General features: G+C 42.6%; 42 protein-coding genes, 2 tRNA genes and 3 rRNA genes (1 of these 47 running past the window's edge). 19 read left to right on the top strand and 28 right to left on the bottom strand.

What is annotated here, in order from left to right; genetic code table 11:
* Window positions 1-489 precede the first annotated feature (489 nt).
* On the bottom strand, window positions 490-1,485 hold the full coding sequence (gntR, locus tag J6836_RS19635) for a gluconate operon transcriptional repressor GntR (RefSeq protein WP_219245517.1): 996 nt from the start codon (window positions 1,483-1,485) through the stop codon (window positions 490-492).
* Window positions 1,486-1,685: 200 nt separating this feature from the next.
* On the opposite strand from gntR, the gene J6836_RS19630 reads away from it, so the two are divergent.
* From J6836_RS19630 to zur, 9 genes are all read left to right on the top strand, one after another.
* Window positions 1,686-2,723 (top strand): ABC transporter substrate-binding protein, encoded by a 1,038-nt coding sequence (locus J6836_RS19630; protein WP_219245516.1) that lies wholly within the window; start codon window positions 1,686-1,688, stop codon window positions 2,721-2,723.
* Window positions 2,724-2,731: 8 nt separating this feature from the next.
* Window positions 2,732-3,736: a FecCD family ABC transporter permease gene (locus J6836_RS19625; RefSeq protein WP_219249560.1), complete on the top strand. Its 1,005-nt coding sequence runs from the start codon at window positions 2,732-2,734 to the stop codon at window positions 3,734-3,736.
* The gene (locus J6836_RS19620; RefSeq protein ID WP_219245515.1) at window positions 3,733-4,500 is read left to right on the top strand and encodes an ABC transporter ATP-binding protein; all 768 of its coding nucleotides are present in this window, start codon (window positions 3,733-3,735) and stop codon (window positions 4,498-4,500) included. Before J6836_RS19625 ends, J6836_RS19620 begins: the two co-directional genes overlap by 4 nt.
* 11 nt (window positions 4,501-4,511) lie before the next feature.
* The gene (locus J6836_RS19615; RefSeq protein WP_219245514.1) at window positions 4,512-5,330 is read left to right on the top strand and encodes a class I SAM-dependent methyltransferase; all 819 of its coding nucleotides are present in this window, start codon (window positions 4,512-4,514) and stop codon (window positions 5,328-5,330) included.
* Window positions 5,327-6,172, top strand: a complete 846-nt coding sequence (gene modD / locus J6836_RS19610) for a ModD protein (protein ID WP_219245513.1) — start codon at window positions 5,327-5,329, stop codon at window positions 6,170-6,172. Before J6836_RS19615 ends, modD begins: the two co-directional genes overlap by 4 nt.
* A 132-nt stretch (window positions 6,173-6,304) precedes the next feature.
* On the top strand, window positions 6,305-8,302 hold the full coding sequence (locus J6836_RS19605; protein WP_219245512.1) for a TonB-dependent receptor plug domain-containing protein: 1,998 nt from the start codon (window positions 6,305-6,307) through the stop codon (window positions 8,300-8,302).
* Between the two features lie 425 nt (window positions 8,303-8,727).
* Window positions 8,728-9,678 (top strand): winged helix-turn-helix domain-containing protein, encoded by a 951-nt coding sequence (locus tag J6836_RS19600; RefSeq protein ID WP_219245511.1) that lies wholly within the window; start codon window positions 8,728-8,730, stop codon window positions 9,676-9,678.
* The gene (locus J6836_RS23240) at window positions 9,679-10,155 is read left to right on the top strand and encodes a FidL-like protein (RefSeq protein ID WP_219245510.1); all 477 of its coding nucleotides are present in this window, start codon (window positions 9,679-9,681) and stop codon (window positions 10,153-10,155) included. It begins immediately after the preceding gene.
* A gap of 389 nt (window positions 10,156-10,544) precedes the next feature.
* Window positions 10,545-11,060: a zinc uptake transcriptional repressor Zur gene (gene zur / locus J6836_RS19590; RefSeq protein ID WP_219245509.1), complete on the top strand. Its 516-nt coding sequence runs from the start codon at window positions 10,545-10,547 to the stop codon at window positions 11,058-11,060.
* A 195-nt stretch (window positions 11,061-11,255) separates the two neighbouring features.
* On the opposite strand, the gene lexA is transcribed toward zur, so the two are convergent.
* Both lexA and J6836_RS19580 read right to left on the bottom strand, forming a co-directional pair.
* On the bottom strand, window positions 11,256-11,873 hold the full coding sequence (gene lexA, locus J6836_RS19585) for a transcriptional repressor LexA (RefSeq protein WP_219245508.1): 618 nt from the start codon (window positions 11,871-11,873) through the stop codon (window positions 11,256-11,258).
* Between the two features lie 136 nt (window positions 11,874-12,009).
* The gene (locus J6836_RS19580) at window positions 12,010-12,384 is read right to left on the bottom strand and encodes a diacylglycerol kinase (protein ID WP_219245507.1); all 375 of its coding nucleotides are present in this window, start codon (window positions 12,382-12,384) and stop codon (window positions 12,010-12,012) included.
* 126 nt (window positions 12,385-12,510) lie between these two features.
* On the opposite strand from J6836_RS19580, the gene plsB reads away from it, so the two are divergent.
* Entirely contained in the window at window positions 12,511-15,012 is a 2,502-nt protein-coding gene (gene plsB, locus J6836_RS19575) for a glycerol-3-phosphate 1-O-acyltransferase PlsB (protein ID WP_219245506.1), read from the top strand.
* Between the two features lie 86 nt (window positions 15,013-15,098).
* Here plsB and ubiA read toward each other — a convergent pair whose 3' ends face one another.
* The 3 genes from ubiA to pgi all read right to left on the bottom strand — a co-directional run bounded on the left by ubiA (window position 15,099) and on the right by pgi (window position 18,562).
* Complete coding sequence (ubiA, locus tag J6836_RS19570; RefSeq protein WP_219245505.1) at window positions 15,099-15,953, bottom strand: 4-hydroxybenzoate octaprenyltransferase; 855 nt, start codon at window positions 15,951-15,953, stop codon at window positions 15,099-15,101.
* Between the two features lie 149 nt (window positions 15,954-16,102).
* Window positions 16,103-16,606: a chorismate lyase gene (gene ubiC, locus J6836_RS19565; RefSeq protein ID WP_219245504.1), complete on the bottom strand. Its 504-nt coding sequence runs from the start codon at window positions 16,604-16,606 to the stop codon at window positions 16,103-16,105.
* A gap of 309 nt (window positions 16,607-16,915) precedes the next feature.
* Window positions 16,916-18,562, bottom strand: a complete 1,647-nt coding sequence (gene pgi, locus J6836_RS19560) for a glucose-6-phosphate isomerase (RefSeq protein WP_219245503.1) — start codon at window positions 18,560-18,562, stop codon at window positions 16,916-16,918.
* 1,395 nt (window positions 18,563-19,957) lie between these two features.
* Here pgi and lysC point away from each other — a divergent pair.
* The gene (lysC, locus tag J6836_RS19555) at window positions 19,958-21,334 is read left to right on the top strand and encodes a lysine-sensitive aspartokinase 3 (RefSeq protein WP_219245502.1); all 1,377 of its coding nucleotides are present in this window, start codon (window positions 19,958-19,960) and stop codon (window positions 21,332-21,334) included.
* A 61-nt stretch (window positions 21,335-21,395) separates the two neighbouring features.
* On the opposite strand, the gene J6836_RS19550 is transcribed toward lysC, so the two are convergent.
* From J6836_RS19550 to metH, 3 genes are all read right to left on the bottom strand, one after another.
* Window positions 21,396-22,865 carry a tetratricopeptide repeat protein gene (locus J6836_RS19550; protein ID WP_219245501.1) on the bottom strand — a complete coding sequence of 490 codons (1,470 nt, stop codon included), beginning with the start codon at window positions 22,863-22,865 and terminating at the stop codon, window positions 21,396-21,398.
* Window positions 22,866-23,039: 174 nt separating this feature from the next.
* Window positions 23,040-23,630 (bottom strand): hypothetical protein, encoded by a 591-nt coding sequence (locus J6836_RS19545; protein WP_219245500.1) that lies wholly within the window; start codon window positions 23,628-23,630, stop codon window positions 23,040-23,042.
* 67 nt (window positions 23,631-23,697) lie between these two features.
* A complete protein-coding gene (metH, locus tag J6836_RS19540) occupies window positions 23,698-27,381 on the bottom strand; it encodes a methionine synthase (protein ID WP_219245499.1) in 3,684 nt (1,227 codons plus the stop codon).
* A 206-nt stretch (window positions 27,382-27,587) separates the two neighbouring features.
* Between metH and iclR the strand changes: the two genes are divergently transcribed.
* Entirely contained in the window at window positions 27,588-28,418 is an 831-nt protein-coding gene (gene iclR / locus J6836_RS19535) for a glyoxylate bypass operon transcriptional repressor IclR (RefSeq protein ID WP_219245498.1), read from the top strand.
* Window positions 28,419-28,498: 80 nt separating this feature from the next.
* Here iclR and J6836_RS19530 read toward each other — a convergent pair whose 3' ends face one another.
* From J6836_RS19530 to J6836_RS19520, 3 genes are all read right to left on the bottom strand, one after another.
* Window positions 28,499-29,392 carry an N-acetylmuramoyl-L-alanine amidase gene (locus J6836_RS19530; RefSeq protein ID WP_219245497.1) on the bottom strand — a complete coding sequence of 298 codons (894 nt, stop codon included), beginning with the start codon at window positions 29,390-29,392 and terminating at the stop codon, window positions 28,499-28,501.
* Window positions 29,393-29,959: 567 nt separating this feature from the next.
* Window positions 29,960-30,229, bottom strand: coding sequence for a helix-turn-helix domain-containing protein (locus J6836_RS19525; RefSeq protein ID WP_255586267.1), 270 nt, complete (start codon window positions 30,227-30,229; stop codon window positions 29,960-29,962).
* A 431-nt stretch (window positions 30,230-30,660) separates the two neighbouring features.
* On the bottom strand, window positions 30,661-31,485 hold the full coding sequence (locus tag J6836_RS19520) for an N-acetylmuramoyl-L-alanine amidase-like domain-containing protein (RefSeq protein ID WP_255586266.1): 825 nt from the start codon (window positions 31,483-31,485) through the stop codon (window positions 30,661-30,663).
* Window positions 31,486-31,780: 295 nt separating this feature from the next.
* Here J6836_RS19520 and edd point away from each other — a divergent pair, with 295 nt between their 5' ends.
* Entirely contained in the window at window positions 31,781-33,631 is a 1,851-nt protein-coding gene (gene edd, locus J6836_RS19515) for a phosphogluconate dehydratase (protein WP_219245495.1), read from the top strand.
* Between the two features lie 25 nt (window positions 33,632-33,656).
* Window positions 33,657-34,298: a bifunctional 4-hydroxy-2-oxoglutarate aldolase/2-dehydro-3-deoxy-phosphogluconate aldolase gene (locus J6836_RS19510; protein ID WP_219245494.1), complete on the top strand. Its 642-nt coding sequence runs from the start codon at window positions 33,657-33,659 to the stop codon at window positions 34,296-34,298.
* 65 nt (window positions 34,299-34,363) lie between these two features.
* On the opposite strand, the gene aceK is transcribed toward J6836_RS19510, so the two are convergent.
* From aceK to J6836_RS23235, 10 genes are all read right to left on the bottom strand, one after another.
* Window positions 34,364-36,103, bottom strand: a complete 1,740-nt coding sequence (gene aceK / locus J6836_RS19505) for a bifunctional isocitrate dehydrogenase kinase/phosphatase (RefSeq protein ID WP_219245493.1) — start codon at window positions 36,101-36,103, stop codon at window positions 34,364-34,366.
* 105 nt (window positions 36,104-36,208) lie between these two features.
* Window positions 36,209-37,516: an isocitrate lyase gene (gene aceA, locus J6836_RS19500; protein ID WP_219245492.1), complete on the bottom strand. Its 1,308-nt coding sequence runs from the start codon at window positions 37,514-37,516 to the stop codon at window positions 36,209-36,211.
* Window positions 37,517-37,572: 56 nt separating this feature from the next.
* Window positions 37,573-39,171, bottom strand: a complete 1,599-nt coding sequence (aceB, locus tag J6836_RS19495) for a malate synthase A (protein WP_219245491.1) — start codon at window positions 39,169-39,171, stop codon at window positions 37,573-37,575.
* A gap of 366 nt (window positions 39,172-39,537) precedes the next feature.
* The gene (metA, locus tag J6836_RS19490) at window positions 39,538-40,467 is read right to left on the bottom strand and encodes a homoserine O-acetyltransferase MetA (RefSeq protein ID WP_219249558.1); all 930 of its coding nucleotides are present in this window, start codon (window positions 40,465-40,467) and stop codon (window positions 39,538-39,540) included.
* A 1,000-nt stretch (window positions 40,468-41,467) separates the two neighbouring features.
* Window positions 41,468-41,583: ribosomal RNA gene (gene rrf, locus J6836_RS19485) — 5S ribosomal RNA — on the bottom strand.
* 142 nt (window positions 41,584-41,725) lie between these two features.
* Window positions 41,726-44,634 (bottom strand): 23S ribosomal RNA (locus J6836_RS19480).
* Between the two features lie 314 nt (window positions 44,635-44,948).
* Window positions 44,949-45,024 (bottom strand) — tRNA-Ala (locus J6836_RS19475).
* 139 nt (window positions 45,025-45,163) lie between these two features.
* Window positions 45,164-45,240, bottom strand: a tRNA-Ile gene (locus J6836_RS19470).
* Between the two features lie 66 nt (window positions 45,241-45,306).
* A 16S ribosomal RNA gene (locus tag J6836_RS19465) occupies window positions 45,307-46,847 on the bottom strand.
* Together the 16S, 23S and 5S rRNA genes with 2 tRNA genes alongside form the textbook arrangement of a ribosomal RNA operon.
* Before the next feature lie 256 nt (window positions 46,848-47,103).
* Window positions 47,104-47,262, bottom strand: a complete 159-nt coding sequence (locus tag J6836_RS23235; RefSeq protein ID WP_164454916.1) for a hypothetical protein — start codon at window positions 47,260-47,262, stop codon at window positions 47,104-47,106.
* 285 nt (window positions 47,263-47,547) lie between these two features.
* Between J6836_RS23235 and purH the strand changes: the two genes are divergently transcribed.
* A complete protein-coding gene (gene purH, locus J6836_RS19455; protein WP_219245490.1) occupies window positions 47,548-49,137 on the top strand; it encodes a bifunctional phosphoribosylaminoimidazolecarboxamide formyltransferase/IMP cyclohydrolase in 1,590 nt (529 codons plus the stop codon).
* Window positions 49,138-49,154: 17 nt separating this feature from the next.
* Window positions 49,155-50,438: a phosphoribosylamine--glycine ligase gene (gene purD / locus J6836_RS19450; RefSeq protein ID WP_219245489.1), complete on the top strand. Its 1,284-nt coding sequence runs from the start codon at window positions 49,155-49,157 to the stop codon at window positions 50,436-50,438.
* A 396-nt stretch (window positions 50,439-50,834) separates the two neighbouring features.
* Here the strand turns inward: purD and J6836_RS19445 are convergent, their stop codons facing one another.
* From J6836_RS19445 to nudC, 6 genes are all read right to left on the bottom strand, one after another.
* Entirely contained in the window at window positions 50,835-51,461 is a 627-nt protein-coding gene (locus tag J6836_RS19445; RefSeq protein ID WP_219245488.1) for a DUF1481 domain-containing protein, read from the bottom strand.
* A gap of 89 nt (window positions 51,462-51,550) precedes the next feature.
* A complete protein-coding gene (locus J6836_RS19440) occupies window positions 51,551-51,823 on the bottom strand; it encodes an HU family DNA-binding protein (protein WP_004264522.1) in 273 nt (90 codons plus the stop codon).
* A 199-nt stretch (window positions 51,824-52,022) separates the two neighbouring features.
* Window positions 52,023-52,610 (bottom strand): YjaG family protein, encoded by a 588-nt coding sequence (locus J6836_RS19435; RefSeq protein ID WP_219245487.1) that lies wholly within the window; start codon window positions 52,608-52,610, stop codon window positions 52,023-52,025.
* 74 nt (window positions 52,611-52,684) lie between these two features.
* A complete protein-coding gene (gene nfi / locus J6836_RS19430) occupies window positions 52,685-53,356 on the bottom strand; it encodes a deoxyribonuclease V (RefSeq protein WP_219245486.1) in 672 nt (223 codons plus the stop codon).
* 108 nt (window positions 53,357-53,464) lie between these two features.
* A complete protein-coding gene (gene hemE, locus J6836_RS19425) occupies window positions 53,465-54,529 on the bottom strand; it encodes a uroporphyrinogen decarboxylase (protein ID WP_219245485.1) in 1,065 nt (354 codons plus the stop codon).
* Window positions 54,530-54,630: 101 nt separating this feature from the next.
* Window positions 54,631-55,413: an NAD(+) diphosphatase gene (nudC, locus tag J6836_RS19420; protein ID WP_219245484.1), complete on the bottom strand. Its 783-nt coding sequence runs from the start codon at window positions 55,411-55,413 to the stop codon at window positions 54,631-54,633.
* Between the two features lie 266 nt (window positions 55,414-55,679).
* Here nudC and J6836_RS19415 point away from each other — a divergent pair, with 266 nt between their 5' ends.
* The 3 genes in view from J6836_RS19415 to J6836_RS19405 are tightly spaced (at most 32 nt apart) and all read left to right on the top strand, a layout consistent with a single transcriptional unit that may run on beyond the window.
* Window positions 55,680-56,732 carry an ABC transporter substrate-binding protein gene (locus tag J6836_RS19415; protein WP_219245483.1) on the top strand — a complete coding sequence of 351 codons (1,053 nt, stop codon included), beginning with the start codon at window positions 55,680-55,682 and terminating at the stop codon, window positions 56,730-56,732.
* 32 nt (window positions 56,733-56,764) lie between these two features.
* Entirely contained in the window at window positions 56,765-57,580 is an 816-nt protein-coding gene (locus J6836_RS19410) for an alkaline phosphatase family protein (RefSeq protein ID WP_219245482.1), read from the top strand.
* A protein-coding gene (locus J6836_RS19405) for an ABC transporter permease (protein ID WP_219249557.1) crosses the window boundary here: on the top strand, window positions 57,580-57,671 show its 5' end (the start). Its footprint extends 811 nt past the window's final position; only the first 92 of its 903 coding nucleotides appear in the window; its start codon is at window positions 57,580-57,582; the stop codon falls past the right edge of the window. The genes J6836_RS19410 and J6836_RS19405 overlap by 1 nt, the downstream gene beginning before the upstream one ends.

Genomic DNA, 57,671 nt, shown 5'->3' with positions numbered 1-57,671 from the left:
AGCCAATACTTTTAGTGAATACGCCGAAGTTTAGCTTTAAGGCTATATTAAACCACACTATTTCCCTAAATAATTCGAATTATAGGTAGGCGGCAAATTGAGGATATCTCAGGGAGCATACATAAGTATGTGACCTGAGTAGCCGAGAGCAGCCAATACTTTTAGTGAATACGCCGAAGTTTAGCTTTAAGGCTATATTAAACCACACTATTTCCCTAAATAATTCGAATTATAGATAGGCGGCAAATTGAGGATATCTCAGGGAGCATACATAAGTATGTGACCTGAGTAGCCGAGAGCAGCCAATACTTTTAGTGAATACGCCGAAGTTTAGCTTTAAGGCTATATTAAACCACACTATTTCCCTAAATAATTCGAATTATAGGTAGGCGGCAAATTGAGGATATCTCAGGGAGCATACATAAGTATGTGACCTGAGTAGCCGAAAGCAGCCAACACCCCTATAATTTGAAGTATGACGGGAAATAATTAGATGCTCTCGCCCGTGAGTAGAGAAAACCCCACATCAAAATGCGTCCCTGTTAACTTCTTACCCGTCATTCGTGCCAGCAATACCTCTGCCGCTTTACGCCCCATTTGGTCTCTTGGGGTAAGAATACTGGCCAATTTTGGTGTCATCACTTGTCCTACGTCGTGCCCGTGGAAACCTGAAATAGCTAAATCTTGCGGAATGTTAATCCCCAACCGCTGGCACTCAAATATTGCCCCAATGGCTAAGTCGTCATTGGTACAAAACAGGCCATCTGTATCGGGGTATTTTGCGCGACAATCATGCAATAGTTGTGCACCTAATGAATAGGATGAGCTGGCTTGTGTCATCACGTTACGCGGCTCAAGGTTGGCATCTAACATCGCTTGTTCGTAGCCTTTTAAGCGGATAAACGTTCGCTCATCATGCCTCGCCCCGATATACACCACTTTGTGACAACCTCGCTCAATCATGGCGTGCGTCATTTGGCGGGAAGCTTCAAAGTTATCAATCCCCACGGCAATATCTAAACAAGGGGAAACGCTGTCCATGATTTCAACAACAGGAATACCCGCCGTTTTTAACATCCGCAATGTGCGTTCAGTGTGCGTTCGCTCAGCCAAAATAACGCCATCGATATTATACGATAACAACGACGTGAGCCTTTCCTCTTCTTTTTCAGGCAAATAACCGTAGTGGGCTAGCATAGTTTGATAACCATGGCGGTCTGTGACTGCCTCAATACCACGGATCACTTCCGCAAACACTTGGTTGGTTAATGAAGGAAGCAGAACGCCAATCGCATGACTGGTTGCGTTCGACAAAATATCCGGCGCTTTATTAGGAATATAACCCAAGCTTTCGAGCGCTTCGGCAATTTTCTCGCGCAGAGGCTCTGAAACTTGCTCTGGGTTGCGTAAAAAACGGCTCACCGTCATTTTTGTGACGCCGACTTGGTCTGCTACATCCTGCAACGAGGGTCTTTTCTTCTTCATAAGTCCAAAGTGATATTTATTAAGTTAACTTTCTCTATGTTCAGCTATCTTTTTATTGATAGCAATGTTTGTTACTGATTTACATCACACAAATGTCGAGTTTTTCTAACAACTCAACTTTTCAGGTTGACTCTCCTGTATGACTCCGCTAATTTTCGCGCTATATAATTATTATCATAACGAGCGTATTCACATTTATTATGGCAATCAATCGTAGACAATTTCTTCAGTCCAGTGCCTTACTTGCTGCTTTCTACAGTTTGCCAAGTTTCGCTAGGGGTCAGCGCCTTGTTGAAGAAGCACTCTTTGGCAAGCTTCCTGCTGCAAACCATATTCAACGCGTTATCAGTTCAGGGCCGCCCTCTGATTTACTAATGTTTGCCCTTGCCCCTGAAAAAATGGTGGGGTTTGCCTCAATTTCATTGAAAAAAGGTCATACTGGGCTTTTTGCACAACAGTGGCTCGATTTACCGGTTTACGGCCGCTTAGCCGGTCGAGGCAGTACGCTATCGTTAGAACAACTTTTGTCTTATAACCCTGACTTGATTATAGACACTGGAAATATTGACGAAACTTATCGCTCACAAGCAGAGAAAGTGGCAAAACAGACCAACGTTCCCTATTTATTGATTGCTGGTGGGTTAAAAGACTCACCCCAACAACTCACTCAGCTTGGTGAAACACTTGGTGTTGAATCTCAAGCACAAAAACTCCACCAACTTGCCCTGCATTATCTGGATGATGCCACAGCCTTTGCGAATAAACCTCAACAAAAACCGTTAAGTTTTTACCTCGCTCGTGGAGCAAAAGGGCTGGAAACAGGAGCTAAAGGATCAATTCATACCGAAGCCATTGAAATGCTCGGTTTACGTAACGTCGTGGATATCCCCAATTTTCGTGGGCTAACCACCGTTTCCATGGAGCAACTCTATCAATGGAATCCTGACATCATTATAACGCAATATGATGAAGCCATTGAATTTATGACGACCTCCCCACTATGGAAAGGGTTAGATGCCATCACAAATCAGCAATTGCTTGTCTTTACGGGCATGCCATTTGGCTGGTTAGATGGCCCTCCTGGTGTCAACCGCCTGCTTGGCATGCGCCGTTTACAAAGCCACTTTGACGACCGTATTGCCGCGACGATAAAACAAGATATCGCTGAATTCTTTGAACTTTTCTATCATTCGCCATTAACCGCTGAACAGGTGGATTTACTGATGGAAAAATCATGAGTGGAATGATGAACAAAGGGGTTAAACCCTTATTATTGATTCTCATTTTATTCGTTAGCTTAGTGATTGCTTTAACGAGTGGTAAGTATTCACTTACCCTCGATGAACTGTACCGCCTATTTGCCAGTTTGTTTTCTTCTCAAGTTGATGTTAGCGATCCCCGTAATGAAACCGTTTTTTGGCAAATACGTTTTCCTCGCACATTAGCTGCAATTATTATTGGTGGGGGATTATCCATTGCAGGTGCCGCATACCAAGGCATGTTTCGCAACCCGTTGGTTTCCCCCGATATTTTAGGGGTATCAGCAGGCGCAGGTGTGGGGGCTGTTGTCGGGATTTTCTTCGGACAATCATTGATTTATATTCAATTAGCCGCCTTTATTGGGGGTTTAATTACCGTGGCTATAGTGTGCTTCATTGCGCGCCTTGCTCGTCAACACGACCCCATTTTATCGCTAGTCCTTGTGGGTGTCGCCATCAGTGCCATTTGTGGCTCCGCCATTTCACTAATGAAAATTTTGGCTGACCCTTACACTCAATTACCCTCGATTACATTTTGGTTATTGGGCGGGTTGTCATCTATTACGCAGGAAGACCTCTTGTCTGTATTGCCATTAATGTTAATAGGTATCATCCCCTTGCTGTTATTACGCTGGCGTATGAATTTGCTGAGCTTATCCGATGAAGAAGCTAAAAGCCTAGGGGTAAATGTGGGTTTAACCCGCGCTATCTTTATCGTCTGCGCCACGTTACTCACGGCAAGTGCGGTGTCCATTGCAGGTATTATTGGCTGGATAGGTTTGATTGTGCCCCATATTACGCGAATGATAGTGGGCGCTAACTTTCGCTACCAGCTCCCTGCATCACTAGCGATTGGAGCAATTATGCTGCTGATCACAGACACCCTCGCTCGAACCATCGCCGCTATTGAATTACCACTGGGGATCCTCACCTCTGCGGTGGGTGCACCGTTTTTTTTGGCGATTTTATTGCAAACAAGGCGGGTCAAATGAGCATAATGACCCTCAATAACGTTGCCATTGGCTATCACAATACCGCAATCATTGACGGCATCAATCTTTCCTTACCTGAAAAAGAAATTACTTGCCTGCTTGGTGCGAATGGTTGTGGCAAAACCACCTTAATGAGGACGATATTAGGCTTACTGCCTGCTATCCACGGCGATATTTTACTCAATAATCAGTCAATAAAAGCACTCAAGCAGCGGGATATCGCGAAAGTGATTGCTTACGTACCACAAGCTCACGATACGCCTTTTACCTTTACTGTATTAGATATGGTGATGATGGGCTTAACCCCACATATTTCCTTATTTTCTGTCCCCGGTGACGCCGAAAAAAACCAAGCACTTCAACAACTCGATCGGTTGAACATCCCTCACCTTGCGACTCGCCTTTACAGCACACTCAGTGGCGGCGAAAAACAGTTGGTCTTAATCGCCCGTGCATTAATTCAAAAACCCTTATTACTGATTATGGATGAACCTGCCGCTAGCCTCGATTTTGGTAATCAAATTCGCCTACTTGAGCAAATTGAAAAATTGAAAGCCCATGGCATGACGGTGTTGATGTCGACCCATCACCCACAACACGCCGCCGCCATCGCCGACAATGTCATTTTGCTGGATAAACAACAAAAAGCACGACAAGGCTTATCAAAAAGTATGTTAACACTTACTAACATGGCAGCTCTTTATAATGTGGATGAGCGCAGTATCCAAGCTCACTTCCAGCTTCCATCAACGTTTTCTTATTAAGGTCAGGGATCATGTTAATTAACCAAATTGATTTTTCTAAAATGTACCAAGAACATATGCAGCAAGCGCATAGAACTCGTAAAGAACCCGAGCATTGGGATAAAAAAGCCCAGCAAATGGCGCAAAATTGTGCCAATCCTAATGATCCTTATTTACTGCGCTTTCGTGAGCTGATGGATTTTACAGGCGCACAAACTTTGCTGGATGTGGGTTGTGGCCCTGGTTCGATTAGCCTGTGCCTCGCCAATGAGTTTAAAGAAGTCATTGGTATTGATTACAGCGGCGGCATGCTGGAAATGGCGCGGCTTCGCGCTAAAGAGCTCGGTATTACCAATGCTCACTTTAAACAACTCGCGTGGGAAGATAGCTGGGATACACTGCCCAAAGTGGATATTTCTGTCGCTTCCCGCTCAACATTAGTCGATGATTTAAAAGCAGCGCTACTTAAGCTCAACCGCCAAACAAAACTACGCGTTTACACCACGCATACCGTCAACCCAACCTTTATTGACGAACATATTATTCGTGAAATTGGACGTGAAATCATTCGGTTACCTACCTATATTTATGCAGTGAATATCCTGCACCAAATGGGCATCAATGCTCGGGTCGATTTCATAAAGAGCCCAAATAAAGGCGGCTTTGATAGCTTTGAAGCCTTTGTGGATAGCGTCAATTGGTCACTCAAAAATATCACACCAGAAGAAACTGATATTCTTCGCCGTTATTACGATGTTCAAACGGTATCAGGTAAAAAAATATCTTATCCATCAAGGGACTGGGCAATGGTTTCGTGGGATGTCGTGGATGAATCGGAACTTACACTATGATCTATCTACCTGATGCCCTAATTGACCAGCTTTTGTTAGACGACATTCAATATGGCGATTTAACCACTCGCGCCTTGGGGCTACACTCCCAGCTTGGCGTAATGACATTCGCCTCCAAACAGGGGGGCTGCGTTAGTGGTATTCACATTGCAAAACGCATGTTAGAAAAACTCGGTATCGAGTGTGAAAGTCTCTCTTATGATGGGCAACTTGTTGAACCACAGAGTGTTTTAATTCGTGCGACAGGGCCGATTGACGCCTTACACCAAGGCTGGAAAGCGGTGCAAAACGTCCTTGAATGGTGCGGGGGCGTCAGCCATTACACCCAGCAAATGGTTGCTATCTTGCGCCAGCATCAACCCAATGGACAACTTGCCTGTACGCGAAAAACCATTCCAAACACTAAGCCTCTTGCCTTAACTGCGATTTTGGCAGGGGGCGCCATTATTCACCGAACAGGCAGCGCGGAAAGTATTTTACTGTTTACGAACCATCGCCAATGCCTTGAAAATCCAGATGATTGGAATGCGCATGTACAAGCTTTGCGCCAAAATGCACCCGAAAAGTTAATCATTGTGGAAGCCGATGATTACCAACAAGCTGAACTTGCCATCAAAGCACAAGCAGATATTGTACAGCTCGATAAATTGCCAACAGAGCAAATTCAGCAATTACAGACACTGGCTAACGCGCAGAATCGCCCTTGTCAGCTGTCTTTAGCAGGTGGAATAAATTTAAAAACCATTGAGGAGTTTGCCAAGACAGGTGTGCCATTGTTGGTCACATCAGCGCCTTATTATGCAGCCCCTCGAGATATAAAAGTGAAAATTTTTAAGCAGTAACCTAAAAATCTGCGTTAAAAAAGCCATTCGCTAAAACAGCCTACCCCCGTAGGCTGCATTAACTTATGGCTAATGACGCACATCGTTATATAAAAAATAATATATCGCAATTAATGAAACTGGAAAGACATAATGAAAATAAAACAAATAACCTATTTGGTTGGGATGGCTTTATTCGCAGCACAGGGGCATGCCGCATCTGACCCTAAAGCAGAAAAAAATACTGACGTAATGTCTGTTTGGAGTACGCCGTTAGCAGCGGATGCCAATGTCATCACGGAAGAACAAATGAAGCAACTGAATAAAACTAACGTGGCGCAAGCACTGAGCACCATGCCCGGTGTTTCTATTCAAAAATCAGGCAACCGTAACGAAACACAGGTTAATGTGCGTGGCTTCGATAGCCGCCAAGTGCCTATCTTTTTTGATGGTATCCCAACCTATGTGCCTTATGACGGTACGTTAGACTTAGGCCGCTTTATGACTAGCGAGTTGGCGAGTGTTGAGCTTTCGACGGGTTATACCTCGTTACTGCAAGGGCCAAACTTGATGGGTGGTGCGATTAACTTAACCACCGCAACACCGAAAAAACCATTTGAAGCCAATATCAGCTTAAACCAAGGCTTTGCCCGCGGTGCAGATAATGCCCACAATATCAGTGCTCGCTTGGGTGGCCGCAATGACTTAGGGTTTATTCAAGTCAGTGGTAGCCAGTACAAGCAGCGTTTTATGGGGATCCCTAGCTCCGAGAATGACAACCCATTAGCGGGAAGCAATGGACGCCGTCCTAACTCTGCAACAGATGACAAACGGATGATGGTCAAGGTGGGTTGGACACCACGTGAAGCCGATGAGTATGTTGTAACCTATCTTAAACAAGATGGTGACAAGAACAGCGCACCAAGTGTCACGAATACGAAACAGCAATATTGGCAATGGCCCGCTTACGATAAAGAAAGCATTTATTTTAATGGGACAACCCAAGTCACTGACGGCATAGCCCTACAGAGCCGCTTTTACCACGACACCTTTAAAAATACCTTGCACCAATACAAATCTGTCAAAGATTACGAAAAAGGTATCTATAACTACAGCCGTTACGATGACTACAGCAATGGCGCCGATATGCGTGTTGATTTCACCGTACGTGAACTCGATATGTTGTCATTCGCCGCACACTGGAAAGAAGACGTTCACCGCGCTCGCGCACGAAAAGATGTGCCATTTGACCGCTATAAAGACAATACCTATTCCATTGCTACAGAATATCAATGGGTCGCCACTGATAATTTAGATATTATCGGCAGCATTGGTTATGACTGGCGCAAAAGCGCTGATGGTAAGCGTTATGATTATAACAAGGGAAATTTCGAAAAATACGATGGTAATAACCAACATGCCTTTAACTGGGAAGCCATGGCACGTTACCACTTAGCGAACGAAGACACAGTACAATTCTCTATTTCTGAAAGAAGTCGTTTCCCAACACAAAAAGAACGCTATACCAAAGAAAAAATGAAAAGTGACGATACCTTCGTCATTAACCCGCATATTGATGCAGAACGCGCTCTAACCTATGACTTAACCTATAAAGGGCATATCAACCCGAAATGGTCATATACTTCCAGCGTATATTATAACCACGTTACGGATGCCATCATGGCACACCGCATAGGCGTTAATAAAAATGGCGGCTATATACTTGAGAACCGCAATAGCGGAAAAGTTGATTATTTTGGCTTAGATTTAGGAACCACGGGTGAAGTAACTGACTGGATGGAAGTTGGTTTAAGCTATGGTTATATCCATGCCGACCCTAAACACTACAGCGTCAAACACGTTACTGAACTGCCAACCCATAAAGCCTTTGCTTGGGTGAAATTCACCCCTTATGAACCGTTTAGCATTACAGTGACTGAAGAAGCCAGAAGCTGGGCATTTAATTATGTGGATAATGACAGCAAAGTACGTGGATTTGCCAAAACTGACCTACGTTTAGATTATGACTTAGGCCATGGTGTTTCCGTCAATACTTCAGCAAATAACCTATTTGATAAATCTTATGAATATACAAATGGCTATATTGAAGATGGTCGTAACTATTGGTTAGGTATTGAATATAAATACTAACTTCACAATATTAGGCAGAGATGCGATCCTTTGCCAAATATTTGTTAGGCGTTAATCAACGCTTCGGATTTACGCACAAGCACTTAGGAATTATCCCATTCAGTAGGATAATTCCTAACATTGATAATTTGACAGTTTTTTAGTTTGTTTTAACATCATAAAGGATTATAGACCGATATAAAAAACCACAAAACTGAAAGGCGCAGTTTTAAGTAACACCCAACCTATCAAATCAATAATTTTGCTCACTGGTGGCAAAATTGCTCATCTCACAATACTTGCAGTTAATGAGTTCCCTATTTAAACTATAAGCATAAAAACTAAAGATACATTTTAAATTTTTCAAAATTAACTTAAATTAATTAGCTACATTTTTTGTAGCTATGTTATTTCATATTATAATTTAGAGAGAGCACACGGCGTTTATGAATGAAATACATAATTATATTATTGATGAACAATATATTTTCGAACAGAAAACAAATTCTATTTATAAAAAAATTGACCGAAATCAAAATATAGAACTATCAAAACCCGCTGCGCGATTATTTAATGAAATAATAATATTAAATCTAAAAAAAGGAATTGCTACGCGTGATGAATTGCTCACTAATGTTTGGGAAGAATATGGCTTAGTGGGATCAAATAATAATTTAAATACTTACATCAGTGAAATCCGAAAAAAACTTGAATTACTCGGCCTTGATCCTAAATCAATTGTCACTGTACCTAAGAAAGGATTTCGAATTGACAACCGAATCTCTGTTCATGAGAGCGATAGTGTCACGAATAACAATCAAAATGATGAAGAAATACATTATTATCAAGAAAAATTAGACCAAATAGAAAACTCTACTTCTAATATTCCATTAAAAGAAATAATGGCGGTCTCAGAGAATCCAAATATTGCTATGATTTCAACAATGGAAAAACCATTTGAGGTTACTATTGAAAACCTTGATAAAGAAGCTAAGCATTACAAGTCAATATTCAAAAATAAGAAAATGAATCGTGATTTTATAAAGTTTATATTATTAGCAATCTCAGCACTTGCCATTAGCTACATAATACATATATTTATTTATCATTCAGCGTCTAATGAAGCTGAAAAAAACCAATATATTACAATTAGTTCACATGGGAAATGCACCATACAAGCACCTCAAGATATGGCAGGAAAAATGACTGATGAAAATATCAGTTTCGTTACTGCAAAATTAGATAAATACAGCATATCCTGTAATAAAGAAAAACGCATTATTCTTTTATCTGATTTAAATAGAACGTATTCTTTTGATAAAAACTTTTCCATTAGTGTCTGTAAAGGTGCTAACAGTACACATGATTGTGTCTCAATCAACGATCAGAGAATTTAAATGAAAAAATATTTTATTGTGGCTATCGTTTTAGTTGCTACCGCAACAGTCGCCTACTACAATTTAAGTAATGAAAAAAACGACATTCAATTTTGTCATTCTGAATTAGTTTGGATCAAAGATAACGGCACTCAAGATGGGCTTAACTTAAAATCAAAAGTTACGATACAACTTTCTGAGGATAATCATGGCAGAATAAATATGTATGGCAATATAAAAAACCAAGAGAATACCTATCGGCTAGATAGAGCTATTTATTTCGATTATCAACAAGTTGACTTAAAAGGTAATTATATTATTAATTTTACCTCATCATCAATTACATCATCTGATAATACACCATACAATGTGTTTGCTAATTTTATTCAATTAGAACAAGATAAAATAAAGTACTATGTAAATATCAAAAAAATGGCAGACAATGTTTATATTCTAAAAGATGAATCTTACTCCTCTTTTACTTGTCATATACAATGATAAAAATTTACTTTAAAAGTAGGAAGAAAACCAATATGGAGAATCATTTTTAACATCATTTAACAGGCTGCAGATAAATAGGCTAAGATAGGAAATCTACGTTGTGCCCAAATATCGTCAATTTTGGTATCTCATCTGAGCTACCCGCGCCGCCAATCTCCACTTGGTACAAAATTGCATGATTAAATCACCATGATTATCACTGCAATAATCTCGTACGCCTGATGATAATTTAAACAAAACTCAATGCCTTTATTGCCATTTTTGTTAATAAGGTATTTTTCACTATCTTGATGATCCCTTTGAGTAGCAAGGCACTTTCAGTATCAAAAATATGGTAAACTTATAAACAGTCAATATTTGCTTTTTTCGAAGTTGGAGTCAGTTAAATGAAAAAAATGAGTGAAGATAAGATACTTGTGATGGCAGAGCGCATTTGCCAATCAAGGGGTGTTAGATTGACTCCACAGCGAGAAACTGTGCTGCGCCTTATTGCACAGCAGCATGGCGCTATAAGTGCCTATGATTTATTAGATTTGTTACGTGAAGTTGAACCGCAAGCGAAGCCCCCTACCGTTTACCGTGGGCTTGAGTTTTTAATGGAGCAAGGCTTTATTCACAAAATCGAGTCAACCAACAGTTACGTCGTTTGCCACCACTTTGATAACCCCAGCCATATTTCAGTGATGTTAATCTGCGACCATTGTGGCAGTGTGACAGAAAGTGATTGCGCAACAATAGAAGCCGCGATTATCAGTTTGGCAGAAACAAACCAGTTTCGTTTAAGGCATACTGTGGTTGAAAATCACGGCTTATGTAAAAACTGTGATGAAGTCGCTAGCTGCCAAGATCACACTCACTGTAGCCATGACCATGACCAACCTGTCGTCACAAAGAAAAAGTAACGAATGTGGCTGTGGAATTTATGCTGTTGTTTATGGCTTATGTAAAAAAAGAATAAGAGAAGTAATATCAAGAAAGGATGTAAAAAACAAGAACCAAGTAAAGCAGGCAGATCTCTATATATAATGTGAAATCTGCCAGCAATCATGGAAAAATCAAACAAGCAGCACGCTGCTACCTACCTGATAATCTAAGAATTAATACCAATCGCTATTTCGGATCACGCCAACAGCCAAGCCTTCAATAGTGAAGCTTTGTTCGCGTAAATCGACCACAATCGGTGCAAAATCTGGGTTTTCAGCAATTAATTCAACACGATTACCTTGCTGTTTAAAACGTTTAACAGTCACTTCATCGTCAATACGCGCCACAATAACTTGCCCGTTGTGCGCATTTTGTGTTTTATGAACTGCTAATAAGTCACCATCCATAATACCTATATCTTTCATCGACATACCATTCACACGTAATAGGAAATCCGCATGAGGTTTGAAGAGTTCTGGATCAACTTGGTAGTGACTTTCGATATGTTCTTGCGCTAATAAAGGTTCGCCAGCGGCAACACGCCCGATCAACGGCAACCCTTGATCGTCAGGCTCTTCTTCAAGAAGAAGACGGATACCCCGTGATGCCCCAGAAACAATTTCAATTACACCTTTTCGTGCCAAGGCTTTTAAATGTTCTTCTGCCGCATTAGGCGAACGAAAACCAAGGCTTGCTGCAATTTCAGCACGTGTAGGAGGCATACCTGTTTGCGAAATGTGGTCACGCACCAGATCGTAAACCTGCTGTTGTCGAGCCGTCAGTGCTTTCATCCCGTTCCCCTGTTTGTTTATACAGTCAGACTGTGAGTATATACAGGTAAATGAAGATTTGAAACAGTTAAATCACTGAATTTAGTATTTGTTATCGATTTACTTTCTTTTCGCAAATTTCAATGGCTTTTCGTGGCTACCCTGCAAAATACCGCTGCCATAATACCAACGCCCAAATAAACAGTGCTAAACCAATACTAACAAACACCGCCGCAGAGCCAATATCTTTAGCACGCCCTGAAAGTTCATGATATTCACTGCCAATACGGTCAACAACGGCTTCAATGGCACTATTGAGTAACTCTACGATAGCCACCAGCACGATGGAGCTGACTAACAATATTCTATCCACATAGCTGATATCTAAGCAAAAGGCGATAATAATCGCAATCACCGCAGCCACAGATTCCTGACGAAATGCCGCTTCATTTACCCACGCTGCTTTTAGCCCTTTAAGGGAGTATCCCGCTGCTTTAATCACACGGGTAAAGCCCTTAGTTTGACTTGCCATATTTATTCCTTAAAAAATACAAACAATAATCGATTTTTACGGTCAAAGTGAATTGTCAGTAACAGATCTGCCAGTGGATTTCTGGTATGATTGCGCAGCATTGTTAACAAGAGGCTATAATCATTTATGTCACTGTGGCGTAAAATATATTACAACATGTTGAATTTACCACTTAAATTATTGGTAAAAAGTAAACTAATTCCATCGGACCCAATCACAGAGTTGCAGCTTGATACCAACAGGCCAACGCTGTATGTATTGCCTTATCATTCTAAGTCCGACCTCCTAACGCTACGGCATCAATGCTTGGCTATCGGTCTGCCTGACCCTTTGGTTGATAACGACATCAATGGCACCAAGCTTCCTGCCTATGTGTTTATCGATGATGGCCCACGCGTATTTCGCTATTATTCACCGGATCCACGTAAAGATTCCGTCAAAACATTCCATGCATATTTAGATTTGCACAAAAATAATCCAAATCTCGATATTCAAATGCTACCCGCTTCTGTGATGTTTGGGCGCTCTCCTGGTCGTGAAGGCCACACTCCGGCACCGCCACTGAAGCTATTAAACGGTGTACAGAAATTCTTTGCAATCCTTTGGTTAGGCCGAGATAGCTTTGTTCGCCTATCCCCGCCGGTTTCGATTGGGAAAATGGCACAGGACCACGGCACAGATACGATTATTGCCAATAAATTAGCACGTGTCGCCCGTATTCACTATTCGCGCCAACGCCTTGCGGCGGTCGGCCCGAAACTGCCAGCACGCTATGAACTATTCAATAAACTTTTGACCTCAAAAGCGATTGAAAAAGCCGTCGAAGACGAAGCGCGCAGTAAAAAAATTCCATTGAAAAAAGCGCAGCAAAATGCAGTTAATATGATGGAAGAAATTGCCGCTAATTTCTCCTATGAAGCTGTGCGGTTAACTGACCGTGTGCTGAGCTGGACATGGAACCGCCTCTATCAAGGCATTAACGTGCAACATGCTGAGCGTGTTCGCCAATTAGCACAAGATGGCCATGAAATTGTGTACGTGCCTTCCCACCGAAGCCACATGGACTACTTACTGCTTTCCTATGTCCTTTACCATCAAGGCCTTGTCCCACCACACATCGCTGCTGGGATCAACTTGAACTTCTGGCCCGCTGGCCCGATTTTCCGCCGTCTTGGTGCATTCTTTATCCGCCGTACCTTTAAAGGAAACAAACTTTATTCGACAGTTTTTCGCGAATATTTAAGTGAGCTGTTTGCTCGCGGTTACTCTATTGAGTATTTCGTTGAAGGTGGACGTTCCCGTACAGGCCGTTTATTGCAGCCAAAAACCGGAACGTTGTCGATGACACTACAAGCCATGTTGCGCGGTGACTCACGCCCTATCACGATTGTGCCTATTTATATTGGTTACGAGCACGTGATGGAAGTGGGTACCTACGCAAAAGAGCTGCGCGGCGCAGAAAAAGAGAAAGAAGGCTTGTTTTCAATGATCCGTGGCTTGCGCAAACTGCGTAACTTAGGCCAAGGGTATGTGAACTTTGGTCAGCCAATTTCCCTTTCTCAATATCTTAATCAGCGTGTACCTGATTGGCGTGATTCGATTGACCCCATTGAGCCACAGCGTCCGTCTTGGTTAAACCCGACAGTCAGCTCGTTAGCAGATAACATCATGGTGAATATCAATAATGCTGCTGCGGCTAATGCTATCAATTTATGCGCAACAGCTTTACTGGCCTCACGTCAGCGTTCATTGACCCGTGAACAGCTCATTGAGCAAGTGGAATGCTATCTGCAATTATTGCGTAATGTGCCATACACCGCAGATGCAACAACGCCAAATAAAACCGCGGAGCAACTGCTCGAACATGCGTTGCAAATGGATAAATTCGAAGTAGAAAAAGACAGCATGGGGGATATTATTATTCTTCCTCGCGAAAATGCCGTTTTAATGACCTACTACCGTAATAATATCCATCACTTACTGGTATTGCCGTCATTGATCACCAGTATTGTGTTGCACCATGAGCGTATCAGCCGCCAAGAAATTCACCATCAAGTCAGCCAAATCTATCCGTTCTTAAAAGCGGAACTGTTTATGCGTTATAACGACGAACAGCTGCGTAATACGGTCGATACTCTAATTGATGAGCTGAATAATCAAAAACTTATCTGCTTAAGAGACGACGAAATAGTGGTGCTGAACCCGCGCCGTATTCGTCCATTACAACTTTTAGCTGCTGGTGTCCGTGAAACACTACAACGCTACGCTATCACGCTGTCATTGCTCAATGCCAGCCCTGAAATCAGCCGTAATACGTTGGAAAAAGAAAGCCGTATCCTTGCGCAACGTCTTTCTGTGCTGCACGGCATTAACGCCCCTGAGTTCTTTGATAAAGCGGTGTTTTCAACGCTCGTCGATACACTTAGGGAAGAAGGCTATATCGATAACAATGAAAACGATATTTTCACCACTAACGCCCAAAAACTGTATGCGGTTCTTGCGCGGTTAATGTCACCAGAAATTCGTTTAACCATTGAAAGTGTTAGCCAAAGCGATGAGTTTTCAGAAGAGAAAAAAGTAGCTAAGCCCGATGAGTCAGCTCAAACTACAGAGCCAGAAAAAGACTAATCCGGTTTTGTAAGCCAATAAAAAGCAAAAAGGTAATGTTGAAAAACATTACCTTTTTTGTTGGGCTATTGAACATCATTCACACATTAAAAATAACTCACCATAATGCCAATAAACAAAATCAAGCCAACGAAGTTATTATTCATGAAAGCCTTAAAGCAAGGAGCACGTTCGCGGTTCACCATCAACTGTTGCTGATAAACAAATAACCCCGCAACCAGCGCCAACGAAAGATAATAAATTATCCCTAAATTTGCCAATAGACCCACAACCACCAGCAAGACAACCATCAGCAATTGCAGTAATCCAATAATCAGTTTGTCATACTGACCAAATAAAATTGCCGTTGATTTTATGCCAATTTTTAAATCGTCATCACGGTCAACCATCGCATACTGTGTATCGTAAACCACTGACCAAATAATATTCACGATAAATAATACCCAACATACTAACGGGAGTGATTCCCCAACTGCCGAGAAGGACATCGGTATCGACCAGCCAAACGCAGCACCCAGTACAACCTGAGGTAAGTGGCTGACCCTTTTAACAAAAGGATAAATCCACGCTAAAGCAAGTCCCGCAATGGATAGCCAAATCGTCATTGAATTGAGTGTTAATACTAACAAGAAAGACACACCGACTAGGCTAGCAAATACAATTTTTGCTTCTTTTTCCGTCACATCCCCACTCGGTAATGGGCGATGCTTAGTTCGCTCTACATGACCATCAAAATGGCGATCAGCAAAATCATTGATCACGCAACCCGCGGCACGCATAAAGAATACCCCCGCAGTAAACACGATCAAAATATGTAAATTTGGTGTACTTTGAGCGGCTATCCATAGTGCCCAATACGTCGGCCACAGTAACAACAGTGAACCAATGGGTCTATCAATACGCATTAAACGGCTGTATGCATGCCATTTACTCAGCGTCATACTTCCCTCCACTTTGTCATGCTCCTTTTCTCATTCCATCATACTTCAAAATAGGTAGGTGTTCACACTACTCAGTATGGTAAATCGCGGATTTTTGTATGTTTGTATCGCGTTTTGCCAAAATCTACAGTTTGAAATAACTTGGACAGTTAACGATATGCAGGTGATTCAGGTAAAAATATTTCGGTTAACAACAATGGCTTATCAGATAGCCTTAATCGAGAGCGGCGAACCCAACGCTTTGCGCAACAACCAATATGGATATAGTCACGCGTTAGATTATCTCGACTAAATAAATAACGCCCCAAGGGCATGCGGCCAATATCCACCAATTGTTGGTCATCATCAGTCAGAGTTTCTTCAGGGATGACCGTCCGGCCTAGTAACCACGGAATACCATCTCCGTACATAACCACTTCACGTACCCAATAACGGTGACTTACTGGTAAATTTTGTACTTCTTCCGCACTTAGCATTGCTTGCGACACATAGCGTTCTAAATACGGTATGACGGTAACTTGCTGGCTGTGTTGTTCAAAACGTTTTGTCATGGAGCCAAGTTCAAGTAACCAATCGAGTGTGTTAGCGGGAACTCTTTCATCATCCTGCGCAATCCATTCGATTGGCTGCGAGGTAAATAGCATTTCATCCATTACGTAAATTCCACCATGAATAACATGGTTATGATTTCTGTATTTCTTGCCAAATAGGATATCACGTTGTTTTGCTACAAGGTTAAAGTTAGCTAACAATTTATATAAAAAGTCACAAATTCAACACAAAATGTAAAAAAATAGTGAAAAATTTCCTAATTAATAACAAGTTGTGAACAATAATAAAATTCATTAACACATTAACGATCAGGCTTATATCAAACCAATTTTATGATTTTAATGAAAAGAAAACGGGAAGTTGCTTACACGACTTCCCGCTTAATTTTACGACAATATTTCAATGGATAATTAACGCCACGCTTTATAACTGTTAATCAAACCATTAGTTGAGCTGTCATGACTGCTGACTTTTTCACTGTTTTCTAATTCAGGCAGGATGCGACTCGCTAACTGCTTACCTAATTCCACGCCCCATTGGTCAAACGTGAAGATGTTCAAAATCGCCCCTTGGGTAAAGATTTTGTGCTCATACATCGCGATTAATGCACCTAATGAATATGGTGTGATTTCTTTGAGTAAAATCGAGTTAGTTGGGCGGTTACCTTCAAACACTTTATACGGCGCCACATATTCCATATCCGCCACGGATTTACCTTGCGCTGCAAACTCGGCATCAACCACTTCTCGCGTTTTCCCAAATGCTAACGCTTCTGTTTGCGCAAAAAAGTTCGAAAGCAGTTTCTCGTGATGATCACCCAGCGGGTTATGTGTGACTGCCGGTGCAATAAAGTCACAAGGGATCATTTTTGTCCCTTGGTGGATCAATTGATAAAACGCATGTTGCCCGTTTGTTCCTGGCTCACCCCAAATAATTGGGCCTGTTTGGTAAGAAACGGCTTTTCCATCACGGCCAATGTACTTACCGTTAGATTCCATATTGCCTTGTTGGAAGTATGCCGCAAAACGGTGCATGTATTGATCATATGGCAGAATCGCTTCAGTTTCCGATTCAAAAAAATTGTTGTACCAAATGCCAATCAACCCTAACAATACTGGGATGTTTTTCTCCAGTGGGGTTTGGGTGAAATGCTTATCCATTGCATGGGCACCGTTCAATAATTGAACGAAATTATCAAAGCCAACAGATAAAATGATGGATAAACCAATCGCTGACCATAATGAATAGCGACCACCAACCCAATCCCAGAACTCAAACATATTGTTGGTATCAATACCAAACTTAGCGACTTCTTCACCATTAGTGGACAACGCCACAAAGTGCTTAGCCACCTGGCTTTCATCTTTTGCGGATGCTAAGAACCAATCACGGGCTGAATGTGCGTTGGTCATAGTCTCTTGCGTGGTGAATGTTTTGGACGCAATCAGGAACAATGTGGTTTCTGGATTCAGTTTTTTCAACGTTTCTGCAATTTGAGTGCCATCCACGTTAGAAACAAAATACATATTCAGGTGGTTTTTATAAGGGCGCAATGCTTCAGTCACCATGAATGGGCCAAGGTCAGAACCGCCAATCCCGATATTCACCACATCAGTAATCGCTTTACCCGTAAAGCCTTTCCACTCGCCGCTGATAATACGTTGGCTAAACTGCTGCATTTTTTCCAACACCGCATTGACGTCAGGCATGACATCTTTGCCATCTACATAAACAGGCGTGTTATCGCGATTACGTAATGCTGTGTGCAGCACCGCACGGTCTTCCGTACGGTTAATTTTCTCACCTTTGAACATACTACTAATGGCATTTTCCAGCTCAGTTTCTTTTGCCAGTGCCAATAAATTATCTAAGGTTTCTTGCGTTATTCTGTTTTTGGAGAAATCCACTAAGATTTGACCATCGAACGTTGCCGAAAATTTAGTAAAGCGGTCTTTATCTTGCTCGAACAAATCACGCATATGCACATCTTTCATTTGCGCAAAATGTTGCTCTAGCGCCCGCCATGCAGCCGTTTGGCTTGGATTAATACTTCTCATGGATAACACTCTCCAAACAATTTTTAATAGAAATAGATTGTAACCCGTCAAGGAAACAGGACTTATCGGTTTTCTGCGTTATATTGATATTCCCCAATTCTGCCGCACTTTTCCAGACTTAATTATCCCTTTTATTGAAATACGCACTTTCAATGCCATTTAACTGAAAAATGGCGACGGGTGCAGATAGACCGATAAATCGATAAAAGTCGTTGATTTGGCTATCTGAACGCAGTCAACACCCATGCAGCTTGAAAAACGGCATCTATAACTCTAAATCATTCAAGCTGCATGTAGGCGACAAGAGAAGATAGACCGATGAGCATACAAAAGTATGTGATTCGGCTATCTGAGCGCAGTCAACACCCATGCAGCTTGAAAAACGGCATCTATATACTCTAAATCATTCGAGCTGCATGTAGGCGGCAAGGGAAGATAGACCGATGAGCATACAAAAGTATGTGATTCGGCTATCTGAGCGCAGCCAACACCCATGCAGCTTGAAAAACGGCATCTATATACTCTAAATCATTCGAGTTGCATGTAGACGGCAAGGGAAGATAGACCGATGAGCATACAAAAGTATGTGATTCGGCTATCTGAGCGCAGTCAACACCCATGCAGCTTGAAAAACGGCATCTATATACTCTAAATCATTCGAGCTGCATGTAGGCGGCAAGGGAAGATAGACCGATGAGCATACAAAAGTATGTGATTCGGCTATCTGAGCGCAGTCAACACCCATGCAGCTTGAAAAACGGCATCTATATACTCTAAATCATTCGAGCTGCATGTAGGCGGCAAGGGAAGATAGACCGATGAGCATACAAAAGTATGTGATTCGGCTATCTGAGCGCAGCCAACACCCATGCAGCTTGAAAAACGGCATCTATATACTCTAAATCATTCGAGTTGCATGTAGACGGCAAGGGAAGATAGACCGATGAGCATACAAAAGTATGTGATTCGGCTATCTGAACGTAGCCAACACCCATGCAGCTTGAAAAACGGCATCTATATACTCTAAATCATTCGAGCTGCATGTAGGCGGCAAGGGAAGATAGACCGATGAGCATACAAAAGTATGTGATTCGGCTATCTGAACGTAGCCAACACCCATGCAGCTTGAAAAACGGCATCTATATACTCTAAATCATTCGAGCTGCATGTAGGCGGCAAGGGAAGATAGACCGATGAGCATACAAAAGTATGTGATTCGGCTATCTGAGCGTAGCCAACACCCATGCAGCTTGAAGGATGACGAGTATATTGAGAAAACCGATAATAACCCCCCCATCATTAGAATTACTGATTTGCTTCGATTCTTGATTGACGCGCTTCTATTTACCCGATAAATCTATATAAAGTTTAGGTTTAACCAAAGGGATTGACACCATGAATACCGTAGCGTCTTCGTCAGACAACAATCAGTTTGTTATTGCAAAATTTGGTGGCACGAGTGTCGCTAACTTTGAGGCAATGAACAACAGCGCAAATATTGTTCTTTCTAACCCCAACGTGCGCGTTGTGGTTCTTTCTGCCTCCGCAGGCATTACTAACTTACTGATTGAATTGGCTGAAGGTTGTGACGCTGATAAACGCAATGAGCTGCTACAAAAGGTTAAAGATATTCAATATGCGATTATTGATAATCTACAAACCGCAGACGTTATTCGTGAAGAAATCAATCGTTTACTGGATAATATTGCCCATTTAGCGGATTCTGCTTCTCTCGCTACCTCTGATGCATTGACAGATGAAATGGTCAGTCATGGGGAATTAATGTCGACGCTGCTTTTTGTTGAGGTTTTACGTCAGCGCAATGCCAACTCGCAATGGTTTGATGTGCGTAAAGTGATGAGAACCAATGACAGCTTTGGCCGTGCAGAGCCAGATCTCGATCAGTTAAAAGCCCTTGCCGAGCAACATTTACACCCTCGCTTAGCTGAGTCAGTAGTGATCACGCAAGGCTTTATTGGCCGCGATGAAAAAGGCCGTACAACCACACTGGGCCGCGGTGGCAGTGACTATACGGCAGCGCTATTAGCTGAGGTGCTGAATTTATCCCGTGTGGATATTTGGACAGATGTTCCGGGTATCTACAGCACTGACCCGCGTGTTGTGCCAAATGCACAGCGTATCGATGAAATCGCCTTTGATGAAGCAGCGGAAATGGCCACATTTGGGGCTAAAATTCTGCATCCAGCCACCTTGCTTCCTGCTGTTCGCTCGGGCATTCCTGTGTTTGTGGGCTCGAGTAAAGAGCCTGAAGCGGGTGGAACCATTGTCAGTGACAAAACCACTAACCCACCGCAATTCAGAGCATTAGCGCTGCGTCGCAAACAAACATTATTAACGCTTCATAGCTTGAAAATGCTGCATGCACGTGGTTTCTTAGCGGAAATTTTCACTATTTTACTACGCCACAATATTTCTGTGGACTTAATTACCACCTCAGAAGTCAGTGTTGCGCTCACACTCGATACAACAGGATCGACAGGCACCAATGGTAGCTTATTAACCAACGCATTGATGACGGAGCTTTCCGCGTTATGTCGCGTTGAAGTTGAAGAAAACTTAGCGTTAGTAGCGATTATCGGTAACGAATTATCGCAAGTGAATGGCCTTGGAAAACAGATTTTCGGGGCATTAGAGTCTTTCAATATTCGCATGATCAGCTACGGCGCAAGCAGCCACAATATCTGCCTGCTGGTTCCGGGTAATAATGCGGAAGATATCGTTCGGACATTACACAGTAATTTGTTCGAATAATTCACACCACCCATCCTGAAAAATAAAAGGCGATCGTCATGATCGCCTTTTCATTGAACTCTTAACGCTTGTTCGCGTTTTCCATCGATTGATTGATGTTATCGGTATAACGCAGCATCGAGGCTTTAACCTCTTTATTATTCTGCAAAAGTGCCAAATTACGTTTTGCCGTTTCATTCCCGAGTTCTGCGGCTCGCTCAAACCACATCACGGAGCGGAAAATATTTTTCTCCCCACCTTCACCGCGAGCGTACATCACCGCTAAGTTATTTTGTGCATCACTATTTTTCTTAAACGCAACTTTCTCTAGAAGCTGGCGTGCTTTTTGTGAATTCTGTGCAACGCCAGTTCCTGTTAAATAGAAAATGGCTAATTGGTTTTTCGCGTCAAGGCTATCATCTTCCGCCAGCTGCAACCAATTGACGATATCCTTGATATCCACATCATTTAATTCACCAGCAACATACATCTTCGCCAATTTAATTTGCGCATCATTAGCCTCATCCTTGGCTAATGCTTTATAGAGTTCGATAGCTTTAGCTGGGTTTTTCGCAATGCCACCAAGCCCTTTTTCATAAAATTCAGCCACTTTCATACCCGCATCCAGCGACTCATTTTGCGCAGCACGCTCGTACCAAACAAATGCCTCCGCTAAATCTTTCCCTACACCATCGCCTGACTCATAGGCATTTGCGATAGCCAGTTGCGCATCGACATTATTTTGCAGCGCCGCTCGTTTATACCAGTACATAGCTTGGTAGCCATTTTTTTCGATAAGTGAATGACCCTTTTGGTAAAAATCACCCATATTATTTTGCGCAATCGCAGAGCCCATATTGGCCGCTTCGCGATACAAATAAATAGCGGTTGCGTCATCTTTTTCAACACCCTCACCATTTTCATACATCACAGCAAGGTTGTTGACTGCGGCGGCGATATTATTGACAGCACTCCGCTCATACCATTCACGGGCTTTTTGGTAATCCACGTTCCCACCAAGGCCGTCATGGTAAAAAAGCCCCATGGCAAATTGCGCATTGGCATGTTCTTGTTCTGCGGCTTCGGAATACCATGCCTTGGCTTGCTTCAAGTTTTGTGTAACGCCTAGCCCGTGTTCATAAAAATAGCCCAACGCATATTGGCAATATGCATCACCTTTTTCTGCGCCACGGCGATACCAACGCTCCGCTTGTTTATATTTCTCTTGGTTTTGCAGCAACATACCGAGGTAATAATCCCCATCGGTATTATCTAAATCCGAGACCTTTTTAAACCAGCGATAGGCCTCTTTATCATTAACCTGTAAAAAATCCGTCCCTTCCATATAGGCCAGCCCGACATCCACCATTGCATCAACATTCCCTTCCTTGGCTGATTTTAATTTTGCTTTAAAATCATCAGGAAGTACGACATCGTTAGTCTGCCCTGTCGTTTCTGCTGGCTTATTTTTGGTGGAAGGCGCTTCAGAATTGGCTTGAGCCACAAATGCTGTACTCAAACAGACTGCTAGAAATAAATACCGTAATTTCATCACCATTACCCATTCATTGGCGTTATGTTATTAACATAACATTCCAATAAGAAATTCATAAGGGACTTAAGCTGAAAAAACGCGATTAGAAAGGAATTTCGGCGAAAAATTTAGGTGATGTTCATGTCTCGCTGAACGACCATCACCTAAATCAGAGACTAAACCATCAAGGGCTTAATTAACGCGGTAGCCGCCATGTTTGCTAGCGAATAAATTGAATTTGCCCCATTCAATCAACAAATGTTCCAGCTTTTGATGGCTGATTTTGCATAATTCTGAAATTTGCGATACCACAAAGTGGTTTTCACTCACCAATTCGGGAGCAAAAACCTCTGCTATCCACTCACACTCTTTGGTCGTGACTAACCAACCGTCATTGGTGGAAAACTTATGGACTGGGATCATGCCTTCTTTGCTACTTTCTTGCGATAACAGTGTGTTTTCATCCACTTGTGCTTGATGAAATGCAGCAATTTCTTCTTGTGAAGGCACTGGCGCGACGGCTAAACGCTCTTCTAGAAATAAATAAATCTCTTCCGCACGGGCGGGTGTTAACTCGCTTTTTAACCAAATTTGGTTAAAACAGTGCTCATCAAGGGACTCGTCGGTGTCGAGTTTATCCATGATTTGTAAGATGCTCATCATGGCACTGACCGCATCTTCGCTCATGATAAACGTTTCAGGCGCCGCACTGTTTTGGATCTGATAAGGAAATGCCACGGCTTGTGGCAGTTCATTTTCAATAATAAATTCATAGCTCATCATTGGACCCCTTTAATGTCTTTACCCATAAGATGGTGCCGAACACCTGAAAAATCAATACACTGTTTCATCAATCTTCGGGGTCATACCCTAAGTTAGGTGCTAACCAACGCTCCAGTTCTGTCACCGACATTCCTTTACGCTGCGAATAGTCAGCTATTTGGTCTTTTTGCAATTGCGCTACGGCAAAATATTTACTGTCTGGGTGACTGAAATACCAACCCGATACCGCAGCACCTGGCCACATCGCATAGGAGCTTGTCAGTTTCATTCCCACTTGGTTTTCAACGTCTAACAACTGCCAAATTTTTTCTTTTTCTGTGTGCTCAGGGCAAGCCGGATACCCCGGTGCAGGGCGGATACCTTGGTAATTTTCACGGATAAGCTCTTCATTACTCAAGTTTTCATCTGCGGCATAGCCCCAATATTGGGTGCGCACTTGCTGGTGCAAATATTCTGCAAAGGCTTCTGCTAGTCTATCCGCCAGTGCTTTGACCATGATTTTATTATAGTCATCATGCTGTTTTTCGTACTCATCCGCCAGCGCATCCTCCTCGAGGCCACCTGTCACAGCAAACGCCCCAATGTAATCGGCTTTACCGCTGTCTTTTGGTGCCACAAAATCCGATAAACAATAGTTCGGGAAATCCGTCTTTAAGGTTTGCTGACGTAGGTTCAAACTCAGCACTTGCACATGATGACGTGTTTCATCAGTATAGACTTCAACATCATCACCAACACGGTTGGCAGGGAATAAGCCAAAAATACCTTTTGGTGTCAGTAAGCGCTCATTTTCGAGTCGGTCTAACATCTCATTGGCATCATTTAATAACTTACGAGCTTCGGTGCCTACGACCTCATCGTCTAAAATGCGCGGATACTTACCAGCTAAAGACCATGTCATGAAAAATGGTGTCCAATCGATATACTCACGTAAGGTTGTTATCGAGGCGCTAACTTCCTGAACACCGAGGAATTTTGGCATAGGTGGCTGGTATGCTTGCCAGTCAATATTCACCGCATTTGCACGTGCAATATCCAGTGCAACTGGCGGTGTTTTCGGCCGTCTTCTACCATGCTGCAAGCGTACCGTGTCATATTCACGGCGTGTACGCGCAACAAAATCCGCCTTTTGCGTTTCAGATAACAGTGCGGCGACGACACCTACAGTCCGTGACGCATTCTGTACATAAGTGGTTGGCCCACTGTAATTCGGCTCAATTTTAACGGCAGTATGCGCTTTCGAAGTTGTCGCACCACCAATCAATAATGGTAGCGTAAAACCTTGTCTTTCCATCTCTTTTGCGACATGCACCATTTCATCAAGGGATGGCGTGATCAAGCCAGACAGACCGATAATATCGACATTTTGCTCACGCGCCGTTTTTAAAATGGTTTCGCATGGCACCATCACACCTAAATCAATAATTTCATAGTTATTACACTGTAAAACAACACCAACAATGTTTTTACCGATATCGTGAACATCCCCTTTGACTGTCGCCAATAGCACTTTGCCTGAGCTGCTACCTGATTGTTTAAGTTCTTGAATATAGGGTTCTAAATAAGCCACCGCTTGTTTCATCACGCGGGCCGATTTCACTACCTGTGGCAAGAACATTTTCCCTTCACCAAACAGGTCTCCAACCACGTTCATGCCATTCATTAATGGCCCTTCAATCACTTCAATTGGGCTTGATGCACGCTGGCGAGTTTCTTCCGTATCTTGAATAATAAATTCGGTAATCCCTTTCACTAGGGCATATTCTAAACGTTTTTCCACTTCCCAACTGCGCCATTCCGCTTGTTGCACTTGTTGCTCTACAGATCCTGAACCACGAAATTTCTCAGCCAGCTCCAATAAACGCTCCGTGCTATCATCACGGCGGTTTAAAATCACATCTTCGACGGCATCTTTTAACTCTGCAGGAAGATCATCATAAATGGCGAGTTGCCCCGCGTTGACGATCCCCATATCCATACCATTGCGGATCGCGTAATACAGGAACACAGCATGGATCGCCTCACGAACAGGATCGTTTCCCCTAAATGAGAAAGAGACGTTAGAAACACCACCTGAAATCATCGCATGAGGGAGTTGATCTTTAATATCCTTACAGACTTCAATAAAATCAACGGCATAATTATTGTGCTCTTCAATTCCTGTCGCTACCGCAAAAATATTAGGGTCAAAAATGATATCTTCGGCAGGGAAGCCAACTTCTTCTGTCAAAATCTGGTAAGCACGGCGACAAATTTCAATTTTCCGTTCGCGAGTATCCGCCTGACCTACCTCATCAAATGCCATGACGACAACAGCAGCACCGTATTTACGCAATAATTTGGCGTGTTCAACAAAGACCTCAACCCCTTCTTTCATTGAAATGGAGTTCACAATACCTTTGCCTTGTATGCACTTAAGCCCTGCTTCGATAACGTCCCACTTTGAGGAGTCGATCATGATTGGCACGCGGGCAATATCAGGTTCCCCCGCGATCAGATTAAGAAAACGTACCATGGCCGCATGGGAGTCCAAAATGCCCTCATCCATATTAATATCAATGACTTGAGCACCACTCTCGACTTGTTGACGAGCCACATCTAAAGCTTCTTGGTAGTTTTCTTCTTTAATCAATCGCTTGAATTTTGCTGATCCAGTGACGTTGGTTCTTTCCCCTACGTTCACAAACAGCGATTTTGCCCCAATATTAAGCGGCTCTAGCCCTGAAAGACGACATTCGACAGGTAAATTGGGTAATTGACGCGGTGCTATCCCTTCAACAGCCTCCGCCATTTTGCGAATATGCAGCGGCGTTGTCCCACAACACCCACCCACAATATTCAAGAAACCCGCTTTTGCCCATTCTTGGATTTGCTGCGCCATATTTTGTGCATCGAGATCATATTCACCAAAGGCATTTGGCAACCCTGCATTAGGGTGAGCACTCACATAACATTCGGCAATGCGTGACAGCTCCGCAATATATTGACGTAATTCATCAGGCCCCAATGCACAATTCAGCCCAAATGATATCGGCTGTGCATGGCGCAGTGAGTTATAAAAAGCTTCCGTTGTCTGCCCAGAAAGCGTTCTACCAGAAGCGTCCGTTATTGTCCCTGAAATCATAACAGGCAATGAAACGTTGAGCGCTTCAAGTTCCGTTTCTACTGCAAAAATGGCGGCTTTAGCATTCAACGTATCGAAAATGGTTTCGATCATGATCAGATCAACCCCGCCTTTCACGAGCGATCGCGTGGATTCTCGATAAGCGTCAACCAGTTGATCAAAAGTGATATTACGAAATGCAGGGTCGTTCACATCAGGGGAAATCGATGCGGTACGATTAGTTGGCCCTAAGACTCCTGCAACATAACGTGGCTTTTCTGGGGTTTTACGTGTCCATTCATCCGCGCATTCACGGGCGATACGTGCAGCTACTTCATTAATTTCTGCGGAAAGCGCTTCCATTTTATAATCCGCCATCGCAATGGACGTGGAGTTAAATGTATTGGTTTCAATAATATCTGCGCCCGCTTCAAAATATTGACTATGTATTTCTCGAATAATATCAGGCTGTGTGAGGACTAAGAGGTCATTGTTGCCTTTCAGGTCACTAGGCCAATCCGCAAAGCGTTCACCACGAAACTGTTCTTCTGTGAGTTTGTGCTGCTGGATCATTGTTCCCATCGCACCATCTAATACCAATATACGTTTTTTTAATTCTTGTTCTAATTGATTCACTTTTTCGGACACTGCACTGCCCTCCTGATCGAAAACACTGAGAAATAAGTCAAATTTTTACACTTAACATCCTACCATAACTTTTGTGTTTGAAATTCACTGTTATGATGAGAGTTTCTCAGGTTATGTAACGATCACTTTCTCACTGATCCGATGAGTATTTTCAGCTCAGTTAGTTCATAATAGAATCAAATTTCATTACAGTCAGGAGAGGCTTAATGGCAACGGCACCAATTACAAAAAAACTCAAAAAAGCAAAAGGGCCAGCAAGTGGTGCAACCGCAGCAGGACAAGTCCAATCATTAAGCCGTGGGCTCACGCTGTTGGAATCTATTTCTGAGTCCACTGGAGGCATCGCCTTAACTGACCTCGCATTGCAAGCAGGTTTACCCAACTCAACAACACACCGGCTATTAATGACCTTAGAACAGCATGGTTTTGTACGCCAAACAGGTGACTTAGGCTTGTGGGTTATCGCCTCCAACGCCTTTATTATTGGTAGTAGTTTCTTAGAAAGTCGGAATTTGTTAGCGTTAGTTCACCCTATTTTACGTCGTTTAATGGATGAATCTGGTGAAACCGTCAATTTAGCAATTCTTGACCATACTGAGTACGATGCCGTTATTGTCGACCAAGTACAATGTACTGCATTAATGCGCATGTCTGCGCCAATTGGTGGCAAACTCCCTTTACATGCATCTGGTGCAGGTAAAGCGTTTATCGCTAATTTACCTGAAGATAAGCTCATTCCACTTTTGAGCCGTAAAGGGTTACATGCTTATACCCCCTTTACCTTAACCAACCCTTCTGCATTAAAAGAAAATTTACAACAAGCCAAGAAACAAGGGTTTTCTTATGATGATGAAGAGCATGCCTTAGGTTTAAGGTGTATTGGTGCCTGTATTTATGATGAACACAAAGAGGCATTTGCCGCTATATCTATCTCTGGGCCATTATCTCGAATTACTGATGACCGAATTACAGAGTTAGGGGCGATGGTCATTAAAGCAGCGAAAGAAATTAGCCGTGAGTATGGTGCAAATCGCTAGTTCAGTACCTAGATGTATAAAATGCGGGGAAACCCGCACTTTTGATGAGTAACATAATAAAAAACCAAGGTATTTAAAAATTAATCCCCTTGCTGGCTAGCAGAAGTATGATCTAGTTGCTTAGTTCGCTCAAAGGCTTTAAATTTTGATATATCACGATACTTTTCAATCAATGCAAGGGCAATAGCTTCTGTTTCTGCGTCCGCTAAACCTTCAATATCCCGCTGCCTAAAGTGTAATTGGAATGCACGTAAGGTTTTTTTCGTTTGTACATCTAACTTGCCTGATAACGGAATACCTGAATATCCATAAAACTTCAGTGCCTTTTGAATACGCAGTATATTTGCAGGTTCATTCACGTTCCGGCCTGCAAGGTATTTATTAACTGTTTTAGGATCTGGCCAAGCTCCAATCCCTTGTTGTGAAAGGCGTTGCCATGGAAAAGCTTTACCAGGGTCTTGCTTACGTAGCGGCGCAATATCACTGTGGCCGATAATATTCTCAGGAGGAATGTTATACCGCTGCATAATATCTTTTAGTAACGGAATTAAAGCCGTGATTTGCGACTCATTAAATGGCGGCCAGCTTGTTTTCCCTTTTTTCTCTCCTTGGAAACCCGAATTCACAATTTCAATTCCTATTGAGGAGTCATTCAAGCTGGTATGGTAAAGCCAACGGCTATCACCCGCATGCCAAGCCTTTAATTCTTCAGGAACGAGCTGTAATACAATAGGTTTTCCATCTTTATAATCTGGATGGCTTGGAATGAGATAATGAGAACTGACCTTACCTTTGGTCAATATTTTAATAGAATGGTCATCATCGGACACCGTATAGTGCAAAATAACATACTGAATGCGTTCACTGGTGTTTTGAGAAGGGTTACGTTTATCGACGTAATAACCATTATTTGATGTGGGAGCCGTACACCCAGCAAGTAAGAAAATGAGAAATATCCCTATATGTTTCAACATCAAACCTTAGCCTTATCCTACCCACAGTGTGTGTGGCATATTTAAACATAAGGTTATCGATAACACTATAAAAACCGTGTTGCTTTTCGATGGCAAAACTTGACAGAAAAATCGCAGGTAAAATAAATTAACATAGATTCACTTTTAGAGCTTACCTATTCCTTCCTATCCTTTATAGAAAAAATAAGTAAGCTTAACGTTCGTGTTTTTTCGTTCAAAATGAAACAAAAACACCTTTTACCAACCACCCTAAATTTTTTACTAATAGGCACTTGTTGCGACTAACTTCAATAGTTAAATAATGACTTAACTATTTATTAAGAATAATATTAATCATTTTCACATCGAAAAATATAAATTCAATTCATTATAGCTGTGCAAATTAGATTTAAATGTTTTTTACTCTTAAGAATTTATCATCAAAACGACACTTATAATAGTAAGTATAATCCATTAATTTTATTTTTATTCGGTAGCGTAATAAATGAAAAATCAGCTCTCTGTAGTTCAATATTTTTTAGTACAATTGATTAATCATAAAAATTTATTGAAACACCATAAAAAATTTCAACTCGGTACCAACTCCTTTTTCTCATACTCAACTTGCTTAATGATTAATTTAGTAATTTCATTAATATCAATATCCAAAAAAATGACAATTTCAATTAATTTATCTAAACTTAATTTATTGATCCCTAACTCATAACGAGACACTTGTTGCTGGCTCAACTGAATAACTGAACCTAACTCATTTCCAGATAACCCCTTGCTCAATCTAGCTTTTCGTAAATGATTTCCCAATAATGCATAAATATTTTTCTTGTTAACGATATGCATAACCATCTCCTAAATAAGAAAATAAAATTTAGCTAGCATTAATCATTATAAAATTAATTAAATACATTTAAAATAGTTATGAACAATCAAAACAATACCGATTGATAGGCAAACGTGTTTTTCATATACAAAAAAAAAGAAACTTTAGTATTATTTATAAAGCAATCTATTGCTTTATAAAAGTTTTTTAAAAATTTAATTCATTTAAATTATATTGTAATATCTTATTGATCAAATCGACAATTTAATATCCTTTTACACTTTAAATGTTGCTGGTAATAATTAGAAACTAATAAAAATACGATTCTAATTCATGTTATTTTTTTATTTTTATTTTTACTTTTAAAAACAAAGCTAAATACGCTACTAATAACCTAATCTAAGCCAGATTAACCTTTATTTAGGTTAAATATTCAGATTAAAAAATCAAATTATTTTGAATTTAGCCTGTTATCATAATTTGTTCTAAAAACAACTATGCCTAATTTCCCATTCAAGTAACTACGTAACTCACTATCACTAACCTTTAAATTTCCTTTTAGTGATGATGCATTCCTAAATAGAACTTTGTCATTATGACGGATCACGATACCGACATGGGATACATCTAACCCCTTGTATTTAGAGTAAATGCCAATATAATCACCCGTCTTTAGATTTAAAATCAGATTATCATCTATGTATTCCATTGGTATATAGCTTATTGTTCTATTTTTTATTGGAAAACCAGAAATAAGCAAACTCGTATCATTTTTGAAGTTCAATTTTTTATTTACAGATACAGCATGAGGGCTGATTTGCGTTGTAATATCCAACACGAGTGGATTAGGGCTTTGAGCCCAATCAGAAAAAAAATGTCGCCTGTTTGTAAACTGAATATCCTGATCGGTATAACGAATTTTCGCTAAATTAGTGATAAATTGCTCGTAGTTTTTCGAGCGTTTAAAAGCCTCTGTATACTCAATAAAAGTCATACAATCCATTGATTTTAAATTAATAACTAGTTTTTCTTCCGAAAATTGAGAATGATTTAATGTATGTTTGTTATAAGGTGATCCCATTAAAGAACGCGTGATCACTTCTGTTTTTTCTTCTTGCTTATCAAATAGGCTCTGTTGGCTAAGTATATTCATTAAAACAGTATATGAACCTGCGGTGATTTCTACCGTCCCATAAGTAATCGGTGCAAACAACAGAATTACGCTAATAATCATCCACTTTAGCATTTCAACATTCCTGCAATTTTTATTATCCATCTTTTAAATCTATGGCCCTACAATGACATTAACTCTACAAGAATTTGCTTTATTTACCTCACTATAGCATGCCATTTGTACTTTTTCTGTACAGATTACTCCATATTATAATTTTGATTCAGATCACAGTTAATGCTGAATCTCAATTTTGATGATTGCAAGTTAAGCAATTTCATTTAACAATGTTACCGGTAACATAAAGTGCGAATAGGGATACAAAAAAGTTAGTCCATCAAGAAACACCCTGAAACGAAGCAGAAAATATGATGTTTTTCTATCTTCTGGAGCAATTATCATGAGCAAAAAGATCTCTGAAACGACAATACCACCCGCTATCCATAATGACTTAGCGCGGATCACTCAACGTATTATTTCGCGATCCGCAAAAACGCGTGCCGCCTATTTAAACCGAATTGAATATGCACGTAGTACCACTGTTCACCGAGCTTCCTTAGCTTGTGGTAATCTTGCTCATGGTTTTGCTGCCTGCCAAACAGAAGAAAAACAAATACTAAAAAGTATGACTCGTACTGATATTGCGATTATTAACGCCTATAACGACATGTTGTCAGCTCATCGCCCATACGATAAATACCCTGAGCAATTAAAAAAAGCCTTACTCGAAGCTGGCTCTATTGGCCAAGTTGCAGCAGGGGTTCCCGCCATGTGTGATGGTGTGACTCAAGGACAAGACGGCATGGAACTATCGATGCTCAGCCGTGATGTTATTGCAATGTCTACAGCGATTGGTTTATCCCATAATATGTTTGATGGCGCGTTATATTTAGGTATTTGCGATAAAATCGTTCCAGGGTTAATGCTTGGCGCCCTATCATTTGGCCACCTTCCCGCCATTTTTGTTCCCGCAGGTCCCATGTCTACAGGGCTGCCTAATAAAGAAAAAGTACGTATTCGCCAGTTATATGTGGAAGGAAAAGTAGGCCGAAACGAATTATTAGAAGCAGAAGCCGCCTCATACCATGGCATTGGAACTTGTACTTTTTATGGGACAGCCAATTCGAATCAAATGGTTATGGAAGTCATGGGCCTACACTTGCCAGGTGCATCCTTTGTTCCCCCTGAAACGCCCCTACGTGATGCTTTAACCAATGCAGCTGCACGGCAAATTACTCGATTAACTGAGCAATCTGGCCAATACTTACCTATCGGACAGTTAGTTGATGAAAAAGTCATCGTGAATGGAATTGTTGCCTTACTTGCGACCGGTGGTTCAACAAACCTCACCATGCACCTCGTCGCCATTGCTCGAGCAGCAGGAATTATCATCAATTGGGATGATTTTTCCGACCTTTCTGCAATCGTCCCATTAATTTGCCGTATCTATCCAAATGGACAAGCAGATATTAACCAGTTCCAAGCCGCTGGCGGCGTTGCACTATTAGCTTACCAATTACTGCAAAAAGGGCTATTACATGAAGATGTTAACACGGTTGCAGGTTTTGGCCTTTCACGCTATACACAAGAACCTTGGTTAAATAATGGGCAGCTAGAATGGCGAGAAGGCCCTAAAGATTCCTTTAATCCTGAAGTTATTGCGCAAATAGACAGACCTTTTTCCCATCACGGTGGAACAAAATTACTTTCTGGTAATTTAGGTCGTGCAATAATGAAAACTTCTGCTGTTCCTGAGGAAAACCAAATTATTGAAGCACCTGCTGTGGTTTTTGATAATCAAAATGATATTGCAACACAATTTGAATCCGGTGCACTAAATCGTGATTGTATTATTGTTGTGCGTTTTCAAGGTCCCTCCGCTAATGGCATGCCAGAACTCCATAAATTAATGCCACCTCTCGGTGTTCTAATGGATAGGGGCTATAAGGTTGCACTAGTGACCGATGGCCGACTGTCTGGCGCATCAGGTAAAGTTCCTTCGGCAATCCATGTGACACCTGAAGCCTACAATGGCGGACTCCTAGCAAAAGTTAAAGATGGAGATATGATCAGAGTGAATGCACTGACTGGTGAATTACAACTCCTCATTGATGAGCAAGAAATCGCGAAGCGCCCCGCACATAAACCTGACTTGAGTGATAAACACATAGGGTGTGGCAGAGAACTTTTCGGTGCACTAAGACGAAATTTATCGAGTGCCGAAGAAGGCGCTTGTAGCATTGATTTTTAATCTATTTTTACTAATAGGAAAAAATATGAATAATTGGAAAATGACCGCAGAAGCGATTCTTAAGCAAGGCCCTATCGTACCCGTCATTGTTATCAAAAAAATTGAGCAAGCCGTGCCCCTAGCTAAAGCCCTTGTTAATGGTGGTATCAAAGTATTAGAGGTGACGTTAAGAACGGAGTGCGCTGTTGATGCAATCCGTTTAATCGCTCAAGAAGTCCCCGAAGCGATTGTCGGAGCTGGCACCGTCATTAATGCAAAACAGCTCGCTGACGTTTCCCAAGCAGGAGCCCAATTTGCTATCAGCCCAGGATTAACCGACGAACTATTAGCTGCCGCAGTTCAAGGAAATATTCCTTTAATTCCTGGTATTTCAACTGTTTCAGAATTGATGCTTGGTATGAATTATGGTTTGAAAGAATTCAAGTTTTTCCCTGCAGAAGCGAATGGCGGCGTTAAAGCGCTAAAAGCCATCGCAGGACCATTTTCACAGGTAAGGTTCTGCCCAACAGGGGGGATATCATTAGCTAACTATCGTGACTATTTGGCACTGGAAAGCGTACTTTGTATCGGCGGATCATGGATAGTTCCTGAAGATGCACTGAACACGGGTAACTACGAAAAAATTACACAACTAGCCCAAGAAGCGATTCAAGGTACACAAGACTAAAGTTAAGTGACTCGGTAATCACCGAGTCGCGATTTTCCTAACTGTATCAGTGATAACGAGGCCATTTAGCAAGGTAGCAACATGTTAAATTGATGGCAAAAACGTAATTCTTCACGGTATGCATAAACATCCTCTACATAACCACTCAAAATACGCTTTTGTAGTTTTTGCCAAAAATCAGCTGAAAACAAATCAGCATGATATTGCTGCAAATAATCACGAATTTGCTTATTTTGGCAAATAAATGACGCAAACTCTTCAGGGAAAACATCATGCTCCCCGATGCTATACCATGGCTCCCCTGATAATTCCTGCTCAGGGTATAACGCCTCAGGTATATGACGAAAATTTACCTCTGTCATATAACAAATTTCGTCATAGTCATAAAAAACAACTCGCCCATGCCGTGTCACACCGAAATTTTTAAAAAGCATATCACCTGGAAAAATATTTGCCGCTGCTAGCTGTTTGATTGCCCACCCGTATTCATTCAAAGCATTATTTAGCTGCTCATCATTTGCGTTATCCATATAGATATTCAGCGGCACCATCTTTCTTTCCATATACAAATGGCGAATTAATATTTTGTCACCCAGATCCTCAATTTGTGATGGCGCCTCGTTTAATAGCTCCATCATCAATTCATGACTAATCGCACTTTTATTTATTATAAAGTTTTCAAACTCTTGCGTATCCGCCATTCGCCCTACGCGATCGTGTTCTTTGACGATCCGATAACACTCTTGAACCCTTTCTTTTGTCACGTTTTTTTGAGGGGCAAATGTGTCTTTAATAATCTTAAATACACGGTCAAAAGCAGGTGCAGTGAACACCAACATCACCATGCCTTTAACCCCTGGCGCGATAGTAAATTGTTCTCTAGCAAAGTTAATATAGGCTAAATACTCCCGATAATACTCCGTTTTTCCGTGTTTTTGACAGCCAATTGCCATATAAAGCTCAGCAATAGACTTGCTTGGCAAGATTTCCCTTAACCAAAATACCAAGGCTGCAGGAAAAGGGGCATATACCATGAAATAAGAGCGTGCAAAACCAAACACGATACTCGCCTCATCGAATGCAGTTAAACAAGTATCAATATATACTTTACGATTATCATCGTGATGAATAGGCAATAAAAAAGGGTGTACTTCATCATCAATGTAAATTTTACCTACCAACCAAGCTGCTTTATTGCGGTAAAACAGCTCATTTGCAATATGTAGGCTACATTTTTGCGTATTAATATGTAAAAAACGATGCTGTAACGTCTCTATAATACATTGAATATCAAGATTTAAATCTCGCCAAGGTAATCTTAACGGTAACCCACCCAAGATTGAGAATAGCAAAGTCGCTAGATTGCCATCCACACGATATTCCCGCGCGAGAGGCCGAGGAGATGCTGAAAAACGCCTCGCTGGCTGAGAGGTAAAAATGAATAGGTTATCTTGAGTCAGTTCTCTATGCTGGAATAATCGGCAATATACTGAGTTAAAAAAACTTTCTGCAATTTCAAACCGTGGGTAATCAGGCAGTAATGTTTTATAAACATGTTTAATTAGTGCCAATTTATCAGGTGTTAATGATTGCACTAACCCCATAAATTGTAACTGAGCAACAACTAAGCCAACATGATGATCATATAATTGAATACGTTGTTTCATCGCAGATTGCACAGCATGCCAATTTGCCTGCTCAAACCGTTCTTGAGCTCCAGATGTTATTTCAAGGAAGCGCCCATATTGCGCATCAAATCCCTGCAAGATTGTTTGGGCTATGATCTGTTCAGTTGTCAGGATCATGTTTACTCCCATTTCATTTCTTTAAAGAAAAAACAGGCACTTAACGTGCCTGAAAGTTAACCGATACATCAAATAAACAGAAACACCGAATAAAGGAAATATTGACTAGAATTGTTCTTCTTCTGTTGACCCCGTTAAAGCGGTTACTGAAGAAGTTCCTCCTTGAATAACCGTTGTGACCTTATCAAAGTACCCCGTACCCACTTCTTGTTGGTGTGAAGAGAAGGTATACCCCTTATTCATTGCAGCAAATTCACGCTCTTGAACTTTTTCTACATAATGGCGCATCCCCTCCCCTTGAGCATAAGAGTGAGCGAGGTCAAACATGTTAAACCACATACTATGGATGCCCGCTAATGTAATAAATTGGAAGCGATACCCCATTGCAGCGAGTTCATCTTGGAATCGAGCAATCGTGGCATCATCTAAATTCTTCTTCCAGTTAAATGATGGAGAGCAGTTATACGCCAATAGTTTGCCAGGGTATTTCGCATGAATCGCATCTGCAAATTGCCTTGCTGCCTCTAAATCAGGTTTTGATGTTTCGCACCAAACAAGGTCAGCATAGGGCGCGTAGGCTAAACCACGACTGATCGCTTGTTCAATACCTGCATGGGTACGGAAAAAGCCTTCTGAAGTGCGTTCTCCCGTCACAAAATCTGCATCATATTCATCACAATCTGAGGTAAGAAGGTCGGCAGCATCTGCATCCGTACGTGCAATTAAGATAGTCGGAACACCAGACACATCTGCAGCTAGCCGTGCTGCAACCAATTTTTGAATAGCTTCTTGAGTTGGCACTAAAACTTTACCACCCATATGACCACATTTTTTTACTGCCGCAAGTTGATCTTCAAAGTGTACCGCAGCAGCACCCGCCTCTATCATATTTTTCATTAATTCAAAGGCGTTTAGCACGCCACCGAAACCTGCCTCTGCATCCGCAACAATGGGTAAAAAGAAATCAATGTATTCTTTATTATCTGGCCCAATGCCATTTGCCCATTGAATTTGATCAGCTCGACGAAAAGTATTATTAATTTTCTGAACTACTGAAGGAACTGAGTCAACAGGGTAAAGTGATTGATCTGGATACATGCTCGAAGCAGTATTTGCATCCGCAGCAACCTGCCAGCCTGACAAATAAACCGCCTCGATGCCTGCTTTCGCTTGCTGCAAAGCTTGCCCACCTGTCAATGCACCGAGCGCATTAACATAACCCTTTTTAGATTTCCCATGTAGCTGCTCCCAAAAACGTTCAGCACCTTTACGTGCTAATGAATGTTCCAGATTGACTGAACCACGTAATTTAATCACTTCTTCCGCCGAATATGGGCGTGTAATGCCTTTCCAACGTGGTTTTTTCCATTCATTTTCTAATTGGGCAATTTGCTCTAAGCGCGATGTAGTCATGATCCACTTCCTTTATAGTAATACGTAGGGTTTATCGAATGTTATGTTTGCTATTATTAGTCTAATAATTGGTATCCTGGGATGGTCAGGAACTCAATGAGCTCATCTTGTGTTGTAATACGCCTCATTAAGTCTGCAGCCTCCCTAAAACGCCCACTCTGGAAGCGTTTGTCGCCAAGCTCTTTTTGAATAACTTGAAGCTCTTCGTCTAGCATTTCTTCGAAAAGAACCTTGGTAACCTTTTCACCGTTTGACAAAGACTTACCATGCCTTATCCATTGCCATATAGAAGTTCTTGAAATCTCAGCCGTTGCCGCATCCTCCATTAATCCATAAATAGGAACGCAACCATTACCCGATATCCATGCTTCGATATACTGCACTGCAACACGGATATTCGCTCTCATTCCAGCTTCAGTTCTTTCACCCGAACATGGTACTAAAAGCTGCTCTGCAGTAATTTCAGGGTCGGAGTCGCGAAACACATCGAGTTGGTTTGCTCGCTCACCAAGTGCTTTATCAAAAACAGTCATAACAACATCTGCTAAGCCTGGATGTGCAACCCACGAACCATCATGTCCATTTATTGCCTCTAGCTCTTTATCAGCCCTTACCTTGGCTAAAATTGTCCGATTTTCTTCTTCATCTTTACTTGGAATGAATGCAGACATCCCCCCCATCGCAAATGCACCACGACGATGGCATGTCTTAATTAATAAACGAGAATACGCACTTAGAAACTCTTGTGTCATAGTGACAATCTGGCGGTCGGGCAACACCCTGTCAGGGTGTTCTTTCAATGTTTTGATATAGCTAAAAATATAATCCCAACGACCACAATTTAAGCCAACAATGTGGTGGCGCATGTGATAAAGAATCTCGTCCATTTGGAATACCGCAGGCAATGTTTCAATCAAAACGGTTGCCTTAATTGTTCCGCGAGGTAATCCTACAAAATCTTCGGCTGCGCTAAATACATCGCTCCACCACTTTGCTTCCTGCCAAGATTCTAATTTTGGAATGTAGAAATAAGGACCACTCCCTTTTTTTAACAAGGCTTGATAGTTATTAAAAAAATAGAGTGAAAAATCAAACAGCCCACCAGGAATTGGCGTTCCACCAAATAACACGTGCTTTTCATCGAGGTGTAAACCTCTAACACGGGCAATCAATACAGCGGGGTCTGACTTCAGTTGATAAACTTTACCGTTTTCATTGGTATAAGAAATATCACCATTAATGGCATCACTTAAGTTGATTTGCCCATCAATTAACTTTTCCCAAGAAGGGGAAAGAGAATCTTCAAAATCAGCCATAAAAACTTTAACGTTAGAGTTCAAAGCATTGATAACCATCTTACGTTCAACAGGGCCAGTGATTTCAACTCGGCGATCACCTAAATCCTCAGGGATATTTTGTATTTTCCAATCACCATTTTTTATGGAACTAGATTCCAAAATAAAATCTGGTAATTCCCCAGCATCAATCTTCGCCTGTCTTTCTAACCTTTCTTTCAGTAATTGATTTCTGCGAGGTAAAAAAGCCTCGACTAAATGAGAAAGAAATTCAATAGAATCATTATGTAATACTCTATTATCTTGATGAGGTATTTCTTTAGTAAATGTTAAATCTGATGCTAATAATTGATGTTCCATTGATCAGTCCTCATTCATATCGGGTTATGAATTAAGCTTAAGATCAAAATAAAAATAAATCAAAAACGATTTCCATTTTAATTAAAAATAGATTTAACGATATGATATATATGGACTTTTAAAAGATTGTATTTTAAGTTTTAATTTTCATTATTAAAGAAAAATATGTTAAATATCCGTTAAATCAAGTAATTACTAAACAATTTTATCGTTAAAATAGTTTGTCTCAAAAACAAAAAAAGCAGCTACTAAGTAGCTGCTTTTATACTGAAAATAATCTTTTAATTGGAATTTAATTCCATAAAAATAAGCAAAATCCCATATCCTCAATGATTATTAAAACATCAGCAAAATAAAGGTTCTTTTTTAGTCTAGTGTCGGTTCCATGTGGCTAAGATCGAAAGGTGTGATCTGGTACACATAATAATTCAACCAATTTGAAAAAAGTAGGTGTCCATGACTGCGCCAACTGACCAACGGCGGATTAGTTGGATCATTATTCTTAAAATAGTTACATGGAATTTCTGGCGAAAGTCCTGCATCAAAGTCACGCCAGTATTCTTGAGCAAGTGTATCTTTATCGTATTCAGGGTGTCCAGTAACAAAAGCGAGGCGTTTATCTTTAGAGCCAAATAAATAAGCTCCAGCCTCTTCAGAACCGGCTAATATTTCTAAGTCTGTATGCTCACGGATAAGATCTTCAGGAAAATCAGCATACCGTGAATGAGGTGCATAAAATGAGGCATCAAACCCTCGGGTTAGTAAGGCATGAGGTTCTAGCGTATCATGCTGATAAACACCCGAAAGTTTTTCTGTACGAGTCCATTTTGGTAAATCATAAAGCACTTTTAAAGCTGCCTGTACTGCCCAGCAAACAAAAAGTGTTGAAGTTACATGTTCTTTAGCCCATGCAATCACTTTTTCGATTTGGCTCCAATAACACACGTCATCAAATTCGACTAACCCCAAAGGCGCTCCAGTGACAATTAAACCATCAAAGTTTTGCTCTTTAATGTCCTCAAAATCACAATAAAAATTATTCAAATGCTCTGTTGGTGTATTTTTAGATTCTCTTTGGTCGATTCTTAAGAGTTGGATATCAACCTGTAGAGGCGTATTTGATAGAAGCCTTAAAAACTGGTTTTCAGTTTCTATTTTTTTTGGCATTAAATTCAATATCAATACTTTCAAGGGGCGGATCTCCTGAAGGCTAGCTCTTGTCGTTGTCATGACAAAAACATTTTCTTCGCGTAAGAAATTCACTGCGGGTAACTCGTCTGGTAAACGAATTGGCATCATTCATCCCCTTTTTATACTTTTATACGTTTAGACTTCTAGAATGCTAAATAATCTAACCAATGTTACGCAGCTTGTCGAGTATTTCAAGAGTGATTGAAATAATTTCATGCAAAGAGGCTTACGATAATTTCCTTTCAAATATAACTTATCTGTAATCCACTGATTTTATATATTTTTTGTTCGTTTATATTATTTTATATATATAGGTTTGGCTTATATGCTTTTGATATTAACTAGAGCTATTTCAATTTTTACCTCCCTTAATTTACATCTATAACACCCTAACTTAATAAGCCTGCTTTAGTGGTTTTATGCTGAAGTATCCAATTCCTTGAACCAAAATTACTGATTAGCCAAATGAGTTATCAAAATTCAATAAATTAATAGAGTCGGTATAGTGGATTATTAGCAATGAAACCTTTGGTTATTTAGATTTATCTTTCACGATTAGCATAATATAGGCTATTTAATTACTGAGTGGATTATTGATTAACAATAACAAGAAGTGGCATAAATACAGAAGACGATTTTCGATGAGAAAAGGGAGGATAATGGAAGCTAACCTGATGAAAATCGTGATAACCTCGATAATTGCTTAGCCTATTATTGATTAACGATGATAAAAAGCGCCAAAAATACATAGATTAATTGCTAAGTGAACTACTGATTGGCTGATGATTAACTGGCGAGGGGCTTTATCGCTTCATTTTCAGGCCTTACCCTCGCTAAAAAGACAGCGCCAACAATAAGAATCCCCGCTAATCTACATCAACTTCACTTACTCAACTACAGTACCATAAACAGATAAGTTAGTTGCTGAGTGGATCATTGATTAACTTATGGTTTTTGAGTCTCTTCCTCTTTCAACCATAAAAAATAACGGGCAGAGCAAACAAAGCGAAGCATACCGAACAGCTCAACTACCGTAAACTGCGTCATTTTTATTTCCCCAAACGCAAAAAAGCCACCCATTGGGTGGCTTTCTCACTAATTTAATGTCTGGCAGTTCCCTACTCTCACATGGGGAGACCCCACACTACCATCGGCGCTACGGCGTTTCACTGCTGAGTTCGGCATGGGGTCAGGTGGGACCACCGCGCTATTGCCGCCAGACAAATTCGGTTTCGTTCCCGTTTAGCATCATTTCTCACTAAACCAGAACTTCAATCTTGAACAAGCTGTGTGTCCTTCACCTTTCGGCTTCTCACGTTCTTTGAAAATCAACTCAATCTCTCTAAAACACCTTCGGTGTTGTCAGGTTAAGCCTCACGGTTCATTAGTATTGGTTAGCTCAACGTATCGCTACGCTTACACACCCAACCTATCAACGTCTTAGTCTTAAACGTTCCTTTAGGACCCTTAAAGGGTCAGGGAAGACTCATCTCAAGGCAAGTTTCCCGCTTAGATGCTTTCAGCGGTTATCTTTTCCGCACTTAGCTACCGGGCAATGCCATTGGCATGACAACCCGAACACCAGTGGTGCGTCCACTCCGGTCCTCTCGTACTAGGAGCAGCCCCTTTCAATCTTCCAACGCCCACGGCAGATAGGGACCGAACTGTCTCACGACGTTCTAAACCCAGCTCGCGTACCACTTTAAACGGCGAACAGCCGTACCCTTGGGACCTACTTCAGCCCCAGGATGTGATGAGCCGACATCGAGGTGCCAAACACCGCCGTCGATATGAACTCTTGGGCGGTATCAGCCTGTTATCCCCGGAGTACCTTTTATCCGTTGAGCGATGGCCCTTCCATTCAGAACCACCGGATCACTAAGACCTACTTTCGTACCTGCTCGAGCCGTCACTCTCGCAGTCAAGCTGGCTTATGCCTTTGCACTAACCGCATGATGTCCGACCATGCTTAGCCAACCTTCGTGCTCCTCCGTTACTCTTTGGGAGGAGACCGCCCCAGTCAAACTACCCACCAGACACTGTCCGCACCCCGGATAACGGGGCAACGTTAGAACATCAAACATTAAAGGGTGGTATTTCAAGGTTGGCTCCACGCAGACTGGCGTCCACGCTTCGAAGCCTCCCACCTATCCTACACATCAAGGCTCAATGTTCAGTGTCAAGCTATAGTAAAGGTTCACGGGGTCTTTCCGTCTTGCCGCGGGTACACTGCATCTTCACAGCGAGTTCAATTTCACTGAGTCTCGGGTGGAGACAGCCTGGCCATCATTACGCCATTCGTGCAGGTCGGAACTTACCCGACAAGGAATTTCGCTACCTTAGGACCGTTATAGTTACGGCCGCCGTTTACTGGGGCTTCGATCAAGAGCTTCTCCTTACGGATAACCCCATCAATTAACCTTCCAGCACCGGGCAGGCGTCACACCGTATACGTCCACTTTCGTGTTTGCACAGTGCTGTGTTTTTAATAAACAGTTGCAGCCAGCTGGTATCTGCGACTGGCTTCAGCTCCATGGGTAAACCACTTCACCTAATGCCAGCGTGCCTTCTCCCGAAGTTACGGCACCATTTTGCCTAGTTCCTTCACCCGAGTTCTCTCAAGCGCCTGAGTATTCTCTACCTGACCACCTGTGTCGGTTTGGGGTACGATTAATGATAATCTAGAGCTTAGAGGCTTTTCCTGGAAGCGGGGTATGAGCTACTTCGCCACCGTAGTGACTCGTCATCAGACCTCAGCATATAGTGAACCGGATTTGCCTAATTCACCTGCCTACATCCTTAAACCGGGACAACCGTCGCCCGGCCAGCCTAACCTTCTCCGTCCCCCCATCGCAATTATCACCAGTACGGGAATATTAACCCGTTTCCCATCGACTACGCATTTCTGCCTCGCCTTAGGGGTCGACTCACCCTGCCCCGATTAACGTTGGACAGGAACCCTTGGTCTTCCGGCGTGCGGGTTTTTCACCCGCATTATCGTTACTTATGTCAGCATTCGCACTTCTGATACCTCCAGCATGCCTCACAGCACACCTTCACAGGCTTACAGAACGCTCCCCTACCCAACAATATTTACATATCGCTGCCGCAGCTTCGGTGCATAGTTTAGCCCCGTTACATCTTCCGCGCAGGCCGACTCGACCAGTGAGCTATTACGCTTTCTTTAAATGATGGCTGCTTCTAAGCCAACATCCTGGCTGTCTGAGCCTTCCCACTTCGTTTCCCACTTAACTATGACTTTGGGACCTTAGCTGGCGGTCTGGGTTGTTTCCCTCTTCACGACGAACGTTAGCACCCGCCGTGTGTCTCCCGTGATAACATTCTTCGGTATTCGTAGTTTGCATCGAGTTGGTAAGTCGGGATGACCCCCTAGTCGAAACAGTGCTCTACCCCCGAAGATGAGTTCACGAGGCGCTACCTAAATAGCTTTCGGGGAGAACCAGCTATCTCCCGGTTTGATTGGCCTTTCACCCCCAGCCACAAGTCATCCGCTAATTTTTCAACATTAGTCGGTTCGGTCCTCCAGTTAGTGTTACCCAACCTTCAACCTGCCCATGGCTAGATCACCGGGTTTCGGGTCTATACCCTGCAACTCATTCGCCCAGTTAAGACTCGGTTTCCCTACGGCTCCCCTATACGGTTAACCTTGCTACAGAATATAAGTCGCTGACCCATTATACAAAAGGTACGCAGTCACCCTGATAAATCAAGGCTCCCACTGCTTGTACGTACACGGTTTCAGGTTCTATTTCACTCCCCTCGCCGGGGTTCTTTTCGCCTTTCCCTCACGGTACTGGTTCACTATCGGTCAATCAGGAGTATTTAGCCTTGGAGGATGGTCCCCCCATATTCAGACAGGATAACACGTGTCCCGCCCTACTCGTCGAGTTCACAACACTAACACCTTCGGATACGGGGCTATCACCCTTTACTGCCGGCCTTTCCAGACCGTTCTCCTGATGCTAATGCTGATTAAGACTCTGGGCTGCTCCCCGTTCGCTCGCCGCTACTAGGGGAATCTCGGTTGATTTCTTTTCCTCGAGGTACTGAGATGTTTCAGTTCCCTCGGTTCGCCTCGTTTGACTATGTATTCATCAAACGATAGTGCAACGAATTGCACTGGGTTTCCCCATTCGGACATCGTCGGTTATAACGGTTCATATCACCTTACCGACGCTTTTCGCAGATTAGCACGTCCTTCATCGCCTCTGATTGCCTAGGCATCCACCGTGTACGCTTAGTCGCTTAACCTCACAACCCGAAGGTGTCTTCTTACAACGAGTGACTGCACATCATGATTTCTTCGTTGGGCAGTGCGCGCAATGCTCACGTACTTTAAGTACGCTGCGCTTGCTGTGCGCTGACCGCCTCGAACTCATGTCGTTCGTCGACTCGATGCTTCAGAGAAGCACATTCAAGTTGAGATTTTTGAGAGACTCTCACATTGTTTAAGCGATAAACAATGTGTGTTGTTTTCAATTTTCAGCTTGTTCCAGATTGTTAAAGAGCATAATTATTCGCAATAGACTAGTTGACTAATCTATTCTGAATAATCAGAAAATTTATGGTGGAGCTAAGCGGGATCGAACCGCTGACCTCCTGCGTGCAAGGCAGGCGCTCTCCCAGCTGAGCTATAGCCCCATAAAGGTTTTTTTCGGTATCGATTAATCTCCTGATAAGATTTTTTCTTACTCGGAGGTCTTTTTTCTTAGGCAAGGCGTGGGTTAGCGAAGTTTACACAAGTAAACGAGCTGAGCCATAACGCAGCATAAGAGAAAAGTGGTAGGCCTGAGTGGACTTGAACCACCGACCTCACCCTTATCAGGGGTGCGCTCTAACCACCTGAGCTACAAGCCTATCGATACCGCTACTTTAATTTCATCAGACAATCTGTGTGAGCACTTCACAAAAACACTTCAATGGTAAGGAGGTGATCCAACCGCAGGTTCCCCTACGGTTACCTTGTTACGACTTCACCCCAGTCATGAATCACAAAGTGGTAAGCGCCCTCCCGAAGGTTAAGCTACCTACTTCTTTTGCAACCCACTCCCATGGTGTGACGGGCGGTGTGTACAAGGCCCGGGAACGTATTCACCGTAGCATTCTGATCTACGATTACTAGCGATTCCGACTTCATGGAGTCGAGTTGCAGACTCCAATCCGGACTACGACGTACTTTATGAGTTCCGCTTGCTCTCGCGAGGTCGCTTCTCTTTGTATACGCCATTGTAGCACGTGTGTAGCCCTACTCGTAAGGGCCATGATGACTTGACGTCATCCCCACCTTCCTCCGGTTTATCACCGGCAGTCTCCTTTGAGTTCCCACCATGACGTGCTGGCAACAAAGGATAAGGGTTGCGCTCGTTGCGGGACTTAACCCAACATTTCACAACACGAGCTGACGACAGCCATGCAGCACCTGTCTCAGAGTTCCCGAAGGCACTAAAGCATCTCTGCTAAATTCTCTGGATGTCAAGAGTAGGTAAGGTTCTTCGCGTTGCATCGAATTAAACCACATGCTCCACCGCTTGTGCGGGCCCCCGTCAATTCATTTGAGTTTTAACCTTGCGGCCGTACTCCCCAGGCGGTCGATTTAACGCGTTAGCTCCGAAAGCCACTCCTCAAGGGAACAACCTTCAAATCGACATCGTTTACAGCGTGGACTACCAGGGTATCTAATCCTGTTTGCTCCCCACGCTTTCGCACCTGAGCGTCAGTCTTTGTCCAGGGGGCCGCCTTCGCCACCGGTATTCCTCCACATCTCTACGCATTTCACCGCTACACATGGAATTCTACCCCCCTCTACAAGACTCTAGCTAACCAGTTTTAGATGCCATTCCCAGGTTAAGCCCGGGGATTTCACATCTAACTTAATTAACCGCCTGCGTGCGCTTTACGCCCAGTAATTCCGATTAACGCTTGCACCCTCCGTATTACCGCGGCTGCTGGCACGGAGTTAGCCGGTGCTTCTTCTGTCGGTAACGTCAATCGTTAATGATATTAGCATCAACGCCTTCCTCCCGACTGAAAGTACTTTACAACCCTAGGGCCTTCTTCATACACGCGGCATGGCTGCATCAGGCTTGCGCCCATTGTGCAATATTCCCCACTGCTGCCTCCCGTAGGAGTCTGGGCCGTGTCTCAGTCCCAGTGTGGCTGATCATCCTCTCAGACCAGCTAGGGATCGTCGCCTAGGTGAGCCATTACCTCACCTACTAGCTAATCCCATATGGGTTCATCCGATAGCGCAAGGACCGAAGTTCCCCTGCTTTGCTCCTGAGAGATTATGCGGTATTAGCCACCGTTTCCAGTAGTTATCCCCCTCTATCGGGCAGATCCCCATACATTACTCACCCGTCCGCCGCTCGTCAGCGAGAAGCAAGCTTCCCCTGTTACCGCTCGACTTGCATGTGTTAGGCCTGCCGCCAGCGTTCAATCTGAGCCATGATCAAACTCTTCAATTAAAAAGCTTGATGCTCAAAGAATGTTTACTGTCGTATGTCTTCTTGCGAAAACATATTACCTATTAGTTCATATATATGAATTAACGTGTTAGTCACTCTTCAAGACTTAAAATCAAATATTTTTTGATAGTGTCCTGTGAGTGCCCACACAGATTGTCTGATAAATTGTTAAAGAGCGTTGCGACTTAATCTTTCGATTTTCGACTTCAAGGTCGTTGTCGCGAGGTGACGTATAATACGTTTTCCTCATCGAGAGTCAAGCGATTTTTTGCTTTTTCTTTTCAGAATCTCTCGCTGCCGTTTCAGTGTTCATCGCGCTTTGCGTTGTCTTGTTCCCGGTCAGTGGATGCGCATTATAGGGAGTCAGAAAAATCTGGCAACCCCTTTTTTGCATTTTTTTATTCAACTGCTGCATTCCACAGCAAAACCCCTATTTATACCGAGTTATCCACGAAGTTATCCACAACGATAAAATAATTTAAAATTTATCGCGCATTACGCAAACGTTTGCGTTACAATTAGCACGAAATTTCAGCATTGATTTTGTTTTTATGTTCTGAAATTGTTAGTGACTTATATATAGCTATTGAAGAAGCAACCAAATTCCGCTTTTATAAGTAGGTATATAAGAAGAGCCAATGGCTTTTCACTCATTGATGTTCGTATTGCCTTATTTATCCAAATCCAAGGGATCTATCTCATGCAACTGCTTCGTCCTATTCGTCGTGCCCTGCTTAGTGTGTCTGATAAAACAGGGGTTGTTGAATTCGCTAAGGCGCTTTCCGAGCGTGGTGTTGAGCTTCTATCAACTGGCGGTACTGCGAAACTCCTCGCAGAATCAGGTCTTAATGTGACTGAAGTGTCTGATTACACCGGATTCCCTGAAATGATGGATGGTCGCGTGAAAACATTGCACCCGAAGGTTCATGGTGGAATTTTAGGTCGTCGAGGTACCGATGACGCAATCATGCAAGAACATGATATTTCACCTATCGATATGGTTGTTGTAAATTTATATCCTTTTGCTCAAACCGTCGCAAAACCAAACTGTACATTAGAAGATGCGGTTGAGAATATCGATATCGGTGGCCCAACCATGGTGCGCTCTGCCGCTAAAAACCATAAAGACGTTGCGATCGTAGTCAACAGTAATGACTATCAAGTTATTATTGATGAAATGGATAATCACCAAAATTCACTGAATTGGGCGACCCGTTTTGACTTAGCAATAAAAGCATTCGAGCACACAGCTGCTTACGATAGCATGATCGCTAACTATTTCGGCGAGCTCGTTGCACCTTATTATGGCGATACCACGCAACCTTCAGGCCGTTTCCCTCGCACCTTGAATTTAAACTTTATTAAAAAACAAGATATGCGCTATGGCGAAAACAGCCACCAAGATGCCGCTTTCTATATAGAAGAAAATCCAAAAGAAGCGTCAATTGCAACTGCACAACAAATTCAAGGCAAGGCACTTTCTTATAATAATATCGCAGATACCGATGCTGCTCTTGAATGTGTGAAGTCATTCGACGAACCTGCTTGTGTGATTGTGAAGCATGCAAACCCTTGTGGTGTCGCTATCGGCAAAGATATTCATGCAGCTTATGATAATGCATTTAAAACTGACCCAACTTCAGCATTCGGCGGTATCATTGCGTTTAACCGTCAGTTAGATAAAACAACCGCACAAGCGATTATCGAGCGCCAATTTGTTGAGGTGATTATTGCGCCATCCGTCTCTGATGATGCATTACCTATTCTAGAAACCAAACAAAATGTTCGCGTACTTATTTGTGGTGAATGGAGTAAGCCAGTTGCAGGCTTAGATTTCAAACGCGTCAACGGCGGCTTATTAGTGCAAGACCGTGATTTAGGCATGGTAGAAAAAGAAGAGTTACGTGTTGTTACTACACGCCAGCCTACTGAACGTGAGCTAAAAGATGCCTTATTCTGCTGGAAAGTCGCGAAATTCGTTAAATCGAATGCGATTGTTTATTCAAAAAATGACATGACCATCGGAATCGGTGCAGGCCAGATGAGCCGTGTGTACTCAGCCAAAATTGCAGGGATCAAAGCCGCCGACGAAGGTTTAGAAGTTGCAGGCTGTGCGATGGCTTCAGATGCTTTCTTCCCATTCCGCGATGGTATTGATGCCGCCGCCGCTGTTGGTGTTACTTGTGTTATTCAGCCAGGTGGTTCGATTCGTGATGAAGAAGTCATTGCCGCGGCTAATGAACATGGCATTGCAATGATTTTCACAAATATGCGCCATTTCCGTCACTAATTATTAGGAGATTACTCATGAATATATTAATTATTGGCGGTGGTGGTCGTGAACATGCATTAGCATGGAAAGCGGCGCAATCCCCTCTAGCAAAGAAGGTTTATGTTGCACCTGGTAACGCAGGGACCGCGCTCGAGCCTGCTCTCGAAAATGTGAATATTTCTGCCACTGATATTGATGGCCTACTGCAATTTGCCAAAGAAAAACAGATCGATTTAACGATTGTCGGCCCTGAAGCCCCATTAGTGATTGGCGTTGTCGATGCATTTAACGCTGCTGGCTTAACAATTTTTGGCCCAACGAAAGGTGCTGCTCAGCTCGAAGGTTCCAAAGCATTTACTAAGGACTTTTTAGCTCGCCATCATATTCCTTCTGCAGCTTATGAAAATTTCACAGAGGTCGAACCTGCTTTAGCGTATTTAGATAAAGTCGGCGCGCCTATCGTGATTAAAGCTGATGGATTAGCGGCAGGTAAAGGCGTTATTGTCGCGATGACACTGCAAGAAGCAAAAGACGCTGTGCAGGATATGTTAGCAGGCAATGCCTTTGGCGATGCAGGCCACCGTATTGTCATTGAAGAGTTTCTTGATGGTGAAGAAGCCAGCTTTATCGTGATGGTCGATGGTGAAAATGTCATCCCAATGGCTACTAGCCAAGACCATAAGCGTGTTGGAGATGGTGATACGGGCCTCAATACAGGCGGCATGGGGGCTTACTCTCCTGCTCCGGTTGTCACAGATGAAATTCATCAACGTGTGATGGAACAAGTGATTTATCCTACTGTTAAAGGCATGGATCAGGAAGGTAACCGTTACCAAGGCTTCTTATACGCAGGGCTAATGATTGATAAAGCGGGCAACCCAAAAGTTATCGAATTCAACTGCCGCTTTGGCGATCCTGAAACGCAACCTATCATGATGCGTTTACAGTCAGACTTAGTCGCACTGTGTTTAGCAGGTGCAAATGGTGAGCTGGCAGGCAAGGATTCACTGTGGGATGAGCGCCCTGCTTTAGGTATTGTTATTGCCGCAGGTGGTTACCCTGGGGATTACCGCAATGACGATGTCATTTCTGGATTGCCAACCACTGAAGCCACTGATAGCAAAGTTTTTCATGCTGGTACCCGCATGAAAGATGGCGAAGTGGTTACCGCCGGTGGCCGTGTATTATGCGTAACGGCACTGGGTGATGATATCGAGAAAGCCCAAACAAAAGCGTATGAAGCCGCTAAAAACATTCATTGGAATGATAGCTTCTATCGCAACGATATCGGCTACCGCGCTATCGCACGTATTAAGTAATACAAAGCACTAAACCATTCCCTAAGCTGATAAGAGGAAACTTTTATCAGCTTTTTTATTGTTGTTTGTTTTTACTAGTAGGCAATGGCTCTAAGGATTTCAATTCATGACTAGGTGGAAAAATGAGGATAGTTTGGGGAACATAACGGGCCATTATTGAATAAGTTAATCTGTTTCTAGCTTACCGTAATTTCCTAAATCATTCGCGTTGTGGCTAGGCGGCAAAATGAGGATAGCTTGGGGAGCATACATAAGTATGTGACCCAAGTAGCCGAATGAAGCCAACACAGCCACAGCACGAAGGATGACGAAAATTGGGAGCATACATAAGTATGTGACTAGGGTAGCTGAGAGCAGCTAACAACGCCATGGATTGAAAGACGACGAGCAGTGAGGTTACAGCGAATCTTTACTAGGTTGCCAGCGGCAAAAATCCGTATCCGCCACCATCAAAAGTTGATTCCCCTCAGAGGATTCTAGCCACGCCAAGTTCAATTGGGAGTGCCACACTTTCGCACGGCTTTGTAACCAGTTTTCAGCATATGGTTCGAAAGTCACTTCTCGCACATCGCCTTCACAAGTCGTCACTTTGCCTTGCTGCCAACGTCCTTGATAAAGTTTAACGTCACCAACAATAAGTGCAGTGTTGGTCTCGAGTACCCTTTGCGCTTCAAAACGCCAACGTGTGATTTCATCCGTAGAAAGTGGGGTCTTAGTACCATCCTGAGCACGCTGCATAAAAATAATGTCATTATTTTTATCGAAGCGTAACTGTTCTGTGATATCGCCACCTTTTTGATTCAAGATTTGGCTGCGAATTTGCCAAAGGTTACCAGAACGGTATTCGAAGAAATTAACGGAAGTGTCTGTACCTTTATAGGGGCTGTAAACCACCATCAGCACAAGAGGTTGGTTTTTTGCATCGTTCAGCCGCCACATACGAATGACGCCATCATCGGCAATAAAACCGCTTGCACTAAACTCTGGAAGCTTTGGTGCATTCGAGGAACAGGCGCTTAGCATTGAGAGAACTCCCAATACCAGCAACCCTTTTTGAATAAGCAAAAGGGGTAGTTTCTTACCCCCTCTGATAATTCGAGTATACAATGTGCTTATTTTACAGCTTCTTTCAGTGCTTTACCGGCAGAGAAAGCTGGTACAGTTGTCGCAGGAATTTGGATTTCTGCTTTAGTTTGTGGGTTACGACCAGTACGAGCAGCGCGGTGGCTAACTTTAAAAGTACCGAAACCGACCAGTTGTACTTGCTCGCCTTTTTTCAGCGTTTCAGAAATAGCATTCAGAGTAGATTCTAAAGCTGCTTTTGCCTGAACTTTGGTCAGGTCTGCTGATTCTGCGATAGCATCAACTAATTCAGTCTTGTTCATAAATTATCCTTACACAGTGTGTTTATCGTTTGCAAAGCATCGAGTGCGTCGGATATGCCAAATTGACAGCCCCTGATACACGCCCCCGATAGCCACTTCTTCTCGCCCCTAAATGTAGACCAGAGTAGGGGCAAATGTGAAGTCTTAGTACTCAGCATTACTGCGCTAAGTCACGTTTTCGATAACGAAAGCGTAAAAATTAGCCTAAAGTAATACCTATATTGCTCACCCCCGCTTCGCGAAGGTCAGATTTTAATCCTTTAATTAACTCTAAGTCGCGCTCTTCACAAGCTGCCAGTAAACGGAAAATGTCCCACTGGATATCCCATTCTTCTTCAACAGCAGGGATCTCTTTGAGCTCTTCGTCTGTCATTTCCCGCCCTGCTTGAGTCATTTCGAGCATGGCAACCGTACGAATGGAGGCTTCGCTAACCAATATCGCATGTTCGAGAGTTTCACCACTCAGTTTCGAGTGAATAACTTCACCCAATGCAATACAGGCATCAATAGCTGGATACACACCATACATATCGAAATCATCTGCTGATGGGATAATTTCTTCTAATTTTTCTAACTGACTGTCGAAATTGGCTTTGCTATCTTTAATGACCAAAGTTTCCCAAACTAAATCAAGGATGGAACGATAAACTTTTGCATCGGCAAATTCAGTTTGCTGACAAAACATCTGAAAGTTGGGGTACATTCTTTCACATAGACTTGCCATGAAAGTTGTATGCTGCCAGCTTTCTAATTTTTCCAACCTCAAATGAATGGGATTTCTTAACATAATTTCTGACTCATCAATCTTAATACTTCGCAGTTTACCTGAAAATCTGTCAATGCCACATATTTTGCTGATAATTAGCTGATTTTCTCATTCATTCGCTTAAAAAATGTTCGATTTGATGCAATTCCGTCAGCAAAACGTGTTGGTTCAGGCAACCTATAACCCTTTAGGCACTGTTTAACCCACTCTAAGGAAGACGAAAAACCGACTTTATGCCCTGGCGAAACATATAATGGTTTGCAGTGTTTTTTGCTTCGCAATACCCAACCGAGTTGATTTTCACCTGCCATTAATGGCTGAATACTTTCGGGAGCTTCATCTAATTCGCCCGCGTCACCACATAAGCGGCTTTTTGCAACGCCTATCGTCGCTACATTGGCTTGCAAGCCAAAATGGCAAGCCACACCAAAACGCCTTGGGTGAGCAATACCTTGTCCATCCACGAGAACTAATTCAGGCTTATGCTGTATTTTTCCCCATGCGGCCATTAAACCAGGTACTTCACGAAATGAAAGTAACCCAGGTATATAAGGCAGTTGAGTCGGTATTCTTGCTATTTGATATTCAACAAGCTCTAGCTGTGGCCAAGATAGCACTGCCACTACCGCACGGGTGATAGCACCGTCTTGCTCAAAGCCCACATCCGCCCCACCAATTAATTTCAATGATGGGAACTCATCCTGCAAAATGATTTTTGAGGCTTGGCTAATTTGCTCTTTTCGTAACTGTTGAGTATCTAAAACCATAGCGCATCCAATGCTTCGATACTTAATTATTCTTAATCATAGATGATAATGGCGCACTTACAAGATTCTATAAATACGCCACAAATCAAGAACATCAAGAAATGATGACTACTGATGATATTGGCGAGAGAAACGGTGAACCGCATCAACAAATGCGCCTGCATGCTCAGGTGGTACATCCTGATGGATACCGTGACCTAAGTTGAATACATGCCCTTCGCCGTGGCCAAAGCCAGACAGGATATTTTGCACTTCGTCTTCAATACGTGCAGGTGGAGCATACAACATAGACGGATCCATATTGCCTTGCAACGCAACTTTATCCCCCACACGACGACGTGCATCGGCAATTTCTGTTGTCCAATCAAGGCCTAATGCATCACAACCTGTTGCCGCCATTTCTTCTAACCACTGACCGCCACCTTTAGTGAATAAGGTAACAGGCACACGACGGCCATCATTTTCGCGAATTAATCCATCGATAATCTTATGCATATAATTCAGTGAAAACTGTAAATAATCACGTTTGGTTAATACGCCGCCCCACGTATCAAAAATCATGATGGATTGAGCGCCCGCACGAATTTGCGCATTTAAGTATAAAATGACGCTATCCGCCAGTTTATCCAGTAATAAATGCAGTGTATTCGGGTCTTCATACATCATTTTTTTGATTTTAGTGAACGCTTTGCTGCTGCCACCTTCTACCATATAAGTGGCTAATGTCCACGGGCTTCCTGAGAAACCAATCAGCGGGACATTACCTTCAAGAGCTTTACGAATGGCGCGAACCGCATCCATCACATATCCCAGCTCCATTTCAGGATCGGGAATTGGGATATTTTTCACATCTGCCGCACTGGTGATAGGCTTTTGAAAACGTGGGCCTTCGCCTGTTTCAAAATACAGACCAAGCCCCATAGCATCTGGGATAGTTAAGATATCAGAGAATAAAATTGCGGCGTCTAATGGAAAGCGACGTAACGGCTGAAGAGTCACTTCGCACGCAAGCTCAGTATTTTTGCACAGAGCAATAAAATCACCAGCCTCGGCGCGCGTTGCTTTGTATTCAGGCAAATAACGCCCCGCTTGACGCATCATCCATACTGGGGTCACATCTACAGGCTGACGTAGCAGAGCACGTAGATAGCGGTCATTTTTTAACTCAGTCATTATTTACTCCATTATTATTAGTGGCCGCCGCAAATGGCTATAAGCAAAGATGGCTATTGTAACATGTAAAAGGCAACAATATCAGCGCACGGCTATTTGTCCTATTCGTACTCACTTTGACGGCACAATGCGACTGTGTCCTCAATTAAGCGCCTTGCGATAGTATCCCCTGGGGGAATAAGTGGTAAGTCATTGTAATGATACCAATTTGCGCTAACCAGTTCGTTCGGGTCAACCTGAATATCACCGCTCTCGTAATCCGCAAGAAAGCCCATCATTAAGGAGTGAGGAAAAGGCCATGGCTGTGAAGATACGTAGCGAATATTTTTCACTTTTATCTGACTCTCTTCCATGACTTCGCGCATAACAGCTTCTTCTAATGTTTCACCCACCTCAACAAAGCCTGCCAATACGGTAAATAATGGGTTTTGAGAATGACGACGATGCTGTGCCAAGAGAATATGGTCATCACGGCGGATCCCCACGATAATACAAGGAGCAATTTGCGGGTAGTAACGCTCATGGCAATGGTCACACAAGCACGCCCATTCCGTCGCACTATGGCGCATTGCTGTACCACAATAGCCACAATAGCGGTGGGAGCGATAGAATTCCGCCAATTGCACGCCGCGCCCAGCTAAGCGAAATAAGCCTTCATCCTGCGCGGCAACAACTCGCGGAGACGCCATATCTGATGGCATTTTTTCAGCTATCAGCCAAACAATTTCCCCTTGCCATTCACCGATTGGCGTCGCGCTTTTACCTTCTAATGAATAGTCTTTAGCACTGCCGCGTGGAATATCCCCTTTCGGTAACCACAAGCGACCAGCGAAACAGACGAACCACCAGCCACTTTCTGTTCCTACTAACGTTAATTTATTCATTTTCTCTATCTTTTTTGGCTTTTCGTTGTTGATAAAAAGGTTGTCGATAAAAAAATCAGTTTCGAATCACACAATACACTTCTTTGACACAATGTCATTCAAACGTTTATTTCATTTTCTATCCCTGTCAATTTTGACATTTTTTAGACAGTTCATCCCTTAAAATGTCTAAAAACTGTCATAAAACGGTCAACTCACTGTCACTTATTAAAATTAGGATGCTCAGTAACCAATCTGGTTCACCGTTCCTCAAAAGTGAGAAAACAATGAAAGCTATCGTTCCTGCGATTTTACTATCACTGACCGCATCCAGTATGACGTTTGCTGCGGATGCTAATTTAACAGAGTTAATCAATGCAGCGAAAAAAGAAGGGCAAGTTTACAGCGTTGGGATGCCTGATTCTTGGGCAAACTGGAAAGGAACTTGGCAAGATTTAGCCACGCAATACGGCTTAAAACACCAAGATACGGACATGAGTTCTGCACAAGAAATTGCCAAATTTGCTGCCGAAAAAAATAACGCAACAGCAGATATCGGCGATGTTGGTGCTTCATTTGGCCCTGTCGCTGTGCAAAAAGGGGTTACTCAACCTTATAAACCCACTACATGGTCACAAATCCCTGATTGGGCAAAAGATAAAGACGGCCACTGGGCGTTAGCCTATACCGGTTCGATTGCTTTTATGATCAATAACGACTTAGTCAAAGATTCCCCAAAAAGCTGGGACGACTTACTGAAAGGAAAATACAAAGTCACCGTGGGGGATGTTGGGATTGCAGCACAAGCCAATAACGCCGTTTTAGCTGCTGCATTTGCCCGTGGTGGTAATGAAAATAACCTTAAACCTGCCATTGAATTATTTGCTGAGTTAGCGAAGCAAAAACGCCTATCCGTCAATGACCCTACCGTTGCGAACATCGAAAAAGGTGAAGTGGAAGTTGGGATCTTATGGGACTTCAATGCCTTGAATTATCGCGATCAGATCAACCGCGATCGCTTTACCGTTGTGATCCCATCCGATGGTTCAGTAATTTCTGGCTACACCACGATTATCAATAAGTTTGCGAAAAACCCAAATGCGGCCAAGTTAGCACGTGAATTTATTTTTAGTGATAAAGGCCAATTGAACCTTGCAGAAGGCTATGCACGCCCAATCCGCGCCCAATACCTGACATTACCTGATGACGTTAAAGCCAAATTGCTGCCAGAAGCACAATATAAAAATGTTCAGCCAATTAAAGATGCTGAAGGCTGGGAAAAATCATCGCGTAATTTACCAAAAATGTGGCAACAACAAGTTCTGATCCACCAGCAGTAATTGAATTTGTTGAATTTAGGAATAAAAGTCTGATGTCTGAGAAAGTCATACTTGTTGTCCTAGACGGTTTAAGTTATTCAGTAGCCCATCATTGCATGGGCTATCTCAATGGACTCATCAACGCCGACAGCGCAACACTTTACCAATTGGAGTGCGAGCTCCCTTCCATGTCTCGCCCGTTGTATGAATGTATTTTAACGGGTGTACCGCCAGTGAAAAGCGGGATCGTCAACAATGACGTTGTGCGTTTATCCCATTTTGACAGCATTTTTTCTCTCGCGCGTCTTGCGGGTAAAACCACGGCCGCCGCCGCTTATTACTGGGTGAGCGAGCTCTATAACCGCGCACCCTTCGTGGCGACTCGAGACCGTTTTACGCACGATGAACTGCTTACTATCCAGCACGGCTGCTTTTACCAAGCAGACAGCTACCCCGACGACCATCTCTTGCTGGATGCAGAATATTTGCGTAGTCAATTTAACCCTGACTTCTTGTTGATTCACCCAATGAATATCGATGATACAGGGCATAAGTTTGGGTTTGATTCACCGCAATACCGCAATGCCGCTCGCCACGCAGATATTATTTTGTCTAATTACATCCCAACATGGATTGAGCAAGGCTATCAAATTCTTGTCACTAGCGACCATGGCATGAACAATGATCGTAGCCATGGCGGCACACTCCCTGAAGAGTGTTTGGTTCCGCTATTTGTTATCGGTTCAAAGTTTTCTCATCAGCCTTGTGATGTTCAGCAAACCGATATTTGTGGCACGGTCTGCCGTTTATTGGGTATCGACCCACTCGATAAATCGGTGTGTGATGCGCTATTACAAGGAGATGCATGATGGCTGATCTCACTGCACCTTACGAGCAAGCCCAACCACAGCTGGGGAAAATGGCCATGTTAAAAAAAACCTTTGCCCGTTTTCATTGGCG

Origin of the sequence: Providencia sp. R33 (assembly GCF_019343475.1) — a bacterium.
Classification (GTDB): Bacteria; Pseudomonadota; Gammaproteobacteria; order Enterobacterales; family Enterobacteriaceae; genus Providencia.
The sequence above is the reverse complement of the archived record's forward strand: the minus strand, read 5'-3'. Positions and strand labels throughout refer to the sequence as shown.

What these genes read in the sequence shown, in the direction of transcription:
- J6836_RS19620 (WP_219245515.1), top strand. Translation starts at nt 3,733, where the DNA reads ATGAGCATAATGACCCTCAATAACGTTGCCATTGGCTATCACAATACC.
- nudC (WP_219245484.1), bottom strand. Translation starts at nt 55,413, where the DNA reads ATGAATAAATTAACGTTAGTAGGAACAGAAAGTGGCTGGTGGTTCGTC.
- ubiA (WP_219245505.1), bottom strand. Translation starts at nt 15,953, where the DNA reads ATGACGCTGAGTAAATGGCATGCATACAGCCGTTTAATGCGTATTGAT.
- J6836_RS19510 (WP_219245494.1), top strand. Translation starts at nt 33,657, where the DNA reads ATGAATAATTGGAAAATGACCGCAGAAGCGATTCTTAAGCAAGGCCCT.
- J6836_RS19445 (WP_219245488.1), bottom strand. Translation starts at nt 51,461, where the DNA reads ATGCTAAGCGCCTGTTCCTCGAATGCACCAAAGCTTCCAGAGTTTAGT.
- zur (WP_219245509.1), top strand. Translation starts at nt 10,545, where the DNA reads ATGAAAAAAATGAGTGAAGATAAGATACTTGTGATGGCAGAGCGCATT.
- J6836_RS23235 (WP_164454916.1), bottom strand. Translation starts at nt 47,262, where the DNA reads ATGCAGCAGTTGAATAAAAAAATGCAAAAAAGGGGTTGCCAGATTTTT.
- edd (WP_219245495.1), top strand. Translation starts at nt 31,781, where the DNA reads ATGAGCAAAAAGATCTCTGAAACGACAATACCACCCGCTATCCATAAT.
- J6836_RS19605 (WP_219245512.1), top strand. Translation starts at nt 6,305, where the DNA reads ATGAAAATAAAACAAATAACCTATTTGGTTGGGATGGCTTTATTCGCA.
- purD (WP_219245489.1), top strand. Translation starts at nt 49,155, where the DNA reads ATGAATATATTAATTATTGGCGGTGGTGGTCGTGAACATGCATTAGCA.
- J6836_RS19410 (WP_219245482.1), top strand. Translation starts at nt 56,765, where the DNA reads ATGTCTGAGAAAGTCATACTTGTTGTCCTAGACGGTTTAAGTTATTCA.
- J6836_RS19440 (WP_004264522.1), bottom strand. Translation starts at nt 51,823, where the DNA reads ATGAACAAGACTGAATTAGTTGATGCTATCGCAGAATCAGCAGACCTG.
- J6836_RS19625 (WP_219249560.1), top strand. Translation starts at nt 2,732, where the DNA reads ATGAACAAAGGGGTTAAACCCTTATTATTGATTCTCATTTTATTCGTT.
- iclR (WP_219245498.1), top strand. Translation starts at nt 27,588, where the DNA reads ATGGCAACGGCACCAATTACAAAAAAACTCAAAAAAGCAAAAGGGCCA.
- J6836_RS19415 (WP_219245483.1), top strand. Translation starts at nt 55,680, where the DNA reads ATGAAAGCTATCGTTCCTGCGATTTTACTATCACTGACCGCATCCAGT.
- lexA (WP_219245508.1), bottom strand. Translation starts at nt 11,873, where the DNA reads ATGAAAGCACTGACGGCTCGACAACAGCAGGTTTACGATCTGGTGCGT.
- plsB (WP_219245506.1), top strand. Translation starts at nt 12,511, where the DNA reads ATGTCACTGTGGCGTAAAATATATTACAACATGTTGAATTTACCACTT.
- J6836_RS19520 (WP_255586266.1), bottom strand. Translation starts at nt 31,485, where the DNA reads ATGGATAATAAAAATTGCAGGAATGTTGAAATGCTAAAGTGGATGATT.
- aceK (WP_219245493.1), bottom strand. Translation starts at nt 36,103, where the DNA reads ATGATCCTGACAACTGAACAGATCATAGCCCAAACAATCTTGCAGGGA.
- gntR (WP_219245517.1), bottom strand. Translation starts at nt 1,485, where the DNA reads ATGAAGAAGAAAAGACCCTCGTTGCAGGATGTAGCAGACCAAGTCGGC.
- J6836_RS19525 (WP_255586267.1), bottom strand. Translation starts at nt 30,229, where the DNA reads ATGCATATCGTTAACAAGAAAAATATTTATGCATTATTGGGAAATCAT.
- ubiC (WP_219245504.1), bottom strand. Translation starts at nt 16,606, where the DNA reads ATGGATGAAATGCTATTTACCTCGCAGCCAATCGAATGGATTGCGCAG.
- J6836_RS19630 (WP_219245516.1), top strand. Translation starts at nt 1,686, where the DNA reads ATGGCAATCAATCGTAGACAATTTCTTCAGTCCAGTGCCTTACTTGCT.
- J6836_RS23240 (WP_219245510.1), top strand. Translation starts at nt 9,679, where the DNA reads ATGAAAAAATATTTTATTGTGGCTATCGTTTTAGTTGCTACCGCAACA.
- purH (WP_219245490.1), top strand. Translation starts at nt 47,548, where the DNA reads ATGCAACTGCTTCGTCCTATTCGTCGTGCCCTGCTTAGTGTGTCTGAT.
- hemE (WP_219245485.1), bottom strand. Translation starts at nt 54,529, where the DNA reads ATGACTGAGTTAAAAAATGACCGCTATCTACGTGCTCTGCTACGTCAG.
- nfi (WP_219245486.1), bottom strand. Translation starts at nt 53,356, where the DNA reads ATGGTTTTAGATACTCAACAGTTACGAAAAGAGCAAATTAGCCAAGCC.
- pgi (WP_219245503.1), bottom strand. Translation starts at nt 18,562, where the DNA reads ATGAGAAGTATTAATCCAAGCCAAACGGCTGCATGGCGGGCGCTAGAG.
- J6836_RS19545 (WP_219245500.1), bottom strand. Translation starts at nt 23,630, where the DNA reads ATGATGAGCTATGAATTTATTATTGAAAATGAACTGCCACAAGCCGTG.
- J6836_RS19580 (WP_219245507.1), bottom strand. Translation starts at nt 12,384, where the DNA reads ATGGCAAGTCAAACTAAGGGCTTTACCCGTGTGATTAAAGCAGCGGGA.
- modD (WP_219245513.1), top strand. Translation starts at nt 5,327, where the DNA reads ATGATCTATCTACCTGATGCCCTAATTGACCAGCTTTTGTTAGACGAC.
- lysC (WP_219245502.1), top strand. Translation starts at nt 19,958, where the DNA reads ATGAATACCGTAGCGTCTTCGTCAGACAACAATCAGTTTGTTATTGCA.
- J6836_RS19600 (WP_219245511.1), top strand. Translation starts at nt 8,728, where the DNA reads ATGAATGAAATACATAATTATATTATTGATGAACAATATATTTTCGAA.
- aceB (WP_219245491.1), bottom strand. Translation starts at nt 39,171, where the DNA reads ATGGAACATCAATTATTAGCATCAGATTTAACATTTACTAAAGAAATA.
- J6836_RS19530 (WP_219245497.1), bottom strand. Translation starts at nt 29,392, where the DNA reads ATGTTGAAACATATAGGGATATTTCTCATTTTCTTACTTGCTGGGTGT.
- metA (WP_219249558.1), bottom strand. Translation starts at nt 40,467, where the DNA reads ATGCCAATTCGTTTACCAGACGAGTTACCCGCAGTGAATTTCTTACGC.
- J6836_RS19550 (WP_219245501.1), bottom strand. Translation starts at nt 22,865, where the DNA reads ATGAAATTACGGTATTTATTTCTAGCAGTCTGTTTGAGTACAGCATTT.
- aceA (WP_219245492.1), bottom strand. Translation starts at nt 37,516, where the DNA reads ATGACTACATCGCGCTTAGAGCAAATTGCCCAATTAGAAAATGAATGG.
- J6836_RS19615 (WP_219245514.1), top strand. Translation starts at nt 4,512, where the DNA reads ATGTTAATTAACCAAATTGATTTTTCTAAAATGTACCAAGAACATATG.
- J6836_RS19435 (WP_219245487.1), bottom strand. Translation starts at nt 52,610, where the DNA reads ATGTTAAGAAATCCCATTCATTTGAGGTTGGAAAAATTAGAAAGCTGG.